53 protein-coding genes and 1 riboswitch (1 of these 54 only partly in view) are annotated in these 57,099 nt (G+C 70.3%); of the genes, 34 read left to right on the top strand and 19 right to left on the bottom strand.

Annotation, left to right across the window (positions count from 1 at the left end):
* From VGJ14_20730 to VGJ14_20745, 4 genes are all read left to right on the top strand, one after another.
* Positions 1–246 (top strand): hypothetical protein (locus VGJ14_20730; GenBank protein HEY2834854.1); only part of this gene is annotated, 246 nt, incomplete at its 5' end.
* Positions 243–1,991: a cytochrome c oxidase subunit I gene (ctaD, locus tag VGJ14_20735; protein ID HEY2834855.1), complete on the top strand. Its 1,749-nt coding sequence runs from the start codon at positions 243–245 to the stop codon at positions 1,989–1,991. The genes VGJ14_20730 and ctaD, both read left to right, overlap by 4 nt.
* Positions 1,988–2,383 (top strand): cytochrome c oxidase subunit 4, encoded by a 396-nt coding sequence (locus VGJ14_20740; GenBank protein HEY2834856.1) that lies wholly within the window; start codon positions 1,988–1,990, stop codon positions 2,381–2,383. Before ctaD ends, VGJ14_20740 begins: the two co-directional genes overlap by 4 nt.
* Before the next feature lie 99 nt (positions 2,384–2,482).
* Entirely contained in the window at positions 2,483–3,805 is a 1,323-nt protein-coding gene (locus VGJ14_20745) for an Ig-like domain-containing protein (GenBank protein HEY2834857.1), read from the top strand.
* Positions 3,806–3,865: 60 nt separating this feature from the next.
* Here VGJ14_20745 and VGJ14_20750 read toward each other — a convergent pair whose 3' ends face one another.
* From VGJ14_20750 to VGJ14_20765, 4 genes are all read right to left on the bottom strand, one after another.
* Positions 3,866–5,470: a ubiquinol-cytochrome c reductase cytochrome b subunit gene (locus VGJ14_20750; protein HEY2834858.1), complete on the bottom strand. Its 1,605-nt coding sequence runs from the start codon at positions 5,468–5,470 to the stop codon at positions 3,866–3,868.
* Positions 5,467–6,525, bottom strand: a complete 1,059-nt coding sequence (locus VGJ14_20755) for a Rieske 2Fe-2S domain-containing protein (GenBank protein ID HEY2834859.1) — start codon at positions 6,523–6,525, stop codon at positions 5,467–5,469. Before VGJ14_20755 ends, VGJ14_20750 begins: the two co-directional genes overlap by 4 nt.
* Positions 6,526–6,601: 76 nt before the next feature.
* A complete protein-coding gene (locus VGJ14_20760) occupies positions 6,602–7,387 on the bottom strand; it encodes a cytochrome c (GenBank protein ID HEY2834860.1) in 786 nt (261 codons plus the stop codon).
* Between the two features lie 39 nt (positions 7,388–7,426).
* Positions 7,427–8,041 (bottom strand): heme-copper oxidase subunit III, encoded by a 615-nt coding sequence (locus VGJ14_20765; GenBank protein ID HEY2834861.1) that lies wholly within the window; start codon positions 8,039–8,041, stop codon positions 7,427–7,429.
* 74 nt (positions 8,042–8,115) lie between these two features.
* On the opposite strand from VGJ14_20765, the gene VGJ14_20770 reads away from it, so the two are divergent.
* The 3 genes from VGJ14_20770 to trpD are packed head-to-tail and all read left to right on the top strand — an operon-like array spanning position 8,116 to position 10,583.
* Complete coding sequence (locus VGJ14_20770) at positions 8,116–9,102, top strand: cytochrome c oxidase assembly protein (GenBank protein ID HEY2834862.1); 987 nt, start codon at positions 8,116–8,118, stop codon at positions 9,100–9,102.
* A gap of 18 nt (positions 9,103–9,120) precedes the next feature.
* Positions 9,121–9,543 (top strand): hypothetical protein, encoded by a 423-nt coding sequence (locus tag VGJ14_20775; protein ID HEY2834863.1) that lies wholly within the window; start codon positions 9,121–9,123, stop codon positions 9,541–9,543.
* Positions 9,540–10,583, top strand: a complete 1,044-nt coding sequence (gene trpD / locus VGJ14_20780) for an anthranilate phosphoribosyltransferase (protein HEY2834864.1) — start codon at positions 9,540–9,542, stop codon at positions 10,581–10,583. The genes VGJ14_20775 and trpD overlap by 4 nt, the downstream gene beginning before the upstream one ends.
* Before the next feature lie 35 nt (positions 10,584–10,618).
* On the opposite strand, the gene VGJ14_20785 is transcribed toward trpD, so the two are convergent.
* From VGJ14_20785 to VGJ14_20795, 3 genes are read right to left on the bottom strand one after another with little or no spacing between them, the layout of a single operon-like run.
* Positions 10,619–10,900: an Lrp/AsnC ligand binding domain-containing protein gene (locus VGJ14_20785; GenBank protein ID HEY2834865.1), complete on the bottom strand. Its 282-nt coding sequence runs from the start codon at positions 10,898–10,900 to the stop codon at positions 10,619–10,621.
* Positions 10,897–11,682 (bottom strand): rhomboid family intramembrane serine protease, encoded by a 786-nt coding sequence (locus tag VGJ14_20790; protein HEY2834866.1) that lies wholly within the window; start codon positions 11,680–11,682, stop codon positions 10,897–10,899. The genes VGJ14_20785 and VGJ14_20790 overlap by 4 nt, the downstream gene beginning before the upstream one ends.
* Before the next feature lie 50 nt (positions 11,683–11,732).
* Positions 11,733–13,472 (bottom strand): DEDD exonuclease domain-containing protein, encoded by a 1,740-nt coding sequence (locus VGJ14_20795; protein ID HEY2834867.1) that lies wholly within the window; start codon positions 13,470–13,472, stop codon positions 11,733–11,735.
* A gap of 167 nt (positions 13,473–13,639) precedes the next feature.
* On the opposite strand from VGJ14_20795, the gene VGJ14_20800 reads away from it, so the two are divergent.
* The 5 genes from VGJ14_20800 to VGJ14_20820 all read left to right on the top strand — a co-directional run bounded on the left by VGJ14_20800 (position 13,640) and on the right by VGJ14_20820 (position 19,107).
* Positions 13,640–13,855 carry a hypothetical protein gene (locus VGJ14_20800; GenBank protein HEY2834868.1) on the top strand — a complete coding sequence of 72 codons (216 nt, stop codon included), beginning with the start codon at positions 13,640–13,642 and terminating at the stop codon, positions 13,853–13,855.
* Positions 13,856–14,058: 203 nt separating this feature from the next.
* Positions 14,059–14,234: riboswitch (cyclic di-AMP (ydaO/yuaA leader) on the top strand.
* A 12-nt stretch (positions 14,235–14,246) separates the two neighbouring features.
* Positions 14,247–15,260, top strand: a complete 1,014-nt coding sequence (locus tag VGJ14_20805; GenBank protein HEY2834869.1) for an NlpC/P60 family protein — start codon at positions 14,247–14,249, stop codon at positions 15,258–15,260.
* 141 nt (positions 15,261–15,401) lie between these two features.
* Positions 15,402–16,676, top strand: a complete 1,275-nt coding sequence (locus tag VGJ14_20810; protein ID HEY2834870.1) for a hypothetical protein — start codon at positions 15,402–15,404, stop codon at positions 16,674–16,676.
* Between the two features lie 41 nt (positions 16,677–16,717).
* The gene (locus VGJ14_20815; protein HEY2834871.1) at positions 16,718–17,980 is read left to right on the top strand and encodes a M48 family metallopeptidase; all 1,263 of its coding nucleotides are present in this window, start codon (positions 16,718–16,720) and stop codon (positions 17,978–17,980) included.
* Positions 17,980–19,107: a glycosyltransferase family 4 protein gene (locus tag VGJ14_20820; protein ID HEY2834872.1), complete on the top strand. Its 1,128-nt coding sequence runs from the start codon at positions 17,980–17,982 to the stop codon at positions 19,105–19,107. The genes VGJ14_20815 and VGJ14_20820 overlap by 1 nt, the downstream gene beginning before the upstream one ends.
* Before the next feature lie 13 nt (positions 19,108–19,120).
* Here VGJ14_20820 and VGJ14_20825 read toward each other — a convergent pair whose 3' ends face one another.
* The 3 genes from VGJ14_20825 to VGJ14_20835 form a co-directional block, all read right to left on the bottom strand.
* A complete protein-coding gene (locus tag VGJ14_20825) occupies positions 19,121–19,765 on the bottom strand; it encodes a response regulator transcription factor (protein HEY2834873.1) in 645 nt (214 codons plus the stop codon).
* A 73-nt stretch (positions 19,766–19,838) separates the two neighbouring features.
* The gene (locus tag VGJ14_20830; GenBank protein HEY2834874.1) at positions 19,839–21,545 is read right to left on the bottom strand and encodes a GAF domain-containing protein; all 1,707 of its coding nucleotides are present in this window, start codon (positions 21,543–21,545) and stop codon (positions 19,839–19,841) included.
* A 26-nt stretch (positions 21,546–21,571) separates the two neighbouring features.
* Entirely contained in the window at positions 21,572–24,625 is a 3,054-nt protein-coding gene (locus tag VGJ14_20835; GenBank protein ID HEY2834875.1) for a hypothetical protein, read from the bottom strand.
* Positions 24,626–24,719: 94 nt separating this feature from the next.
* On the opposite strand from VGJ14_20835, the gene VGJ14_20840 reads away from it, so the two are divergent.
* From VGJ14_20840 to VGJ14_20865, 6 genes are all read left to right on the top strand, one after another.
* Positions 24,720–25,511 (top strand): metallophosphoesterase, encoded by a 792-nt coding sequence (locus tag VGJ14_20840; protein ID HEY2834876.1) that lies wholly within the window; start codon positions 24,720–24,722, stop codon positions 25,509–25,511.
* Positions 25,512–25,597: 86 nt separating this feature from the next.
* A complete protein-coding gene (locus VGJ14_20845; protein ID HEY2834877.1) occupies positions 25,598–26,035 on the top strand; it encodes an SRPBCC family protein in 438 nt (145 codons plus the stop codon).
* A 14-nt stretch (positions 26,036–26,049) separates the two neighbouring features.
* Positions 26,050–27,228, top strand: coding sequence for an ArsA family ATPase (locus VGJ14_20850; protein ID HEY2834878.1), 1,179 nt, complete (start codon positions 26,050–26,052; stop codon positions 27,226–27,228).
* Entirely contained in the window at positions 27,225–27,548 is a 324-nt protein-coding gene (locus VGJ14_20855) for a hypothetical protein (protein ID HEY2834879.1), read from the top strand. The genes VGJ14_20850 and VGJ14_20855 overlap by 4 nt, the downstream gene beginning before the upstream one ends.
* Positions 27,549–27,599: 51 nt before the next feature.
* The gene (locus VGJ14_20860) at positions 27,600–28,526 is read left to right on the top strand and encodes an ROK family glucokinase (protein HEY2834880.1); all 927 of its coding nucleotides are present in this window, start codon (positions 27,600–27,602) and stop codon (positions 28,524–28,526) included.
* Positions 28,523–29,227, top strand: coding sequence for an endonuclease/exonuclease/phosphatase family protein (locus tag VGJ14_20865; protein HEY2834881.1), 705 nt, complete (start codon positions 28,523–28,525; stop codon positions 29,225–29,227). Before VGJ14_20860 ends, VGJ14_20865 begins: the two co-directional genes overlap by 4 nt.
* A gap of 10 nt (positions 29,228–29,237) precedes the next feature.
* Here VGJ14_20865 and VGJ14_20870 read toward each other — a convergent pair whose 3' ends face one another.
* Positions 29,238–29,990, bottom strand: coding sequence for a hypothetical protein (locus VGJ14_20870; protein HEY2834882.1), 753 nt, complete (start codon positions 29,988–29,990; stop codon positions 29,238–29,240).
* The gene (locus tag VGJ14_20875) at positions 29,987–30,751 is read right to left on the bottom strand and encodes an alpha/beta fold hydrolase (protein ID HEY2834883.1); all 765 of its coding nucleotides are present in this window, start codon (positions 30,749–30,751) and stop codon (positions 29,987–29,989) included. Before VGJ14_20875 ends, VGJ14_20870 begins: the two co-directional genes overlap by 4 nt.
* A gap of 61 nt (positions 30,752–30,812) precedes the next feature.
* On the opposite strand from VGJ14_20875, the gene VGJ14_20880 reads away from it, so the two are divergent.
* From VGJ14_20880 to VGJ14_20890, 3 genes are read left to right on the top strand one after another with little or no spacing between them, the layout of a single operon-like run.
* Positions 30,813–31,517 (top strand): lysophospholipid acyltransferase family protein, encoded by a 705-nt coding sequence (locus VGJ14_20880; protein HEY2834884.1) that lies wholly within the window; start codon positions 30,813–30,815, stop codon positions 31,515–31,517.
* 20 nt (positions 31,518–31,537) lie between these two features.
* Positions 31,538–32,443, top strand: coding sequence for an ABC transporter ATP-binding protein (locus tag VGJ14_20885; protein ID HEY2834885.1), 906 nt, complete (start codon positions 31,538–31,540; stop codon positions 32,441–32,443).
* Complete coding sequence (locus tag VGJ14_20890) at positions 32,440–33,240, top strand: ABC transporter permease (GenBank protein ID HEY2834886.1); 801 nt, start codon at positions 32,440–32,442, stop codon at positions 33,238–33,240. Before VGJ14_20885 ends, VGJ14_20890 begins: the two co-directional genes overlap by 4 nt.
* A gap of 93 nt (positions 33,241–33,333) precedes the next feature.
* Here VGJ14_20890 and VGJ14_20895 read toward each other — a convergent pair whose 3' ends face one another.
* From VGJ14_20895 to glpK, 3 genes are all read right to left on the bottom strand, one after another.
* Entirely contained in the window at positions 33,334–33,573 is a 240-nt protein-coding gene (locus VGJ14_20895; GenBank protein HEY2834887.1) for a hypothetical protein, read from the bottom strand.
* Positions 33,574–33,854: 281 nt separating this feature from the next.
* Positions 33,855–34,700, bottom strand: a complete 846-nt coding sequence (locus tag VGJ14_20900) for a DUF559 domain-containing protein (GenBank protein HEY2834888.1) — start codon at positions 34,698–34,700, stop codon at positions 33,855–33,857.
* 157 nt (positions 34,701–34,857) lie between these two features.
* Positions 34,858–36,339: a glycerol kinase GlpK gene (gene glpK, locus VGJ14_20905; GenBank protein HEY2834889.1), complete on the bottom strand. Its 1,482-nt coding sequence runs from the start codon at positions 36,337–36,339 to the stop codon at positions 34,858–34,860.
* 23 nt (positions 36,340–36,362) lie between these two features.
* Between glpK and VGJ14_20910 the strand changes: the two genes are divergently transcribed.
* The gene (locus VGJ14_20910; GenBank protein HEY2834890.1) at positions 36,363–37,121 is read left to right on the top strand and encodes a methyltransferase domain-containing protein; all 759 of its coding nucleotides are present in this window, start codon (positions 36,363–36,365) and stop codon (positions 37,119–37,121) included.
* Positions 37,122–37,250: 129 nt separating this feature from the next.
* Positions 37,251–37,643 carry a DUF3040 domain-containing protein gene (locus VGJ14_20915; protein ID HEY2834891.1) on the top strand — a complete coding sequence of 131 codons (393 nt, stop codon included), beginning with the start codon at positions 37,251–37,253 and terminating at the stop codon, positions 37,641–37,643.
* A 7-nt stretch (positions 37,644–37,650) separates the two neighbouring features.
* On the opposite strand, the gene VGJ14_20920 is transcribed toward VGJ14_20915, so the two are convergent.
* The 3 genes from VGJ14_20920 to VGJ14_20930 are packed head-to-tail and all read right to left on the bottom strand — an operon-like array spanning position 37,651 to position 42,405.
* Positions 37,651–40,068 (bottom strand): DUF3488 and transglutaminase-like domain-containing protein, encoded by a 2,418-nt coding sequence (locus VGJ14_20920; GenBank protein ID HEY2834892.1) that lies wholly within the window; start codon positions 40,066–40,068, stop codon positions 37,651–37,653.
* Complete coding sequence (locus tag VGJ14_20925) at positions 40,065–41,351, bottom strand: DUF58 domain-containing protein (protein HEY2834893.1); 1,287 nt, start codon at positions 41,349–41,351, stop codon at positions 40,065–40,067. The genes VGJ14_20920 and VGJ14_20925 overlap by 4 nt, the downstream gene beginning before the upstream one ends.
* Positions 41,352–41,376: 25 nt before the next feature.
* Positions 41,377–42,405: a MoxR family ATPase gene (locus VGJ14_20930; protein HEY2834894.1), complete on the bottom strand. Its 1,029-nt coding sequence runs from the start codon at positions 42,403–42,405 to the stop codon at positions 41,377–41,379.
* 225 nt (positions 42,406–42,630) lie between these two features.
* Between VGJ14_20930 and mraZ the strand changes: the two genes are divergently transcribed.
* The 4 genes from mraZ (at position 42,631) to VGJ14_20950 (ending at position 46,849) form a co-directional block, all read left to right on the top strand.
* Entirely contained in the window at positions 42,631–43,062 is a 432-nt protein-coding gene (gene mraZ / locus VGJ14_20935) for a division/cell wall cluster transcriptional repressor MraZ (GenBank protein HEY2834895.1), read from the top strand.
* Positions 43,063–43,239: 177 nt separating this feature from the next.
* Positions 43,240–44,223 (top strand): 16S rRNA (cytosine(1402)-N(4))-methyltransferase RsmH, encoded by a 984-nt coding sequence (gene rsmH, locus VGJ14_20940; GenBank protein HEY2834896.1) that lies wholly within the window; start codon positions 43,240–43,242, stop codon positions 44,221–44,223.
* 29 nt (positions 44,224–44,252) lie between these two features.
* Positions 44,253–45,032: a hypothetical protein gene (locus tag VGJ14_20945; protein HEY2834897.1), complete on the top strand. Its 780-nt coding sequence runs from the start codon at positions 44,253–44,255 to the stop codon at positions 45,030–45,032.
* Between the two features lie 74 nt (positions 45,033–45,106).
* Complete coding sequence (locus VGJ14_20950; GenBank protein HEY2834898.1) at positions 45,107–46,849, top strand: penicillin-binding protein 2; 1,743 nt, start codon at positions 45,107–45,109, stop codon at positions 46,847–46,849.
* A gap of 14 nt (positions 46,850–46,863) precedes the next feature.
* Here VGJ14_20950 and VGJ14_20955 read toward each other — a convergent pair whose 3' ends face one another.
* Positions 46,864–47,631: a glycerophosphodiester phosphodiesterase family protein gene (locus VGJ14_20955; protein ID HEY2834899.1), complete on the bottom strand. Its 768-nt coding sequence runs from the start codon at positions 47,629–47,631 to the stop codon at positions 46,864–46,866.
* A 249-nt stretch (positions 47,632–47,880) separates the two neighbouring features.
* Between VGJ14_20955 and VGJ14_20960 the strand changes: the two genes are divergently transcribed.
* From VGJ14_20960 to murC, 7 genes are all read left to right on the top strand, one after another.
* Entirely contained in the window at positions 47,881–49,392 is a 1,512-nt protein-coding gene (locus VGJ14_20960; protein HEY2834900.1) for a UDP-N-acetylmuramoyl-L-alanyl-D-glutamate--2,6-diaminopimelate ligase, read from the top strand.
* Complete coding sequence (gene murF, locus VGJ14_20965; GenBank protein ID HEY2834901.1) at positions 49,389–50,774, top strand: UDP-N-acetylmuramoyl-tripeptide--D-alanyl-D-alanine ligase; 1,386 nt, start codon at positions 49,389–49,391, stop codon at positions 50,772–50,774. Before VGJ14_20960 ends, murF begins: the two co-directional genes overlap by 4 nt.
* Positions 50,771–51,841: a phospho-N-acetylmuramoyl-pentapeptide-transferase gene (gene mraY / locus VGJ14_20970; protein ID HEY2834902.1), complete on the top strand. Its 1,071-nt coding sequence runs from the start codon at positions 50,771–50,773 to the stop codon at positions 51,839–51,841. The genes murF and mraY overlap by 4 nt, the downstream gene beginning before the upstream one ends.
* 2 nt (positions 51,842–51,843) lie before the next feature.
* Positions 51,844–53,265 carry a UDP-N-acetylmuramoyl-L-alanine--D-glutamate ligase gene (murD, locus tag VGJ14_20975; GenBank protein HEY2834903.1) on the top strand — a complete coding sequence of 474 codons (1,422 nt, stop codon included), beginning with the start codon at positions 51,844–51,846 and terminating at the stop codon, positions 53,263–53,265.
* Positions 53,266–53,342: 77 nt separating this feature from the next.
* On the top strand, positions 53,343–54,608 hold the full coding sequence (ftsW, locus tag VGJ14_20980; GenBank protein HEY2834904.1) for a putative lipid II flippase FtsW: 1,266 nt from the start codon (positions 53,343–53,345) through the stop codon (positions 54,606–54,608).
* Between the two features lie 18 nt (positions 54,609–54,626).
* Entirely contained in the window at positions 54,627–55,706 is a 1,080-nt protein-coding gene (gene murG, locus VGJ14_20985) for an undecaprenyldiphospho-muramoylpentapeptide beta-N-acetylglucosaminyltransferase (protein HEY2834905.1), read from the top strand.
* Positions 55,703–57,099: the 5' portion of a UDP-N-acetylmuramate--L-alanine ligase gene (gene murC, locus VGJ14_20990; GenBank protein ID HEY2834906.1), read on the top strand. Its footprint extends 28 nt past the window's final position; only the first 1,397 of its 1,425 coding nucleotides appear in the window; the start codon lies at positions 55,703–55,705; the stop codon falls past the right edge of the window. The genes murG and murC overlap by 4 nt, the downstream gene beginning before the upstream one ends.

Consider the following 57,099-nt stretch of genomic DNA (forward strand, 5'->3'; position numbering starts at 1 on the left):
GGCGTGTACGAGGGCAAGTGTGCCGAGCTGTGTGGCACCGACCATTCCCGGATGCTTTTCGTGGTGCACGTGGTCAACGACGCCGACTACCTGGCGCACGTGGCCCAGTTGCGCGCCAACGGTCAGTCCGGGGAGCTGGAACGCGGCGATCTGGGGACGGCCGCGGACCGTGCGCACGCGTACACCCTGCACGACCCCAACCCGGCGCCGGAAGCTGACGAGAACACCCCGGGGAGCAAGCAGTGACGATCACCGAAACCCGACGCGTCGCCGCTGCACCGGCCCCCCGCAAGAAGAGCATGGGGGCCGCGATTGTCGAGTGGATCACCACCACCGACCACAAGAAGATCGGCTACCTGTACCTGATCACCTCGTTCGTGTTCTTCCTGATCGCCGGCGTGATGGCGATGTTGATGCGCGCCGAGCTGGCCCGGCCGGGCACGCAGTTCCTGTCCAACGACCAGTACAACCAGCTGTTCACCATGCACGGCACGATCATGCTGTTGTTCTTCGCGACGCCGTTGTTCGTCGGCTTCACCAACGTGATCATGCCGCTGCAGATCGGCTCGCCGGACGTGGCCTTCCCGCGGCTGAACATGTTCAGCTACTGGCTGTTCCTGTTCGGTGGCTCGATCACCATGATCGGCTTCATCACCCCCGGGGGCGCCGCGGACTTCGGCTGGTTCGCCTACACCCCGCTTACCAACGCCGTGCACTCGCCGAACATCGGTTCCGATCTGTGGATCATGGGTCTCGCGCTGGCCGGCTTCGGCACCATCCTCGGTGGCGTCAACTTCGTCACCACCATCCTGTGCATGCGCGCGCCCGGCATGACGATGTTCCGGATGCCGATCTTCACCTGGAACGTGCTGATCACCTCGGTGCTGGTGCTGATCGCGTTCCCGGTGCTGGCCGGTGCACTGCTGTGCCTGGAGGCCGACCGCAAAGTCGGCACGCACGTGTTCGACGCGTCCAACGGCGGAGCCCTGCTCTGGCAACACTTGTTCTGGTTCTTCGGCCACCCCGAGGTGTACATCATCGCGTTGCCGTTCTTCGGGATCGTGACCGAGATCCTGCCGGTGTTCAGCCGCAAGCCGATCTTCGGCTACAAGGGCCTGGTCTTCGCGACGCTGTCCATCGGGGCGCTGTCGGTGACCGTGTGGGCGCACCACATGTACGTCACCGGTGGGGTGTTGCTGCCGTTCTTCGCGTTCATGACCTTCCTGATCGCGGTGCCCACTGGGGTGAAGTTCTTCAACTGGGTGGGCACGATCTGGCGCGGCGCGCTGACCTTCGACACCCCGATGCTGTGGTCGATCGGCTTCCTGGTCACCTTCCTGTTCGGTGGCCTGACCGGGGTCATCCTCGCGGTGCCGCCGATCGACTTCCAGGTCTCCGACTCCTACTTCGTGGTCGCGCACTTCCACTACGTGGTGTTCGGCACGGTCGTCTTCGCGATGTTCGCCGGGTTCTACTTCTGGTGGCCGAAGATGACCGGCAAGATGCTCGACGAGCGGCTGGGCAAGATCCACTTCTGGATGTTGTTCTTCGGCTTCCACACCACGTTCCTGGTGCAGCACTGGCTCGGCGCCGAGGGCATGGCCCGCCGGTACGCGGACTACCTGTCCTCGGACGGCTACACCACCCTGAACACGATCTCCACGATCGGTGCCTTCGTGCTCGGCGCCTCCACCTTGCCGTTCCTGCTCAACGTGATTCTCACCGCCAAGCGGGCGCCGACGGTCACCAGCGACGACCCGTGGGGCTGGGGCCGCTCCCTGGAGTGGGCCACCACCTGCCCGCCGCCCCGGCACAACTTCCTATCGATGCCGCGCATCCGCTCGGAGAGCCCGGCCTTCGACCTGCACCACCCGGAGTTGGCCAGCGCGCACGATGCGCCGCGCCGCTCCACCACCCTGCTCGACGAGATCTACGGCGAGCCGGATCTCGAGGGTCACGACCACAGCACCGAAGGGCACGAGCACCAGTGAAGGTCGAGGGCTACATCTTTACCGGCATCGGGATCTTCGTGATCCCGGTGATCCCCATCTACTGGCACTACTCGCAGGACCCGACCGGCACCGCGGCCCTGATCATGACCCTCGGCCTGTGTTCCCTGACCGCCTTCTACCTGCTGTTCACCGCGCACCGCATCGACCAGCGCCCGGAGGACGACCCAACGGCCCTGATCGAGGACGCGGCGGGGGAGTTGGGCTTTTACAGTCCCTACTCCTGGTGGCCGCTGGCGATGGGGTTGAGCGCCGCCATGGGATTCCTGGGGGTGTGCATCGGCTGGTGGATGTTCATTCTCGCTGTCCCGTTCTTCGCGGTGTCCACCTACGGACTGGTGTTCGAGTACTACCGTGGCGAGCACGCTCACTGACAGAGCAATCATTGCGACCCCGCAGCGGGGTAGCTTGACGTAACGTCGCCTAGAATTGCCCCGATTTGTCGGGGAGGGTCGGCGACGGAGGCTTTGTACATGCACGGGCGCAGCAAGCGGCAACGGGTGGTTCGAGCGGGCACCGGGGCCGCTGCCGCCGTGTTGTTGTTGGCTGCCTGCGGATCCGGCGGCGGCGCCGCGATCACTGCCGGAGCGGCCCCGCCGCCGGTGCCCGCCAACGTCAAGCTGACTGTCAGCCCGGCACCCGGCGCACAGAACGTGCTGACCGACACCCAGCCCGCGCTGTCCGTGGCCGGGGGCACCTTTGACCAGGTCAGCCTGAGCGACGCCAAGGGGCGGACCGTGTCCGGCGCGCTGGCCGCCAGTCGTAGCGCCTGGCGGGCCTCCGGGCCGCTCACCCCCGGCCGCAGCTATTCGCTGGAGTCCACCGGTACGGACGCCGGAGGGCATCCGTTCCACAACACCACGACGTTCTCCACGGTGGACCCGGACCAGATTCTCAAGGCCTATGTGAGCCCGCTGGCCGGTATGACCGTCGGGGTCGGGCAGCCGATCGCGGTCAGCTTCTCCCACCCGGTGGCCGACCGCGTCGCGGTGGAGCGGCAGCTGGTGGTGGACACCACCCCGCAGGTGTACGGCGCCTGGCACTGGATGAGCGACGACGTGGTGCACTGGCGGCCGCAGACCTACTGGCCCGCGAACACCAAAGTGGTGCTGCACACCAACCTCAAGGACGTCGCGCTGGGCGATGGCCAGGTCGGCGACGCCGACCGCACCATCCCGTTCACCGTGGGCCGCGAGCAGATCAGCTACGTGGACGTGAAAACGCACAAGATGACCGTCTTCCGGGACGGCAAGCTCGTTCGCACCATCGCGGTGAGCACCGGCAAGCCGGGCTTCATCACCCGCGGTGGCAAGAAGGTCGTGCTCGGCCTGACCCGGGTCAAGGAGATGAAGGGCGAGTCGATCGGCATCTCCAAGACCGACCCCGACTACTTCGACCTCAAGGTGCAGTACGCGGTGCGGGTCACCTGGAGCGGTGAGTTCCTGCACGCCGCGCCGTGGCAGGGTCGCAACCACGGCCGGGCCAACGTCTCGCACGGCTGCGTGGGCATGGGCACCGCCGATGGCCGCTGGTTCTTCGATCACACGATCGTGGGCGACGTGGTCGACGTGAGCCACTCGAAGCGCAAGATGGAACTGCGCAACGGCTACGGCGACTGGAACATGTCCTGGGACAAGTGGCTGGCGGGCAGTGCGCTGCCGCAGCCGTCCATGGACGCCGGCTCCGCGGAGGTCGGTCAGACCACTACCGACGCGGTCCCGCAGCCGGGCCAGGGCACGCCGCTGTCCGATCACACCACCGGCCAGAAGCAGCCCTCCGCGGTCACCCGCGACTGAAAACCGTTGCGTCCGGCCAACCCGACGCAGGTGCGGGATGGCCGGACGCAACGGTGTTTGCTAGTGGTGGCCGTGCCCGCTGGTGAGTTCCTCATATTCCTCGGCCGTGGGCTTGGGCAGGTCGTCGGCGTACCAGAAGCGGGACATGCGCGCGCGCACCTTGCTCGTTCCGCGACCCGGTGCCGGGATGCCGTCCGCGTCCGTATCGGACCCGGCCTCCAACGGCGCCGGCGTGTTACGGACCATCAGCTTGTAGCGCAGCTCAGCCGAGATCGGTTCGTGCACCTCGATGAACTCGCCATTGGGCAGCCGCTTGATGATGCCGGTTTCCCGACCGTGCAGCACTCGGTTGAGGTCCTTGCGCTGCAAGCCCAGGCACGCCCGTTTGGTGACCATGAAGACCAGCGGCGGCACGATGATCAACGCCACTTGGGTGAAGCGGGTGATCAGGTTGATCTGGGTACGGAAGGAGTAGGCGATGATGTCGTTCCCGCCGTTGATGAACAGCAGCACGTAGAACGCCAGCGACATGGCACCCAGCGCGGTGCGCACCGGCGCGTCCCGCGGACGGTCCAGCAGGTGGTGTTCCCGCTTGTCACCGGTGACGAACGCCTCAATGAACGGATAGAGGGCCATCACGGTCATCATGATCCCCGGCACGATCACAGCGGGGACGAGGATGTTCCACGAGATCGTGTGACCCCACAGGTTGGTCTCCCAGTTCGGCATCGCACGCATCCCCCCCTCGAGGAACCCGATGTACCAGTCCGGTTGGGAACCGGCGGATATCTGATCGGGTACATAGGGGCCGTACAACCAGATCGGGTTGATCTGCGCGATGGCGGAGAGCACCGCGCACAGGCCGAACACGATGAAGAAGAACCCGCCGGCCTTGGCCATGTACACGGGCATCAACGGGAAGCCGACCACGTTGTCGTTGGTCCGCCCCGGGCCGGGGAACTGGGTGTGCTTCTGCACGACCACAAGCATCAGATGCACGGTGATCAACGCCAGCATGATGCCGGGCACCAGCAGCACGTGGAGGATGAACAACCGGGGGATGACCGCCTGGCCGGGGAAATCCCCGCCGAGCAAAAAGAAATTCAGATATGTACCGACCAACGGAACGGACCCGATCACGGCCATGAAGATCCGGAGCCCGGTGCCGGACAGCAGGTCGTCGGGCAGCGAGTAGCCGCAGAAACCCTCGAGCAGCGCCAGGGTCAGCAGACCGTTACCGATCAGCCAGTTCAGCTCACGCGGCTTGCGGAACGCACCGGTGAAGAAGATGCGCATCAGGTGGATGACGATGGCCGCGACGAAGATCAGTGCGGACCAGTGATGGATCTGACGCATCAACAGGCCGCCGCGCACGTCGAAGCTCAGATTCATCGTCGACTCGTAGGCCTGCGACATCTGCACGCCCTGCAGCGGCACGTACGAGCCGTGGTAGGGCACCTCGGTCATGCTGGGCCGGAAGAACAGGGTCAGGTACGTGCCGGACAGCAGCAAAATGATGAAGCTGTACAGCGCGATCTCGCCGAGCATGAACGACCAGTGCTCGGGGAACACCTTGCGCAGGTTCTTCTTGGCCCCGGCGTTGCTGCCGACGCGTTCGTCGAGATAGGTGGCGATGCCACCGCCAACCTTTGCTGCAGTGCTCATCCGCGCTCCCAAAAACTCGGACCGACGGGTTCGTCGAAGTCGCGCTCGGCCACCAGATAGCCCTCGGCGTTCACTGCGATGGCCAACTGCGGCAGATTGCGGGCGGCCGGGCCGAAGATCACCTTGCCGCCGCGGGACAGGTCGAAGGTCGACTGGTGGCACGGGCACAGCATGTGGTGCGTGGACTGCTCGTACAGACCGAGCGGGCAGCCCGCGTGCGGGCAGATCTTGGAGAACGCCATGATGCCCTGGTAGCTCTTGGCCAGCTGGCCCGGGCTGGCCACGTCCTCGGGCTTGATGCGGATCAACATGATCGAGGCCTTCGCCAGTTCCTCCAGCTCCACGGTGCCGCTGGGCTTGGCCGAGACCAGCGACCCGACCTGCAAGTCCGCCGGCTTGATCCGGGCACCGCCGTTGGCGTGCACGAGCTCGCGCCGGTTCGGGTCCTGCCACAACGTCTCGCGCAGCCGCTTGTGCGGCAGCGGACCGAGGTCGCGCAGCGGCACCAGCAGGGTGATCGGGAATGCGGCCATGGCACCGGCCAACGACATCCAGATCATCTTGCGGCGCGGCAGCGCCGAATCCGCGGCACCGGCCTTGGCCATCTCCAGCACGTCGGCGGTGTCCCGGGCGCTGGACTTCATCGGGTGCCGGTAGTCGACGATCTCCTCGGAGTTCATCAACTTGCGGGCCCAGTGGATGGCTCCGACGCCGATACACAGCAGCGCGCCGCCCAGCGTCAGGCCCAGCCCGAAGTTCAGTGCATTGACCCGGCCCAGCGTCTGCACCCGGATGGCCTTGTCCTTGTCGATGCCCACGTAGCAGGCGACGAAGCCGATGGTGCACAACGTGCTGAGGGTGAACAGCGCGGACACCTGGCGCTCGGCCCGCTTCGCGGCCCGCTCGTCGACGTCGGTGCGCCGCGGGAGGTGGTGCGGCAGGCCGGGATCGGCGAACGGGTCAGCGATGGGTAGCGCCAGCTCGTGCGATGCCCCGTTGGGGTGCGCGGCGTCGGAGTGCGGGCCGCGGCCGTCGTCGTTGTGGTTGTCGCTCACCGGCGCGCCTCCCGGCCACCCGTGCGCCGAGCTCCCCGGCTTGCACTGTGCTCGATGATTCGGTCGCTGCGCTCGCTCATTTTGCCTTCGCCCCCAACCAGACGGCGGCGGAGATCAGCGCGCCGAGCACGATCGTCCAGAGCAGCAGACCCTCGGAAACCGGGCCGATCCGCCCCAACGCGTTGCCGCCCGGGTCGGGTTGGTCCTGCAGGTGTTGCAGATAGGTGACGACGTCCTTCTTCTGCTCCGGGGCGAGCACGCCGTCGTTGAACACCGGCATCGACTGCGGTCCGGTGAGCATGGCCTCGTACATGTGTTTGCCACTGCTCTTGCCCATCGCGACCGCGTACTTGCCGCGGGTCAGCGCAGCGCCGTGCCCGGCGAAGTTGTGGCAGGACGCGCAGTTGGTGCGGAAGATCTCGCCGCCCTCCTGCATGTCCCCGTCGGTCGAGTACTGGTCCTCGGTCGGGATGGCGGGCCCGTTGCCCAGCGAGGCCACGTAGGCGGCGATCGCCGAGGTTTCGTTCTGGTTGAACATGATCTTCTTGCGCGGGGCCTGGGCGCTGTGGCCCTGCAGCGGCATCCGGCCGGTGCCGACCTGGAAGTCCACCGCGGCGGCACCCACACCGATCAACGCCGGCCCGTCGCTGGAGCTCTCGGCGTGCAACCCGTGGCAGGTGGAGCAACTGGTCAGGAACAAGCTCTTGCCCTCCTCGAGCTGCGCCGAGGGCGATCCGGCCGCGGCCTGCGCGGACCCGGAGGGGGCGAACATCGAATAGATGCCGCCGACCGCGCCGAGGGCGAGCAGCAGCACGACGATGGCCGCAAGCGGGTGTCGTCGTCGGCTCGTGAGGCGTTTCACGTGGCTGAGATCCGTTCTTTTCGGTGCGGCTGGCGGGAACTACTGCAGGAGATAGATCGCGCCGAACAGGCCGATCCAGACCACATCGACAAAGTGCCAGTAGTACGACACGACGATCGCGCTGGTCGCCTGTTCGTGGGTGAACCGCCGTGCGGCGTAGGTCCTCCCCAGGACGAACAGGAACGCGATCAGACCGAGGCTGACGTGCAAGCCATGGAAACCGGTGGCCAGGAAGAAGATCGAGCCGTAGGCCGAGGAGGACATCGTGGTGCCCTCGTTGGTCAACTCGGTGTACTCGGTGGCCTGCCCGGCGACGAAGAACGCGCCCATCAGGAACGTGATGATGAACCACATCCGCAGCTTGTCCACGTCTCCGCGCTCGGCGGCGAACACGCCCGCCTGGCAGGTGAAGGAACTGGACACCAGCACGAAGGTGTTGACCGCGGCGAACGGCAGGTTCAGGTGAACGTCGGGCGGCGGCCAGTGGTGGATGCCACCGGACACCGAGCGGATCGTGAAGTAGATCGCGAACAGTGCCGCGAAGAACATCAGCTCCGAGGAAAGCCACACGATGGTGCCGACCGCAACCATGTTTGGCCGGTTGACCGCGCCGTGCGGTGTCGTGCTCTCAATGCTGCCTGCTGCGGTCGCCACGGGCGACATTATGGCGGTCCGCCCGGCGCACCTTGAGCCCGGGGCCATGCGTGTCTGCGGGTTAGTCTCGACCCGTGCTTTCCCTGCTGCTGCCGAGCCATTCCGGGCCCAACCTGCCCAGTGCTCCGCTGTCCGGCAGCCGCTGGGTGACCGCGTGGTCGTTCGCGCCGGTTCCGGTGCTGACGGTGGTGATCAGCGTCACCATTTATCTGTACGGCGTCCACCGGATGAGGGTCGCCGGCAACCGCTGGCCGCTGAATCGCACGTTCGCGTTCTGCTGGGGCATGGGGCTGATCCTGCTCGCGATCGCCTCGCCGTTGGACACCTACGACGAGGTGCTGCTGTCCGTCCACATGGTCCAGCACATGCTGCTGGCCATGGTGGCACCGATTTTCCTGGCGCTCGGTGCCCCGGTGACTTTGGCGCTGCGCACGCTGCCCGCGGGCGGGCGGCGGGTGCTGCTGTCGGTGGTGCACTCCCGGGTGGCGCAGGCGCTCACCTTCCCGGTGGTGGCCGGGGCGATCTTCATCGCCAACCCCTTCGCCCTGTACTTCAGTGGGTACTACGAGCAGACGCTGCGCCACCCCTGGCTGCACGACCTCAACCATCTGCACTTCGTGCTGGTGGGCCTGCTCTGGTACGTGCCGCTGCTGGGCATCGACCCGGTGCGGCGGCGGCCGGAGTACCCGTTCCGCGTTATCGCGGCCTTCATGACGTTGCCGTTCCACGCCTGGCTGGGCGTGGCGATCATGTCCATGAACACGTTGATTGCGGGGGACTGGTACACCGCACAACACCGCGCCTGGGGCGCCAGTCCGCTGTCCGATCAGCGCACCGCCGGTGGGATCCTGTGGACCAGCGGGGACCTGTTCGGGCTGATCGTGTTCGCCGTGTTGTTCGTGCAGTGGATGCACGCCAGCGAGCGCGAGGCCAAGCGGGTGGACCGGCAGCTGGATCGGCGCGACGCCGAGGAGGCCCGCCGCGCGGCGCTCAACGAGGCGCTGGCCCGGGCGGCAACCCGGGAGGCCGGGGCGTCGCCGGTAGCATTTCCCGACGCGTAATAGGACGAGGAGCACGCAGTGTCGGGTACCGAGACACCCGTCGAGACCACGATGAAGGTCCTGGTCTACAGCGACGACGTGAACACCCGCGCGGCTGTGCGCCTCGCGCTGGGACGCCGGCCCGCCCCCGAGCTGCCCCGGGTGGAGATCCTCGAGGTGGCCACCGAGCCCGCAGTGATTGCGGCGATGGACGCGGGCGGCATCGACGTCGCCGTGCTGGACGGCGAGGCGGTACCGGCCGGCGGTATGGGCGTGTGCCGCCAGTTGCACGACGAGATTTTTCGTTGCCCGCCGGTGTTGGTGCTGATCGGGCGCCCGCAGGACGGGTGGTTGGCCACCTGGTCGCGGGCGGAGGCCGTGGTGTCCCACCCGCTGGACCCGATCGCGGTGGCCGACGCGGTGGCCTCGCTCATGCGCCGCCGGTTGCTGCCGACGCAATGACGCGGACCTGGTCCGCGCTGATCGGGGCGTTGCTGCGGCGCGAGGACCTCGGTGCGGACGACACCGCGTGGGCGATGGACCAGATCATGGCCGGCGACGCCACCCCCGCGCAGATCGCCGGGTTCGCGGTGGCGTTGCGCGCCAAGGGAGAGACGGTCGAGGAATTCGAGGGTCTGGTGCGCACCATGCTGGCCCGCGCGGTGCCGATCTCGGTGCCCGGCCCGATCGTGGACATCGTCGGCACCGGCGGCGACCAGGCGCACACCGTCAACATCTCCACGATGGCCGCGATCGTGGTGGCCGCCACCGGCGTCCGGGTGGTCAAGCACGGCAACCGGGCGGCGTCCTCGCTGTGCGGAACCGCCGACGTGCTCGAGGAACTCGGCGTGGTGCTCGACCTGCCGCCGGATGCGGTGGCCGCGGTGGCCGTCGAGGCCGGCGTGACCTTCTGCTTCGCGCCGATGTTCCACCCGGCGCTGCGCCACGCCGCGGTGCCGCGCCGCGAGCTCGGGGTGCCCACGCTGTTCAACTTCCTCGGCCCGCTGGCGAATCCGGCCAAGCCCGGCTTCCAGGCCGTGGGCGTGGCCGACAAACGGATGGCCCCGATCATGGCCGGCGTACTGGCCGCCCGCGGCGTGCAGGCATTGGTGTTCCGCGGCGACGATGGGCTGGACGAACTGAGTACCGCCGCCACCTCCACGTACTGGGAGGTGCGTGGCAGCGACGTGGTCGAGGGCAGCCTGGATCCCGCGGCGCTGGGCGTGCCCGTCTCCGACCGGGACGCGTTGCGCGGCGGCGCCGCGGCGCACAACGCGGGCGTGGTGCGTGATCTGGTCAGTGGCAAACAAGGCCCGATCCGCGACACCGTGTTGCTCAACGCCGCCGCCGCGCTGGCGGTGCTGGACGACCGCGACGTCGACCTTCCGGGACGCATACGGGCCGGCCTGTCCACCGCTGCGGCCGCGGTGGACTCCGGTGCCGCCGCCGTGCTGCTGGACCGTTGGATCGCGGTCAGCCGGCGGCTGGCGGGCAAGGCCTGAGGGTGCTTTCAGCCGCCTCCTACCGTCGGCGGCCCTCAACCCTCCAGGCCGATGGCGAATGCCGCCTCCAGGTCGTGCCGGGAGTAGGTGCGGAAGGCGATGTGCGTCTCCGTGGACATCACGCCGGGGGTGCGATTGACCAGGCCGGGGATGACCTCGGCCAGGCGGTCGTGCTCACGCACCCGCACCATGGCCACCAGGTCGTGTTCGCCGGTGACCGAGTAGACCTCGCTGACTCCGTCCAGCTGGGCAATCGCCTCGCCGACCTCCGGTACCCGGCCGACGTCGCACTTGATCAGCACGATCGCAGTGATCACATCGGCCTCGCTTCGCGTCGTAGTGGTGGTCGTTCGCGTCTGTCGCCGATGTACAGCATGGTCAACAACAGGCCCACGGTGAATCCCACCACGTGCGCCATGTAGGCGACGTTGCCGTCACCCACCCCGGCGCCGTGCGCGTACACGGCCTGCAGCAGGAACCAGCTGCCCAGCACCATCCACGCGGGCAACGGCAGCGGCAGGAAGAACAGGAAGGGCACCAGCGCGACCACCTTGGCCCGCGGGTACAGCCACAGGTAAGAGCCGAGCACGCCCGCGATCGCCCCGGATGCGCCGATCAGCGGCGCGGTGGAACTCGGATCGGTGAACGCGAATCCGTAGGCGGCGACGTAGCCGCACAACAAGTAGAACAACAGGTAGCCGAGGCGGCCCATGCGGTCCTCGACGTTGTTGCCGAAGATGAACAGGAACAGCATGTTGCCCGCCAGGTGGGCGATGCCACCGTGCAGGAACATCGAGGTGAGTGCGGACAGCGCCGGGTTTTTGTGGAAACTGGGCGCCGGGCAGCGCACCGCCTTGTCACCCTCGTACACCCGAGTGCGGGTTAACGGCAGTGGCTGATTCTCCGTCAGTTCCTTGGGGATCGCGGCATAGTGCTGGATGAAGGCGTCCTGTTGGCACGCGGTGGCGGTGCCCTCCGGCAGCCCGTTGTTGCTGAGCGCGGCGCCGAAGAAGAACACGAAGAAATTCAGCAGAATCAGCGTCCAGGTGACCCACGGCAACCGACGACCCGGATTGAGGTCGTGAATAGGGATCACCACACCGGCATCATTGCCCGGGCGATCATCCGCTTACCCGGGGACTCTCCGGCTCACGGCTGATGCAAAGCCCGGGTGGTCCCATCCAGCCAGTCGCGCCAGCGACCCGCGCCGTGGATGGGGGAGCTCCAGGTGCCCTCCAGCGACACCAGCCGGGTGCCGGGCTGTTCGAGCCAGCGCAGGATGCACTCGGTCTCCTCGGCCAGGGCGGCCGGCAGCGGCCCGACGCCGGGCAGCACGGTGGCCGCGGTGACCAGGGCCGCGTCCACCTCGGCACGCACCGCGCGGGTGTTTTCGGCCACTGCCGCGGCCGCCAACCGGCCGTGGCGGACCACGCCGATCTCCCAGCCGCCGGCGGGCAGCGCCCGAGCGGCAACCAGTTCCGGGCAGCCGGTGAGCCCCTGCAGCCGTTGCAACCGCGCCGCGGCCCGGGTGAACGCGGCCAGCCGGTCGCGGTGGGTGGCGGCCTCCTCGTAGTGCCCCAGATCGGCCAGCCGCTGGATGCGGGCGTGCAGTCGGGCCACGATCTCGCGCGCGTCGCACTGCATGGCCGCGCGGGCCGCCGCCACGTGCGTGGCGTACTCGGCCACGGACTCACGGCCCTCGCACGGGGCGTTGCATCGCCCCATCTCGGCCAACGCGCAGGCCGGGGACTGTTTGCGCGGGGACAGCGGCGTCCGGCACTGGCGCAGCGGGAATGCCTCGTGCGCCGCGGTCATCGCCTGCTCGGCCTGCCGACTGGAGGAGAACGGGCCGAGGTAGGTGGCCGCGTCGCCGCGCACCTGACGCACCAGGGACAGCCGGGGAAAGGCTTCGTCGGTGAGCTTGAGCCAGACCGCACGCTCCGGGTAGCGAGAGCGGCGGTTGTACTTCGGCTTGTGCTCGGCGATCAGCCGCAGCTCCCGGACCTGCGCCTCCAGTCGGGTGGCGCACACGATCGGCACCACTCGTTCGGCAATCGCCACCATCTCGCCCATCCGAGCGCGCGATTCCGAGGCGGTGAAGTACGAGCGCACGCGGTCCCTGATGTTGGTCGAGGTGCCCACGTAGAGCACCTCGCCGCGCGCGTCCTCGAACCGGTACACGCCCGGCGCGGTGGGCAATCCCTCGGCCAGGTAACGCTTGCGGCGCTGCGCGGCGCGCACCCGGGAGGAGAACCTGGTGAGCTCCTCCAGCGACTGCACGCCGAGTGCACCGAGGCGTTCCAACAGTCCGTGCAGCACGTCAACGGTGGCCCGGGCGTCGTCCAGAGCGCGGTGGTTGGGCGTGGTCGCCGACCGAAACAGCCGGGCCAGCGTGGCCAGCTTGCAGTTCGGCGCCTCATCGCGGGTAACCACGTGCCGGGCCAACTTGACCGTGTCCACCACGGTGAACGCGGGCCACTCCCGCTCACCGCGCGCGCAGGCGGCCTTGAGGAATCCCACGTCGAACGGCGCGTTGTGCGCGACCAGCACGCTCCCCGCGGCGAACTCCAGGAAGGCGTCCAGCGCGGCATCGATCCGCGGGGCCCCGGCGACCATGGCGTCGGTGATACCGGTGAGCACGGAGATGAACGCCGGGATCGGCGTGCCCGGGTTGACCAACGTGCCGAACTCGCCGAGCCGCTCCCCGCCGCGCACCTTGACCGCGCCGATCTCGGTGATGCTGTCGGCGCCGCTGCTCCCGGTGGTCTCCAGGTCGACCACCACGAAGGTGACCTCGCGCAGCGGGACGCCGAGCTCGTCGAAGCTGATTTGGACGGCCGGGGGACCCGCCACGGGCGACGCCCACGTGACCCCGGCGCCGATCTTCATGCCCGGACGGTAGGGCGGGGTACCGACAACTTTCGGCTGCCGCGCGGCGCGGTGCCTCGACCCGGGGCCGGCGGGGCGATTGTGGCTCCAGTGGCACGGTTCGGGCGTTTTGTCGGTGGTCGGTCCTAGCGTTGCCGACGCAGCGAAACCGCGAGAGGGAGGCCCCGATGTTGATCGACTGCGACCGGTGCACGATGCGGGATATCGCCTGCGCCGACTGCGTGGTGACCGTGTTGCTCGGTCCGCCCGGTGCCGCGCGGCCGGGCTTCGATCCGGATGAGGAGGCCGCGTTGGGGGTGCTGGCCGATTCCGGTCTGGTTCCGCCGTTGCGGCTGACGCTGGTGGAATCGGAGACCGATTCTCGGGCGCGTCGTACTGCCTGACGCTGCGTAATCACTCAGAAACACTGTGTGGTAAGAAAAAGCGGCGAATAGGCTCCTCACGCAACAATCGGCGATTTCACCGAGCCAAGCCCCGGTCAAGGACACGGGAAATCGATTCGGTCTGAATTGAACGCCTCTCGGGTGCCGGCTAAGGTGGCGGAAGAGCGAGGGCGTTACAGCCGCTCCACCCCCGGTGCGGTCGCCGCTCACTCCCGCCGAGTTCGGACATCCGGGTGCCCCCACAGCACCCACTGTCGGAAGCCGGGGACCCACCTGTAGTTGGGGTGAGTCGGTACACCGTGACACCCGCGGTGAACCGTAGGGCGATCTTCCAGCCCGAACCCGTCAGCTAACCCGGTAGGCGGAGCAGGGAAGAGGAGTTGCCCCGCTCGTGGTCGTCCCCCGCCCGACCCGACGACACGCCCGCACCGCCGCCGTCCTCACCGGGACCCTGGCGCTGGGGTTGGTCGTTTCACCCGGCACCGGCAATGCCGCGCCGGGCCTCAATCTCGACCAAGCCGAACGGCAGGTCAACGCTCTCTACCACCAGGCCGAGCAGGCCACCGAGCGCTACGACGTCGCCCGCATCGCGATGCGTGACGCGGAGCGCGGGCTGGCCCAGGCGCAGCGCAAATCCGCCGCCCAGCAGACCACGGTCAGCGCGTTGCAGCGCACCGTGGGCGCCTTCGCCGCGGACGCCTACCGCAACGAGGGCATCGACCGCACCCTGCAACTGGTGTTCTCCGACGATCCTTCGGCCTTCATCGATCGGGCCGCCTCCTTGGACGCACTGTCCAGCCGGCAGGCCGACGCGCTGCGCAAGGTCGTCGAGGCCCGTCGCGAGCTCAAGGCCAGCCAGGTCGCCGCGGCCCAGCAGTTGACGGTGCTCGAGGCGCAGCGCAAGGCGCTGGCCACCGAGAAGAACAACATCCAGCAGGCATTGCGCGCCGCCCGCGCGGTGCTCAGCCGGCTGCAGGCCTCCGACCGGGCCAAGTTCGACCGCGCCTCGCGCGACGGCGACCCGCGGGACCTGCTCAAGGGCCTGCCGTTGCCGACCAGTGACCAGGCCGGCCGGGCCGTGAACTTCGCCGTGGCCCAACTCGGCGACCGCTACGTGTGGTCCGGCGACGGCCCGGACACCTGGGACTGCTCCGGGTTGACGATGGCCGCCTGGCGGGCGGCGGGCGTGTCGCTGCCGCACTCCTCGGCCGAGCAGTACGCGGAGGGCCACAAGATCTCCCGGGCCGACCTGCAGCCGGGCGACCTGGTGTTCTTCTACAGCCCGATCAGCCACGTCGGTCTCTACCTGGGCAACGGTCGCATGGTGCACGCACCGAACCCCAGCCGCCGGGTAGAAGTCACCTCGATCGACTCCATGCCCTACGCGGGGGCCGTGCGGCCGTAACGCCCGTCATGGGCGCGCTCTCCGGGCGCGATCTGCGGCTTTGTACCGGGAGGCGGACATACGATGCCCGGGATGTCTCCCGATGCGCGTCGGTCCAGGGCGCGCCGGCGTGCGCGACTTCTCGCGGCGACTCTGACCGCGATGGGTGCGATCGCGGTCGGCGCGGTGGTGGTGACCGCGCAGCAGCAGACCGGTCCCGGTACGCCGGGGCCCGGCGGCGGCATCGTGGACCAGGCCACCATCACCCGCGGGGACAACCGCCAGGACACCGTCGCGGCGATGCTGGCGCGTCGGTCCGACGCGCTGCGCAATGGGAACCGGTCGGCGTTCCTGGACACCGTGGACGACTCCGACCCGAGTTTCCGCTCGGCCCAGGCCACCTGGTTCGACAACCTGTCGGCGGTGCCGTTCTCGGCCTGGTCGCTGACCCTGGGTTCCCGCGCCACCACCGTGGTGCCGCAGGCCGCGCGTGACCTGGCGGATCGACTGGCGGCGGGCAGCTTTGCCGCGGAGATCGACAGCGCTTACCGCGTCGCCGGGTTTGACAATGCCGACCAGCGGTATGACCGCGTCTACGCGCTGACCCCGCGCGACGGTCGGTGGTATGTCAGCGGGACCTTCGACCCGGCGGATGCCTCGGCCCACCGGGAGCTCTGGGACGTTGGCAAGGTCCACGTGCTGTCCGCCGAGCACGGATTGATCCTCGGGCTGGATTCGTCCTCGTCCCTGCGCGCCTACGCCGACGCGGTGGACCGGGCAGTGCCCCGGGTGAACGCGGTGTGGGGGACCGGCTGGTCCCGTCAGGTGCTGGTGGAGGTGACCCGCACCGAGGACGAGATGTCCGCGATCCTGGGCGGCGCGCCCAGCGCCTACCGGCAGCTGGCCGCGGTCACCCGCGGTGAACTCGGCACCGACGAGGTCAGCTCCGCGGCCGAGCGGATCATCATTAATCCCAAGGCCTATCGGGAACTGTCCGACGTGGGCCGTCAGGTGATCATGGGCCACGAGATCACCCATGTCGCGGCGCGGCAGCGCACCCAGCCCTGGACGCCACGCTGGTTGGCCGAGGGCTTCGCGGATTACATCGGTTACCGGGACAGCGGCCTGTCCGTGCGGGTGATCGCGCAGGAGTTGGTCGGGGATGTGAACAGCGGGTACCTGCCGGACGCATTGCCCGTCGACGACGACTTCTCCGCCACCAACTCCGCTTTGGCGCAGAGCTATGAGATGTCCTGGCTGGCCTGCCGATTGATCGCCGAACGCTACGGTCCGGACACCCTGGTGGCCTTCTACCGTGCGGTGGGCAGCCCCGGCGGTGCCAGTGAGGTGAACAAGGCGTTCACCGACGTACTGGACACCACTCCGGCCGATTTCACCCGGCACTGGCGCGATTACGTCCGCAGCGAGCTGGACTGACGGTGCGTCAAGGCGCAAGCCGTGGGCCGGCGATTGCATTCGTGGTGCTGAGCGCGGCTCTCGCAGTGGTCGTCGTGCTCACCACCCCGTGGCAGGCGGTCGGGCGGCCACCCGGTGGACGGGCTCCGGTGGACGTGGCCGCCGACTTCGACGCGGCGTACCTGCACAAGGAGAACGTCTACCACCATCAGTTGTGGCCGGCGGTGCTCGGCGGGTTGGCGGCGACGCTGCTCGCCACGCTGCTGCTCGGGTTGACCCCGCTCGGTGCCCGACTGGTGCGCGCCGCGGCCCGGCCGCTACGCGGCGGTTGGTGGGCCAGGCTGATCACCGGCACCGTGGTGATCACCGCGCTGATCCGTGTCGCGAGCCTGCCCTTCGACGTCTGGCGCCAGCACCTGCAACGCAACGCGGGCATCGTGGTGCAGAGCTGGTCCGGTTTCCTCAGCGACGTCGCGGTCGGCTACGGCATCACCCTGGTCGCGGCGCTGATCGCCACATTGGTTTTCTTCGGCCTGGTGCACTGGGTGCGCCGCTGGTGGATACCCGGCCTGGCCATCGCGGCCCTGCTGGTGGTGGCCACCTCGTTCGTCTACCCGCTGGTGGTCGAGCCCGCGTTCAACAACTTCTCTCCGATGCCGGCCGGCGGGCTGCGTACGTCGCTGTTGCAGTTGGCCGCCGATGACCACGTTTCCGTGTCCGACGTGCTGATCGCGGATGAGTCCAAGCGATCCACGCGGCTCAACGCCTATGTCTCCGGCATCGGCTCCAGCCGCCGCATCGTGGTCTTCGACACCACGCTGAACAAGTTGCCGCCGGAGGAGATCCGGGCGATCATCGCTCACGAGTTGGGGCACGTGAAGCGCAATGACGTGCTGCACGGCACCGCCGAGGGCGCGTTGGCCGCGAGCGCCGCCGTGTGCCTGGTGTTCGTGCTGGTTTCCTCGCCGCGGCTGCGTCGACAGGCCGGGATTTCCGACGTGCGCGATCCCAGTTCGTTGGCGCTGTTGCTGGCCCTGGTGGCGTTGCTCGGCGCGCTGAGCACACCGGTGGAGTTGCTGGTGTCGCGCCGCATCGAGGCACGCGCTGACGCGCATTCGCTGACGCTGACTCACGATCCGGGCACACTGATTGCGATGCAGCGTCAGATCGCGGAGAACAACCTGGCCGACCTGGACCCTCCGTGGCCGGAGGTTTGGTTCTACGCCACGCACCCCACCGGGCCGCAGCGCATCGCGCAGGCGCGGACCTGGGCGAGACTGCACAACCTGCCGGTGCCCCCGCCCACCGTCGGCCACGGTGGCTGATGGGCCGCACGCTGGTGGTCACCAACGACTTCCCGCCGCGCACCGGAGGCATCCAGTCGTTCGTGGCGGGCCTGGTGGAACGGCTGCCCCCGGACCAGCTGGTGGTCTATGCCCCCGCCTGGACCGGTGCCGCGGCCTACGACGCGGCGGCGGACTACCCGGTGGTGCGTCATCCCGGCTCGTTGATGCTGCCGGTGTCCACGGTGGCCCGCCGGGCCCGGGAGCTGATCCGACAGCACCGCTGCGACTCGGTGCTGTTCGGCGCGGCCGCGCCGCTCGCCCTGCTGGCGCCGAGTCTGCGGGAGGTCGGGGTGCGTCGCGCGGTGGCCATCACGCACGGCCACGAGGCCGGCTGGGCGCTGTTGCCCGGCGGACGGGCCGGGCTGCGCCGGATCGGGGCCGGCCTGGACTCGCTGACCTACCTGGGCGACTACACCCGCCGGCTGATCGGCGACGCGCTGCGCCCGAGTGACCGAGCCAAGCTGGTCCGCCTGCATCCCGGGGTTGACGCCGAGCGGTTCCGCCCGGACGCCGGCGGGGCGGCCCGCCGCGCCGAGGCGGGGTTGGCCGGTCGTCCGGTGATCGTGTGCGTGTCCCGGCTGGTGCGCCGCAAGGGCCAGGACACGTTGGTGCGGGCATTGCCCGCGATCCAGAAACGGGTGGCGGGCACGGCGCTGCTCCTGGTCGGCGATGGTCCCGACCGCAGCTACCTGCACGAGTTGGCCCGCCGGGTCCGGGTGGTCGAGGACGTGGTGTTCGCGGGCGCCGTGGCGGAGACCGACCTACCCGGCTGGTACGGCGCCGGCGACGTGTTCGCGATGCCCTGTCGCACCCGGCGCCGTGGCCTGGACGTGGAGGGCCTGGGCATGGTCTACCTGGAGGCGTCCGCCTGTGGGCTGCCCGTGCTGGCCGGGGATTCCGGCGGCGCCCCGGATGCCGTGCTGGACGGCACCACCGGCCGGGTCATCGACGGGGAGTCCACCGGCGCCGCCTCGCACGTGTTGGCCATGATGCTGACCAACCGTCAGATGGCACGCCGGCTGGGCGATGCAGGTCGCGCCTGGACGCTGTCGGAGTGGGGCTGGGATCTGCAGGCGCAACGCCTCGCGGAGTTGTTGAACGGCTGAACGACGAAGGTGGTCAGCGGTGCGGGTCCTTGTCGGAGGTGATCAAACCCATGCGCAGCGCGGTCATTAAGGCCTGCGCGCGGTTGCCCGCGCCGAGCTTCTCGTAGACCTTGGAGATGTGGGTCTTGGTGGTGGACTCGCTGATGAACAGTGTCTTGGCGATGCCGGACACGGCCAGCCCGTCCGCCAGCAGCTTGAGCACCTCCTTTTCCCGCGGGGACAGCGCGGGACCCGAGGGCGCCATCTTGCGCCGCATCGCGTCCGCGAGGTCCGCGGCGGAGAACGAGGCGGGCGAGGCCGCGGCGTGCCGCGCGGCGGCCAGCACCTCCTCGGCGGGTGAGTCCTTGTTGACGAAACTGGACGCACCGGCCTCCAGTGCGGCGAACAGTTGGTCGTCCCCGGCGTACATGGTCAGCACGACGATGCCCATGCTCTCCCCGGCCGCGCGCAGCTTCTTCACCGCGTCCAGGCCGTTGCCGTCCGGCAGTCGCACGTCCATGATCACGACCTCGGGCGACATAGCCCTGATCACGGCCAGCGCCTCGGCCACCGAGCCCGCCTCACCGACCACCTCGAAATCGGGGTCGCGCTCGAAGGCCCGACGCAAACCATGGCGGATCAGCTCGTGGTCGTCGACCAGCAGCACTGTCGTACTCATGACGGCGGCTCGTTCCTCGCCGGCGTCATGAGGCGCGGTCGGGCTGTGCTCATTGATTCGCTCGCAAGCTCGCTCATCGCGCCTTCTCCTCGGTCCTTCGGCCACGCTTCGGCCCGGACATTAGCTTGTCGTACTCCTCGGCCTCCGCGTCGTGTGCGGTCGCGGCGAGTCCTACCCGAACTGCAACGTATGTCCCCCGGGGCTGCCGGGCCCGAATTTCCAGCGTCGCCCGGGAGCGCGCCGCCCGTTCCCGCATGACCTCCAGCCCGTAACTGTCCTCGCGGCCCTTGCCCAGGCCCTGACCGTCGTCCTCGACCACCAGTTCGGCGTCCGGCGGATGCACCCGGCAGGTGACCCAGAGGTTGTCCGCGGCGGCGTGCTTGCGGGCGTTGTTGATCGCCTCCTGGGCAATACGCAGCAGCTCCGCCTCGGTTTCCGCGGGCAGCCGGCGGTTGGACTCGTCCAACGTCATGTGCACGGTGAACCCGGCGGTGGTGCCGATCATCCGCAGGTACTCGGACAGCGCGGCACCCAACCCGCCGTGACGGTCCACGTCGGAGCGCAGCTCGAAGATGGACAGCCGCAGCTCGCGCACGATGCGGGTCATCTCCTGGCGCAGTCCGGTGAGGTCCTCGACGATGTCCAGCTGTCCGGCGTCCGCGGCCACCGAGGAGATCTCGTCGACCATGTAGCCCAGTGAGGCCAATTCCTGCGCGATTCCGTCGTGGATCTCCCGGGCCAGGCGCCGGCGTTCCTCGGCGGTGGCCAGCTCGCGGATCTGGTCGAACAGCACGCCGGTGTCCAGACGCAGCGCGATGTCCTCGGCGAGGTCGACGATCTGCTCGACCACGGCGGACGGATAGGCGTAGGGCTGCTCGGTCTCGCAGGCCAGCAGGCCGCTGATGCGTTCGCCGATGCGGATCGGCACCACCAGCGAGCTGCCGCCCGGCGGTGGCTCCAGTGAGCCGGCGTCGCGCAGGAACCGGTGATCCCGCAGCTGGGGCGCTTCGGTGGCCCAGACCTCGGCGAACGGGTTGGCCCCGCCCAGCTCCATCTCCCACTCCAGCCGGTCCTCGCCGCGGCGGGCCAGCGTGGTCAGCCGGTCCCCGTCGCTGCGCATGATTACCGCCGCGGCACTGAACCGGGCGACCCGGGCCAACTCCTCGATCAGCGTGTCCGCGGTGGTCACCGGGTCCAGCGACCCCGGCAGTTGACGGGTCACTGCGTAAAGCTGGGAGAGCAGGTCGTGGGCCTCGGCGTAGACGTTCGTCGCGGTCTCGGTGGCGTCGTCCTGCAGCCGGCGGGCCCAGGCCGCGACCAGCCCGCCCATCAACGCGATCACCGTCCACTGGGCGGCGGCCACGCTGTAGTCCTTGACGTGCAGGTCCTGCCGGTTGGGCACGGCCAGACCGATCAGCAGCGCGGTGGCCGCGGCGCCCGCCGCCATGGTCGCCCCGCCCGCCTGGGCCAACAGGCCGCCCGCGAACACCGGAGCCAGCAGGTAGGGCAGCAGCGGGGACAGCTCGTGCCCGGTGGAGTTCACCGCGATGGCCCACACCGCGACCTCGCCGGTGCGGCCCAGCAATCCGGCGAGGGTAGTGCGCTCCAGCACCGACACCGCGGCGCCGACCACGCCCATCGCGCCGATCCAGCTGAAGTCCTGACCCGGCTTGTCGCCGAGCACCGCGAGCACGGCGCAGCCGGCCAGCAGCAGGGCACGCAACGCCACCGCCGGCAGGCCGGGGTAGCGCGCGAGCAAAGCAGCGATGCGCCCGGGCACGCCGTCAGAATTTCACAACGGGCGGCTCAGCGGCGCCGGTGCGTCCGTTGGTCGTGAATCTGGCGCGCCACGTCGCGGGTTTCCAGCGTCTCGGCCAGCTCGGCGACGTAGTCCTCGATGTACTCCCCGAAGACCTCGGCGACGTCCCGCTCGAACGGCTTCTCCGCGCGCGCAGCGACCAGGATCGAGTTCGCCGCCAGCAGCGGGATGCCGACCAGGTGCGGCCATTGGGCCAACGGCACCCCGGTCAGCTCTTCGCGCAGGCCGTCCGGGTCGTCGGTGATCTTCGGCTTCTCACGGCCGAGCACCTCGCGGATGAACCAGTGCTCTTCGGAGAGCCGGTAGCGCAGGTCACGCGCGCCGATCCCGATGCCGGACGCGGTGCTCCAGGCGTCCCCGTCCGGGATGATCATCGCGACGGCCTCGCACTCCAGATGCTCCATCGCGACGAAGGCCAGCTCCTCGCACACCTGCGCGGGCGCGGCCAGCGTGTCGGTCATGGCCATCAGCTGGTGCACGAAACCCAGGCCCGGCGGCTCCAACTCCGGCCCGTAGTACACCGGCCGGTTGGCCAGCATGCGGGCCTCGGCCTCTTCCTCGGCGTTGCGGACGGCCTCGTCGACGATCCGGTCCGCCTCGGCCCTGATCTTGGTCTGCCGGATCAGGCCCTCGACCCGTTCGATGGTCTCCACCCGGGAGACCTCGGCCTGCAGCTTGGCCGCGATGCGCTGCCGCTCGGCGTCCTCGCGGGCCCTGATGGCGGCCTGGTGCGCCTCCATCTCCGCCTGCAGCCGGGCGGCCTTGGCCGCCTCGGCGGCCAGTCGGGAGTCGACCTTGGCCTGGGCGTGCGAGGCGCGCTCGGCGACCACCCGGGCGCGTTCCTCGGCGCGCGCCGCCTCGGCAGCAACCCGCTCGGCCTGCTTCTGAGCCTCCTCGGCGGCCTTGGCTTCGGCCACGGCCCGGGCGCGGGCGGCTTTCTCGTCCGCGCGGGCCTGGGCGTCGGCGAGTCGGGCCGCCTCGGCGCGGGCCCGCTCGATGGCTCGGGAGGCCTCGGCGGCAGCCTTTTGGTCGGCCTCGGCCATCTGCTGGGCAGCCCTCGCGGCCACCGCCGCCGCGCGTTCCGCGGCCCGGTGGGCCTCGGCGTCGGCGCGAGCGCGGTGTTTCGCCTCGATCTCGGCGGCCCTTGCCGCCTCCATCGCGGCGCGCGCCTCGGCGTCCGCTCGGGTCTTCTCCGCCTTGGCGGCCTCGGCTGCGGCCCGTTCGGCGGCCTTGATCTCGGCATCCGCGCGGGCCTGCTCGGCGCGCACCGACCCGGTGGCGGCGCGGGCCGCGGCCTTGGCCTCCGCGGTCTGCTGGGCCTGCTCCAGCCGGGCGGCCTCCTCGGCCATGCGGGTGCGGGCGTCCGGGATCGGGTGGAAATCCGTGGGCTGGGCGGGCACCGGCGGGTGCTCGGGGCCGAACTCGGCGCGTGCCCGGGCGAGTCGAGCCGCTTCCTTCTCGGCCGCCTTGGCGGCCTTTGCGGCCGCGCGGGCCCGGCTCCGGTCGTGACGCGGGTCGGCGCCGACGCCCGGCTCCAGCGGCATCGGGGTCAGCGGACCGGCGTAGGCCTGCGGGGCGGCGTACGGCTGCGGGGCGGGGTACTGCTCCGGCGCGGCGTAGCTCTCCGGTGCGCGGAACGTGTCGGGCGCCGGCTCGGAAGGCAACGGCGGCGCCGGCGGCAGCGGCGGACCGACCTCGCCCTGGCGCGGCCGTGGCCGCGCCCATGGCGCCAGTCGGTGCTTGAGACTCTCGGTGTCCGGCGCCGGCGGCAGGTCGAACTCGTCGTGCGGCGCGGTGGGGATCGTCGAGGCCGGCGGCGGTAGGAAGCGCATCCAGTCCGATTCGCCGGTGGTTTCGCCGGGGGAGGTGGCCGGTGCCGAGGACTCCCACGACGGGGTGGGCGGCGGTGCCGGGGACAGCGGCGGGCTGGACGGCAGGTACTTCATCCACTCCGGCTCGTCGGCCGGCGCCGGCTCGGTGGGCGCGGGTTGCGCCGGGGCCGGCGTCGACGGCAGGTACTTCATCCACTCCGGTTCGTCGGCCGGGGCCGGGGCCGGATCGGTGGGCGCGGGGGCCGGGGCCGGGGTCGACCAGGTGGGGCTGGGCGGGAGGAAGTCGTCGATCGAGGGCCAGGCGTACTCCGCGGACGGGCTGGTGCTCGGCGCCGGCGCGCTCGGCTCGGCTCTGGGTGCCGGCGTGCTCCAGTCGACGCTCGGGGTGATCGGGAAGCGCTCGGTGTCCGCCGCGGGCGGGGCCTCGGTGACCGGTTCGGGTGCGGTCAGGTCGATGGCGTCCAGCGCTTCCGGGGTGAACGCGGTGCGCCAGTCCAGGCTCGCGGACTGGGTGAAGGACTCCTTGTCGAACGACGGCCACTCCACGGCCGAGCCACTCGGCGCTTCCGCCGGGGGCAGGTCCAGCCCGTCGAGGACCGAGGCGACCTCGGGAGCCGCGGGAACCTCGACGGTCGCGGGGACGTCCAGGGCCGCGGGGATATCCAGGGCGGCGGGGATATCCAGGGCCGCGGGGACGTCCAGGCCCGCCGGGACATCGTCCCCATCCCCGTCAACGTCTCCGTCGTCCCGGGCGCCGTACGCGTTCTGGTGTTCCTCCTCCTCGCGGGCGGCGGCCAGGTCCACCGCGGCCATGGTGCGGCCGACGGCGCGCAGCAGACGGTCCCGGGTCAACGGCATCGACAACGTCTTCACGTTGCGGTCGGCCAGCCGCAGGGCGACCAGCCGCGGGCTGTCCGAAACGGACTCCGCGACGATCAGCACCGGCACCTGCACCGACCGGTTGCGCAGCTCGCTCACTACGTCTACCGCGCGGTCCGCGTCACCCAGGTCGAGCATCAACAGGTGCGCGGCAGAGGCCCAGTCCACCCAGCCGGGAGTCTCGGCAGGGTCGACCGGGATCACGTTGAGGTCATCCGCGGCAAGTGCGGCGGTAATCGCAGCATTGCCCGAGATGACGAGCACGTCGCGCAGCGGGGCCTCCAAACCGCCGAGAGGGTCTGGGTAGACGATACGGCGGGAACGGATCATGCCGGCGGGGCTTCGACCGAACTGTTGCGTTCTTCAGACCTGCCAATTCGCCGGCCGACAGGCCCATCCGGTGGTCGTCTAGGGTCGGAACGCGATGCGCATTCACGTGGTCAGTGACGTGCACGGGTCGACGCAGGCTCTGGCGGCGGCAGGGATGGGTGCCGATGTCCTGATATGTCTGGGCGATCTGGTGCTGTTCGTCGACTACGAGGACTCTGCCGGCGGAATCTTCGGGGAGATCTTCGGGGTCGAGAAGACCGCCGAATGGATCTCGTTGCGCACCGCCGGACGGTTCGACGAGGCCCGGTCCTTTTCGCGCGGTTTGTGGGCAAGCATCGACGGCGACCCGATGGATGTGATCACCCAGCAGGTGCGCACGCAGTACGCCGGCCTGTTCGCGGCCATGCCCGACCCGACCTACCTGACCTACGGCAACGTCGATCTGCCCGCGCTCTGGCCGGAATTCCTGGGCCCGGCGCACACCGTGTTGGACGGTCAGATCACCACGATCGGGGGACGGGTGTTCGGCTTCGTGGGGGGCGGGCTACCCACTCCTTACCGCACCCCGTTCGAGATTCCCGAGGACGTCTACGCGGCGAAGGTAACCGCGGTGTTCGACGCCGCCGCGGCGGCCGGTCGCCGAGTGGACGTGCTGTGCACGCACATCCCGCCGGCTGTGCCCGATCTCACTTACGACGTGGTGGCCCGTCGCTTTGAACGGGGCAGCGAGGCCATCCTGTCGGCCATCCGGGAACACCAGCCGCCCCTCGCCCTGTTCGGGCACGTGCACCAGCCGTTGGCGGAGCGCACCCGAATCGGGCGTACCGAGTGCGTCAACGTGGGCCACTTCCGGGGCACCGCCACCCCGTACGTGCTGACGTGGTGAGAGACGCGAAACATTGGGCCCCTCGGCTCCCGCGATAGCCTGCGGCGGGACGCAGGGGGCTCCTACCGGCAAGCGGAGGATGGGCAATGGCGGATCAGACCACGGCGAGCATCACCATCGCCGCGGCGCCGCAGGCCGTGCTTGACGTGATCGCCGACTTCGAGGCCTACCCGGAATGGGCCGGCGCGGTGAAGAAGGCGGAGATCCTCGGCCGGCTGCCCGACGGGCGGGCCGAGCTGGTGCACTACCAACTCGACGCAGGCCCGATCAAGGACGAGTACACCCTGGGCTACGACTGGTCGCAGGTGCCCGACCTGCTGACCTGGAAGCTCGTCGAGGGCCAGATGCTCAAGATGCTGGTCGGCTCCTACGCGCTGGTGGAAACCGGCGACGGGCACACCGAGGTGACCTATCACCTGGCGCTGGACGTCAAGATCCCGCTGCTGGGCATGATCAAGCGCAAGGCCGAGAAGGTCATCATCGATCAGGCCCTCAAGGAGCTCAAGAAGCGCGTGGAGGGCTAGCCCTGACTGCTCGAGTGCTGTTGTTCACCGGCAAGGGCGGCGTTGGCAAGACGACCGCCGCGGCCGGCACCGCGACCGCGGCTGCCGCCGCTGGTTACAAGACGCTGGTGCTCTCCACCGACGCCGCGCATTCGTTGGCCGACGCCTTCGACCACCCCGCGGGGGGCGAGCCCACCGAGGTCGGTCCCCACCTCTACGTGCAACAGGTCGACACGCAGCGCACGTTCGAGCGGACCTGGGTGGAGATCCGCAGCTACCTGCTCAGCGTGCTGGACTCGGTCGGGGTCGATCCGATCGAGGCCGAGGAGCTCACCGTGCTGCCCGGCGCCGAGGAGGTGCTGGCCCTGCTCGAGGTGCGCGATCAGGTGCGCTCCGGGCGCTGGGACGTCGTGGTCGTGGACTGTGCGCCGACCGCCGAGACGCTGCGGCTATTGGCCCTGCCCGAGGCGCTGAACTGGTACATGGACCGGGTCTTCCCGGTCGAGCGGCGTCTGGTGCGCGCGCTGCGGCCGGTGCTGGGCAAGGTGGCCGGCGTGCCGATGCCCCGGGACAAGGTGTTCGACGCGGTGGAACGGTTGCACGCGGAGCTGGCCGCGGTGCGCAGCGTGCTCACCGACCCCGGCACCTCGGTGCGCCTGGTGCTCACCCCGGAGGCGGTGGTGGTGGCCGAGGCGCGGCGCACGCTGACCTCGCTGGCGCTCTACGGGTACCGGACCGATGCGGTGATCGCCAATCGGGTGTTCCCGCAGGCCGGGGCGGATGAGTGGCGGCGCGGCTGGGTGGCCGCGCAGGCAGCCGTGCTGGCCGAGGTCGAGGCCTCCTTCGCCCCGTTGCCGGTGCTGCGTTCGCCGTACCGTACGTGTGAGCCGGTGGGACCGGGCGAACTCGCAGCGTTCGCCGAGGAGCTCTACTCTGCGCTGCCCGCGGACCGCTCGGACCCGTGTGCGGTGCTGGCCGGGGCGGAACCCATGACGGTCCGTCACACCGAGGACCGGTATGTGCTCTCCCTCGCCCTGCCGCTGGCCGACAAGCGCGAGATGGACCTGCGACGTAAGGGCGATGAGCTGGTGCTGACGGTGGCCGGGCACCGTCGGCAGTTGGCCTTGCCCGGCTTGCTGGCCCGCCGTGCGATCACCGGTGCGGATCTGGTCGGCGACCGGTTGGACATCGGCTTTGCCCGGGATCTGCCATGACGGCGTCTGCCGATCCGTTGGGCACGGCCGGCCACGAGGCGGCGCGCCTGTTGGACGCGTTGGGCCAGTGGTTGGGCGCACGCACCGCGGAATCCTCCGGGTGGTCCGAGCACGTCGCCACCGGGTCCGCGGAGTGCCGGTTGTGTCCGCTGTGCCGGTTGATCGCGTTGGCCCGGGACACCAGCCCGGAACTGGCGGAGCATCTGGACGATGCGCTGCGTTCGGTGGGCTCGGCGCTACGGCTGGTGAGCGATCAGCTCGGTGCGAACTCGGGCAACCAGCGCCGCAGCGGTGACTTCGAAACCATCGTCATCAACTGACGTACGATCAGATTGCAGCCACATATGAATGATCTCGCAGTAGGTGTGGACGTGGGTGGCACCAAGATCGCGGCCGGCTTGGTGGACGGCCAGGGGAAAGTGCTCAACTGCGTCCGGCGGGAATCGCCGGAGGACAGCGAAGAGTTGTTCGAGGCGATCGTCGCGGCGGTCCGGGATCTCGGCCGGGAGGCCGTTCGGGTGCCCATCGGGGTGGGTGCCGCGGGGTTCGTGGATCTCGACCGATCCACCGTGCTGTTCGCGCCGAATCTGCCGTGGCGGACCGAACCCCTGGGCAGCCAATTGGGCGATGAATTGAACGCCACCGTGGTGGTGGAGAACGACGCGAACGCCGCGGCCTGGGCCGAGGCCCGGTTCGGCGCCGGTGTCGGGCACGACCACGTGGTGTGCGTGACTGTCGGCACCGGCGTGGGCGGCGGGATGGTGCAGGACGGGCAACTGATCCGTGGGGGTCACGGGGTTGCCGGGGAGTTCGGGCACCTGCCGGTGGTGCCGGACGGCATGCCGTGCGGTTGCGGCCAGTACGGCTGTTGGGAGCAATACGCCGGCGGGGAGGCATTGTTACGCCGGGCCCGCGACCTGGTCCGCGCCAAGCGGCCCGAGGCCGCCCTACTGTCCGCGTCCTGCCACGGAAAGCCCGAACAGCTGCGGGGTCCGGTGATCACCAAGCTGGCGCGAACCGGCGATTCGGCTGCGATCGAGTTGCTCGCCGAGACAGGCCACTGGCTCGGGGTCGGCCTGGCCGGATTGGCCGCGGTGCTGGACCCGACCTGCTTCGTGATCGGCGGCGGCGTCGCCGACGCCGGTGACCTGTTGGTGCAACCGGCCCGGCGGACCTTCGACCGTCGGCTGCCCGCGGGTGGTACGCGAAAGTCGCCGGTGCTGGTTCCCGCGCTGCTGGGCAACGATGCGGGCATGATTGGGGCCGCCGATCTGGCCAGAGAGGGGGGCGGTCCGTGAGTGGCGGGGTCACGCCCCTACGGGTGCTCTCCTACGACGTGCGGGGGTTGCGCGGCGACCCGGCCGCGGTCGTAGGGGTGATCCGCGCCACCCGGGCGGATGTGGTGCTGTTGCAGCAGGCGCCCACCTCCACCCGATGGCGGTCCCGGTGTGCGGCGTTGGCCCGCGAGGCCGAGCTGCTGGTGGTCGGCGGGGACCGCAAGGCCGCGGGCAACCTGGTGCTGTCCAAGGTGCGCAACAAGGTGCTCGGGGTGATCTCCACGCCGCTGCCCGGCAGTTGGCGGCGGCGCGCAGGCATGGTGCTCGCCGTGCTGGAGGTCAGCGGCAGCCGCGTGGTGGTGATCTCCACCCGGTTCGGGCTGGACACCACGCAGCGCAGCCGGCAGGCCGACGCGTTGATCTCGCAGATCGGCGGGTTGGGGGATCAGGTGGTCTGTGGCATCGCGGTCAATGACGACCCCGGTACCTCGGCCTGGAACACCGTGGCGGCCCGATTGCGCGACGCGTACTCGGTGGTGCCCGAGGGCGGCGGAGCGACGTTCCCGGCGTTCGCGCCCAACCGCCGCATCGACGCGATCTTCGTCTCCGAGGCGGTCACCGTGCTGGCTGCCGGGGTGCCCCACGGGCTGCCCGCAGCCGCCGCGGCCAGCGACCATCTGCCCGTGCTCGCGCAGCTCATGCTCGGCCCGTCGCCGGGCTGAGCGCCCGCCGTCAGACCACGGCGCCGTTGTCGGGATCGATCTCGTCGCGACCGTCGTCCTTCATCCGGTAGATCAACGAGACCGCGCCGCCGATGAAGGCGGCCAGGATCAGCACACTCGCGCCGTAGAACAAGTCGATGCCGAACCAGGCGCGGGCCACGAGGTAGATCGGACCGAGGAACACGCCGAGCCAGGCGAGCTTGGTGCGGGGCTCCAGCCGCGGCAACGGGGGCGGTGGGGGCGGCACGAAGTGGTCCTCCGGGTCGTCCGCCTCCACCGGCGGCCGGGGGATCTCCTGCACCACCAACGGCTCGTCGTCCGCATGCGACCCGGGGCGAACCGCAGCGGGTTCGGCCTGCGCCTCACCCGCGACCACGTCCTCGGCCACCGGCCACGGCGGCACCGGGTCGGTGGTGTTCTGCTCCCAACCCGCCACGATCGCCTGCCAGGCCGCGTCCTCCGCCTCGGTCATCGAAGCCGGCACCGTTGCCCGGGCGGGCGGCTCGGAGAACTCGCCGCGGCGGGACTCCAACAATGCCCGGGCGTCCGCCTCGGCGGCGGCGTCCACCCACACCCGGTCGGTGGGCCGGTCCGGCAGGATCACGTCCATGTAAGGGCCGCGCCGGCCGGGCGCGGGCGCTGCGTAGGCGGCCACCCCCTCGGCGCGCAGGGCTTCCAACAGGGCATCGGCGAAGTGCGGCTGCAGATCCACCAGCGGCGTGTAGCGCACCGCGGGCAGCCCGTTGCTGCGCCCCGGGCTCATGGGCCTTGGACCGCTTGCGCGCGCAGTCGGTTCACGAAATCGAGGCTCTCCGCGAAGATGCGCGGGGCGTCATGATCCAGGGTGGCCACGTGGTAGCTGTCGTGCAGCACGATCTCGGTGAGGTCGCGGGAGGACACCCGGCTCAGCACCTGACGGGAGCTCTCCGGTTCCACCACGTGGTCGGTGTAGCTGCGCAGCAGCAGCAGCGGCTGGGTCACCCGGGGCAGGTCGCGCACGACGGTCGGCCAGGCCCGACGCAGCGATTCCAGCGCGCGCAACGGGGTGCGGTCGTAGGCCATCTCGCTGACGCCGGGCTTGCGGATGTCGTCGCCGATGGCGCCCAAGGAGGGCACAAAGCGGTGCAGTAGCGGCAACGCCCGCAGCCGCGGGTCGTGGGACAGCACCGACGGGTTCACCACGACCACCCCGGCCACCGCGCCGCCGTGGCGTTGCGCCACCCGCAGGGCCAGCGCCCCACCCATGGACAGCCCCATCACGAACACTTGGTCGCAGCGCTCGCGCAGCTCCCCGAATTCCCGGTCGACCGCGGTGTACCAGTCGTCCCAGGTGGTCAGGTTCATGTCCCGCCAGTCCGTGCCGTGGCCGGGCAGGCGGGGTAGCGCGACCGTCAAGGAGGCCGCGGCCAGGTATTCCGCCCACGGGCGCATGCTGTATGGCGAGCCGGTGAAGCCGTGGCAGAGCAGCGCGCCGACCGAACCTCCGCTGTGGTGGTACGGCTCCGCTCCCGACAGGACTGGCACGAAACCATGGTGGCACGTCACTAGAGTTACTGCCGCGTCGGAGAACCGGTGGGGAGGTGCGGTGCTCTACTGGATAGTGAAGTACTTCCTGCTGGGTCCGCCCCTGCGGGCGGCGTTCCGGCCCTGGTCGGAAGGTCTGGAGAACATCCCGGAGACCGGCCCGGCGATCCTGGCCAGCAACCACCTCTCGTTCAGCGATTCATTCTTTCTGCCCTTGGTGGTGTCCCGGCGGATCACGTTCCTGGCCAAGGAGGAGTACTTCACCGGCACCGGGCTGAAGGGGCGGTTCAGCGCCGGCTTCTTCCGCGGCGTCGGTCAGATCCCGGTGAACCGGTCCGGGGGCAGCGCCTCGGACAACGCCCTGGATGCGGGCCTTGGCGTGTTGCGCAGCGGCGCGCTGTTCGGCATCTATCCGGAGGGCACCCGATCCCCGGACGGGCGGCTGTACCGCGGGCGCACCGGAGTGGCGCGACTGGCCATCAAAGCCGGTGTACCGGTGCTGCCGGTGGCCATGGTGGACACCCACCGGGTGCAGCCGCCAGGCCGGGTGCTGCCGAAGATCGCCCGGATCGGGGTGAAGATCGGCGCGCCACTGGACTTCTCCCGGTACGCCGGGCTGGAGGAGGACCGGTTCGTGCTGCGCTCGGCCACCGACGAGCTGATGTACGAGCTCATGCAGTTGTCCGGTCAGGAATACGTGGATATCTACGCCAGCCAGGCCAAGAAGAACCGCGAACCCCGCGGCCCGCACGACCGGGCGGCCTGACTGCGGTTAACCTAGGTCCGATGGATGGAGCAGCAGCGATCCAGCTGCGGGGGTTGCACAAGAACTTCGGGGCGGTGCACGCGGTTCGCGGCATCGACCTGGGCGTTCCCGCCGGTCAGATGGTGGCCTTTCTCGGGCCGAACGGGGCCGGGAAGACCACCACCATCGACATGATCCTGGGCCTGTCCAGACCGAGCGCGGGGATCGTGGAGATCTACGGCACCACGCCCGGCCGGGCGGTGCGCAAGGGCCTGGTGGCCGCGGTCATGCAGACCGGCGGGCTGCTCAAGGACCTCAGCGTGGCCGAGACCGTGGAATTCACCGCGGCGCTGTGCACCAACCCGCGCCCGGTGGGCGAGGTGCTGGAGCGGGCCGGCATCGCCGGGATCGCCGATCGCATGGTCGGCAAGTGCTCCGGCGGCGAGCAGCAGCGGCTGCGCTTCGCGATGGCGTTGTTGCCGGACCCGGCGCTGCTGATCCTCGACGAGCCGACCCAGGGCATGGACGTGGAGGGCCGCCGGGAGTTCTGGCGGGCCATCCGGGCCGATGCCCGCCGCGGGCGCACCGTGCTGTTCGCCACCCACTACCTGGACGAGGCCGACGACCACGCCGACCGCATCGTGCTGATCCGCCGCGGCGAGATCGTCGCCGATGGCACCCCGGCGCAGGTGAAGGCCCGGGCTGCGGGTCGGGCGGTGCGGGCCACGTTGCCCGATCCGGACGTCGCGACACTGCGGGCGCTGCCCGGCGTGAGTTCGGTGGAGGTGCGCGGGAACAGCGTGCTGGTGACCACCGCGGACAGCGACCTGGTTGCCCGTCACCTGCTCACCCACACCGCGGCCCGCGACCTGGAGATCGCGGCGCTGGACCTGGAGGACGCGTTTGTCGCGCTTACCTCCGATCAGCCTGCGGAGGTGAGTTCATGAGCGAGCAGGCCGTCGACGTGGCGGCGGCGCTGCGCCGTCCGGACGCCCGGTTCGGTGGTTTCTCCCCGACCCTGGTGCGGCTGGAGGTGCGTCGCCTGCTGCGCAACCGGCGCACGCTGATCTTCACGGTGATCGCGCCGCCGCTGTTCTTCCTGATGTTCGGGCTCAACGACGTTTACGCCGACCTGCCGCACGGCAACGGCAACGAGTCCGCCTCGGTGCTGATCTCCATGGCGCTCTACGGCGCGGTGCTGGCCTGCACCAGCGGTGGGGCGATGGTGTCGATCGAACGGGCGGCCGGGTGGAGCCGGCAGCTGCGTGTCACGCCGTTGGTCCCGGCGGCCTACATCGTGGTGAAGATGGCCACCTCGCTGGTGCTCGGCGGCGCCTCGGTGCTGGTCGTCTACGCCACCGGGGTGGCCGCCAAGAAACCGGACATGCCGTTGTGGGTCTGGGTGATCAGTGCGTTCAGCGTGTGGATCGGCGCCCTCGTGTTCAGCGCTCTGGGCCTGTTCATCGGCTACCTGCTGCCCTCGGAGAACGTCATGCAGATCCTCGGCTTCGTGCTGATGCTCTGCTCATTCGGCGGCGGACTGTTCATCCCGCTCAGCCAGTTCTCCGACACCTGGCGCACCGTCGCCGCGTTCACCCCGCTGTGGGGGCTCAACGGGCTCGTCCACGCGCCGTTGCACGACGGCACCTTCGACTGGGTGTGGCCGGTGAACCTGCTGGCCTGGCTGTGCGTGTTCGTGGCCGGCGCCGTCTGGCGGATGAGCCGGGACACCGCCCGGGTGTGACACGCGCCAGTAGAAGCCCGCCCGCATCGGAAGGTCGGGCGATTTCGATCAACGTTCGGGCATCAGCAGCTATCCGAACGGGTCCTCATACCCCTACGCGCTGTCGCCACCGAAGCAAGCGCCGAAGCGGTTCACGACGTCCTCGAAGCCGGCCAGGTCCAACCATTCGTTCCAGCCGGGCGACTCGTCGATGAAGCTGTCGCCCTCTCCCGACCAGTAGGTGAAGTCGCACCACCCGCCGGCATAGAGCACGAGGTGACCTTCCTGGCGCCCGCGGCGCAGGGCGATCGCACACGAGTAGTCGCCGCGCACCGCCGAGCGATCAGTCGTCACGGCATTCACCGTGGTTTGACCATCTGCCCAAGTAATTGGTCCTACGGACAGGCCTAACAAGCGCCAAGTCTCCGCGTGACGTGCGAGCAGGCCGGCTGCGGCGTCAAGGTCGATCACCGCGTCCACATCCGCAGCCTGCCACGGCAAGAAGCTGGCACAGGTATCGCTGCGCTTTTCCCTGGACACCGCCCGTATCTAGGCCCGCGCAACAGGTGGGCAAGGTTGAAACGCGAGTGACCGCCTCGCGCCGTAAGTCGCCACATCCTTTTCAACTCGTCCCGTCAGTGGTGTCGTGGCCCGAGGCTGAGCACCCGCGCCACCTGCTCCAGGACCCAACCCGGCCGGAAGCGGACGTCCTCCCAGGTGAAGCGCAGCAGCACGTAGCCGTGTGCCGCCAGGGCATTGAGGCGTCCGCGGTCCTGACGGTAGGCCTGTCGGTCGGAGTGGAACTCGAAGCCGTCCGCCTCGACGACCAGCCATCCGTCGAGCACGAAGTCCACGGGTGCGACGACGCCCGGGATGCGCACTTGGCTGCGCAACTCGCAATCGAGGATGGTGAGGATGAGTCGAAGAACGGACTCCAGCGGCGATGCGGCGAGTTCGTCGGCGAATCGCACCGCGCGCCGCAGCGCTGCGGCGCCATGACCACGCGCCGCGTCGGCTGCTGTCTGCAGCGGTCCGCGTCGCACCATGCCGCCGTGCAGCGCTGCATCCATCACGACAAGGGCTTCGGGCAGTGGCATGATGCGGGCGCAATCGAGCACGGTACGCAGCGTGGCCGTCAGGGGTCGGAACGGATCTATTTCGGCAGGGCACAGGCGCGCTCGGTGGATCCGGACACCGGGTTGGGGTGAGTGGCTGCCCGCCGCGACGGTGACGTCCAACGTCGGGTCCGGTCGCCACGACCCGAATCCATGTAGCAGGGCGGCGCTTCCGTGCGAAGCCACCCCACCCACGCGGGCAGCCGTCACCAGCGCTGCCGGGGCGTCCGGCAACGCGAAAGTGCCGCGGGCGATGACGAGTTCCGGCCCGGCGGATCGCAACACGTGCGCCGACACCCCGAGGCCGCGCAGGGTTTTCCATCGGGCCGCCCCGCCGCACTTCTGCAGTGCCACATCGAGATCCACGATGGCAATCTGGCGGGTAGTGGGGCGGGTCGGAGGAGATTCGGCGGCGCTGTGGATAAGCGGCGAAACAACTGCTGGGCAAGGTTGAAACGCGAGTGGCGGCGCCCTCGGCGTGTCCCGTCACTCTGTTTTCAACCTTGCCCTCCAGTGGTTGGACTCAGCCGAGCCCGGCCCATCCGCGCGACCGCTGGACCGCGACCTGCCAGCGGCGGTATGCCGCGTCGTCGCGGGGGCCCGGTTCGAAGCGGCGGTCCAGGCGCCAGGTGTCGGCCAGGGTGGCCGGGTCCGGCCAGACGCCGGCACCCAACCCGGCCAGGAACGCGGCGCCCAACCCGGTGGTCTCCAGTACCTCGGGGCGTTCCACCGGGATCTGCAACTGGTCGGCCTGTACCTGACAGAGGAACCCGTTGGCGCTGGCTCCGCCGTCCACGGTGAGCATCGGGATGGTCAGTCCGGCGTCGGCGGTCATCACGTCCACCACGTCACGCACCTGGAAGGCAATGGCCTCCAGGGTGGCCCGGGCCAGGTGTGCGGGGGTGGTGCCCCGGGTCAGGCCGAACATGGCGCCGCGAGCCTCGGGGTCCCAGTGCGGGGCACCCAGGCCGGTGAGCGCGGGCACGAACACCACGCCGCCGGTGTCCGGTACGGAGGTGGCCAACTTCTCGGTTTGCGCCGCGAGTTCGATCAGGCCCAGCCCGTCGCGCAGCCACTGCACCGCGGCGCCGGTGACGAAGATGGCGCCCTCCAGCGCGTAGGTCAGGGCACCGTGCGGCGCCTGCCAGGCCACCGTGGTGAGCAACCCGGCGCTGGACCGGATGAGCTGCGTACCGGTGTTGATGAGGATGAACGAGCCGGTGCCATAGGTGCATTTGGAGTCGCCGGGGGAGTAGCAGGCCTGGCCGAACAATGCCGCCTGTTGGTCCCCGGCCACCCCGGTGACCGGGAGGCTCAGGCCCAGGAAGGCGTCGGGGTCGGTGCGGCCGAACTCGCCCCAGGACGGGCGCACGGCGGGCAGGGCGTCCATGGGCACCTGCAACAGCTCGCACAACTCCTGCGACCAGGCGCCCGCGGTGATGTCGTAGAGCAGTGTGCGGGAGGCGTTGGAGGCGTCAGTAGCGTGCACCTGACCTCCCGTCAGCCGGGCGATCAGGTAGGCGTCCACGGTGCCGACCGCGACCTCGCCCGCGCGCACCCCCGCCCACGCCGGGTCGTGCTCGGCCAGCCAGGAGAGCTTGGTGCCGGTGAAGTACGGGTCCAGCCGCAGCCCGGTGAGCTCGGCGACCCGCGGTTCGTGCCCGGCCTCGATCAGCCGTTCGCAGATCGCCGTGGTGCGCCGGTCCTGCCACACCAGCGCTTTGCGCGGGGAGCGCAGCGTGCGGCGGTCCCAGAGCACCGCGGTCTCCCGTTGGTTGGTGATGCCGATGCACGTCACCGGCGCGGCGTCGGCGGCGGAGTCCAGCGCGGTCCGGCAGGCGGCCAGCGTGGCCTGCCAGATCTCCTCGGCGTCGTGCTCCACCCAGCCCGACGCGGGGAAGTACTGGGGGAATTCCTGATACCCCCGCCCGACCACCCTGGCGGTCTCGTCGACCACCAGCGCAGTGATTCCGGTGGTCCCGGCGTCGATGGCGAGAATGCTCATGCCCCGGACTCTAGGGTTGGACCATGACCGACGTGGCGAACGCCCGTCGCCGGCTCCGCACGGCGGTGGTGTGGGACGGGCTGCGGGCCGCGCTGGACGCGCGGCTGCCCGGCCGGGAGGCCCTCGAGGTACTGGACGTCGGCGGGGGCACCGGCGGCTTTGCGGTACCCCTGGCGCAGGCCGGGCACGCGGTCACCGTGCTGGACCCGAACCCGGACGCGCTGGCCGCGCTGGAGCGACGCGCAGCCGAGGCCGGGGTCGGCGACCGGGTGCGGTGGCTGCAGGCCGACGCTGCGGACCTCTCCGGTCTGATCGCGGCCGGTTCCTGCGACCTGGTGCTCTGCCATGGGGTGCTCGAGCACGTGGACGACCCGACCGCGGTGCTCAAGGCGGTGGCCGGGGTGCTGCGCCCGGACGGCGTGGTGAGCGTCCTGGTGGCCAACCCGAACGGAGCCGCGCTGGCCCGGGCCGCGGCCGGTCACCTGGACCAGGCCCGCGCCGTGCTGGCGGACCCGGCGGGCCGGTGGGGGGAGCGGGACCCGCTGCCGCGGCGGTTCACCGCCGGGCAGGCCGCAGCGCTGTTTGCGGCGGCGGGGCTGACGGTGTTCGCCACCCACGGCGTGCGGGTGTGCGTGGACCTGGTGCCGGGCGGTGTGGTGGAGGGCGAACCGGAGGCCATAGAGGCGTTGTTGGCGCTGGAAGCGGTGCTTGCCGAGCACCCCGATTTCCACGCCGTGGCCGGTCAACTGCACCTGTTGGCGACCGGCTTGCCCGGCTCGTGACGAATGCCCGGGCTCGGCTGGGGCATCTGTTAGTCAGGTCGGGTTACATGCACGCGGTTGCTTGCTTATCCTGAGTGGGGAAGGGTCCGGTCTGGCGCAGGGGCGCGCGGCCGGAAGAAGGAGGTCTCCGTGCCGCTCTCCGACCACGAGCAACGTCTGCTGGAGCAGATGGAGCGGGCCCTCTATGCCGAGGACCCGAAGTTCGTGTCGTCGTTGCGCGGGACCGATCTGCGTAGCCACTACCGCCGGCGCGCCGTGCAGTCGGCGGCGGGATTTGTGCTCGGCGTGGGCATGCTGATGGCCGGCGTCATCGTCCGCGGCCCGATGATCGCGGTCAGCGTGCTCGGTTTCGTGCTGATGCTGGCCTCCGCCCTGTTCGCGGTGTCCAGCTGGCGCAAGGTTTCCACCGGCGCCGAGACCCCGCGCCCGGTCCCCGGCCGGACCGCCAAGCGGCCCGTCAAGCGCAGCGTCTCCGACCGCTTCGAGGACCGGTGGCGCAAGCGCCGCGAGGGCGGCCAGTAGCTGCCTGCTAGCCCTTGGCGCGCTGCGGACGCAGCGCCGCCCGCCGAGTGGCGACGGCTTTGGCCAGCCGCTCCACGCCGGCGCGCACGGTGAACCAGATCGAGGCCGGGGCCACCACGGCCAGGAACCGCCGCCACTCACCGGCCGCCACCCCGAGCTGGGTGGACACCACCAGCACCGCGGTGCGCATCCGGGCCGGGTCCACCCCGGCCGGCACGTCGCGGGCGTAGCGGCTGCGCTCCACCGCACTACTGAGCAGGCCGAGTGCGGCGACTCCCTCCACGGTCAGCCGACCCTCGGCGCTCACCTCGGCCAGCGTGCGGCGTGGGGTGCGCGCCGCCGGCCACAGGATGCCCAGGTCGACGGCGTCGTCGGCCAGCTCGCGCCAGGCGATCTCGGCCACCTCGGATCCCGACCGCGATCTGCCCGCCACCGCCCAACGGCGCCGCCGGATGAGCACCCGCAGCACGGCGGGTGCGGCCAGCAACACGAGCAGGCCGAGGCCGGCGAGTTCCCACTTCCACCACCGCTTCCACCAGACGGCGGGGATGTCCTCACAGATCTGGGTGTTCTTGTTCAAGCGAGTGCCGGGGTCGCAGGCATCCGAGCCCGGCGCCTGGTCGGGCTGGCCACCACCGTCGCCCAGCCCGGCCCCGCCGCCCACGGGGGTCGCGTCCTGCGGCTGGGAGGTCGGCTCGTCGCTCTGGTTGTCGTCCTGCGGGTCCTGCACGCCCCGGCCGGTCACCGGCAGCCAACTCGGTGCGCTGGGATTGGAATTGGCCGAGCCGGGCGTCGGCTCGAACCGCGTCCAGCCCAGGTTCGGAATCCACAACTCCGGCCAAGCGTGTGCGTCGTAGGCACTGATGGTCCGGCTCAGCCCGTCGGCGGCCAGCCGCCCGGCGGTGAATCCGACGTTCACCCGGGCCGGCACGCCGAGCTGACGCGCCATCACCGCCATGGTCGCGGCGAACTGTTCGCAGTAACCGCGCCGGTCGCGCAGGAAGTCGACCAGCGCGCCGTTGCCGCTGCCCGGCGCGGTGCGTAGGTCGTAGGTGAAGTTGCCCGGTTGCCGGAACCACGCCTGCAGCGCGGCACCGATCTCCAGGGCGTTGTTCGCGCCCTTGGTCTCTCGTAACGCGGTGTCCTTGACCAGCGCGGGCAGGTTGGCCGGCAGTTGCAGGTAGCTCTGCAGGTACGCGCTGCTGGGCGGGGTGTTCGCGATGTCCCTCTTGGTCGGTGCGAGGTCGAGGCTCTGCACGCTCCAGTGCAGACCGGAGATCTGCTTGCGGCCCTTGTGGCTGACCACGTTGTCGGTCAGGTCGTCCAGCCGCCACTCGCCGGTCAGGGTCAGCTTGGTGGGCGGGAACGGCATCGGCAGGTAGTCCGACTGCAGCGAGGCGTCGGCGGTGAGCTCGGTGACCACGGGGCTGGTGGCCACCGCGGGGGACAGGCCCGCCACCTCCGGCAAGTTGTTGAACGCGTGCACTTCGCGGCGTGCCGCCTTCCACTCCACGCCGTCGAACTCATCGAGGGTCACCGTGCGCAGGTACACCTCGCTGGGGTGCGCGGAGGTGGTGCGCAGGGTGAGCAGGTCCACGTCGGCGGACCGCACCAGGTCCCGGCGCATCGTCACCAACGGGTTCAGGGTGGAGATCGTCTTGCCCTTGGCATCGCCGACGCCCTTGGCGCCGAACACGCCGTGCGTCAGCCGTGGTGCCGCGGCGGGTATGACCACGGACAACGAGAGCACGGTGACCCCGATGCGGCGGCTCATCCGGGACATCTGGTTGGGACCGCGACCGACCGGGCCGGCCTCGGTGCGCCCACCGATGGGCACGCCCCAGCCGAGCAACCGGTCCCGGCTGTCCGCGGCCAGCAGCAACAGGAAGGCCACCGCCGGCGCCAGGAACAACCAGGCGGACACCTCGTCCGGGCGCACCGAGACCGGCACCACATACAGGGCCAGCAACGGCAGCCCGGCCAACGCGGTCTGCCGATAGCTCGCGGCCAGCATGTCCACCAGCAGCGCGGCGGCGGCCACCCCGCTCACCGCAATGAACGTGATCTCCGGGGTGGGGGTGACCGGCGGGACGATCCGGTCGAATTGGTCGAAGCCGCCGGTCCACATCTGGCGGATCCGGTCGAGAGTCTCGTGGGTGGGCAGGAACCCGTCACGCGCCTGGTCGGAAACGAAGGCGACGACCAGATAGATAGACCCCGCCGCCGCCTGGATCAGCGGGAGCAGCGCCCGGGGCACTCGGGCCGCGCGCCCGGCCGCGCCGAGCACCGCGATCACGGTGGCCACCCCGGCCGCGCGCACGAACCAGTCCCGACCGTGCAGCACGGCGAACAGCGACGCGGAGGCCGCCAGGGTGGCCAGCCAGCCGGCGAGGCAACGGCGCAGCTCTGCGCCCTGGCTGTTCACGCCACCACCGAGTGGTCGATGCCGGGCGTGCCGCGCCGCGCGGCCAACGGCCACAGGTCGGGTAACCGGTCGCCGACCCGGACCGGGATCACCCGCCACCCGGCGTTGCGCAGCAGCGCCACGTTGTGTTCGAAGGCCGTCTCCGCGGCGGCGTCGGGGGCGAGCCCGATCCAGGTCTCGGTGCGCAGCAGCACCGCGATCGCGGTGGTGGTGCCCTGCCGGCGATGCGCCAGGTCGGCCGCGTCCTGGTCGCTGAGCGAGCCGAGCACGGCGATCACCAAGCTGTCGGTGCCCGCCCGGGCCAACGCCAGGCCGGCCTCGCGCAACGACGGGGTGTTGGTCGGCAGGAGCACGGCCAACGCGTCCAGCAGCAGACCTTCGACGTCGGGCAGCGGGGCGATCACGTCGGAGTTCAACCCGGCCAGGCCATCGCCGGTCTCGTTCATCACCCGCAACGTGAATTCGCGGCGGGTCAGATGCACGGCCAGCGACGCGGCCGCGGACACCCCCCATTCCAGCGAGGAGTTCCGCCCCTCGCCGTAATGCGCGCCGCCCCGGGCGTCCAACAGAATCGTCGCGCGGCTCTGTCGGGGGTGCTCCTCGCGGCGCACCATGAGCTCACCGCGGCGGGCAGTGGAGCGCCAGTGCACGCGGTGCAGCGCGTCGCCGTGCCGGTACTCGCGGGTGCCGATGTCGTCCTCGCCGGCCGACGGGATGGAGCTGGGATGGCTGTCGTTGCTGCCTGTCCACTCCCCGCCGAGCAGCACCACCGGCAGCGCTTCGACCACCGGGATCACGATCAGGTCATCGACGCCGGGGAAGGCGCGGGCGACCTCGCACATCCCGAACGGGTCGGCCACCCGAAGGGTCAGCGGGCCGATGGGGTAGCGACCGCGGACCTGGCTGCGCACCTTGTAGAACACGTCGCGCTGCCCGCGCGGATCCAGCTGGTCGATGACGAACCGGGGCCGGGCGCTCATCCCGCGGGGCAGGGTGTCCTCGGCCAACAACAGTCCGGTGGGCACCAGCGAACTGTTCTCCAGCCGCAGGGTGACCTTGGTTTCCTCGCCCGCCTGTACCCGACCCGGATCCACCGACCGGCTGCAGGTGACGGTGTGTTGGGTACGCCGCACCACGATCATGCAGATGAACGGAAGAGTGAGCAGCAGCACCGAAACGCGCAACAGGTCCTGCTGACCGAGCACCAGCGCGCAGATCAACGCGGCGATGCCCGCGACGAGGAACGACCGACCGCGCACGGTCAGGCCGCGCAATGGCCTCACCCTCGAGGATCCATCTGATGGGCCGTCATCTTCCGGTGGGGAGGGGGATGCGCCGGACGATGTCGGCGACCACCGCGCCGGCGGTGCGCCGCGCGATCTGCGCCTCGGCGGTGGTGAGTAGTCGGTGCGCGAGCACCGACTGGGCCAGGGCCTGGATGTCGTCGGGCAGTACGAAGTCGCGGCCGTCCAGGGCTGCCGTGGCGCGACCGGCGCGGATCAGTTGCAGGGTGGCCCGCGGGGAGGCGCCCAGACGCAGTTCCGGACTGGTTCGGGTGGCCGCGACGATGTCGATGGCGTACTGCTTGACGCTGGTCGAAACGTGGACCTCGCGCACGGCCCGGATAAGGCGGACCACCGTGTAGGCGTCAGCGACCGGAGTGAGCTGCTCCAGCGGTGAGCTCTGGCCGTGCCCCTCGATCATCTCCATCTCGGCGGCGGCGTCCGGGTAGCCCATGGAGACCCGGGCCATGAACCGGTCGCGCTGTGCCTCGGGCAGCGGATAGGTGCCCTCCATCTCGACCGGGTTCTGGGTGGCGACAACCATGAACGGGGCGGCCAACTCATAGGTCACGCCGTCCACGGTGACCTGGTTCTCCTCCATGCACTCCAGCAGCGCGGATTGGGTCTTGGGGGAAGCGCGGTTGATCTCATCGCCGATGACGATGTTGGCGAAGATGGCGCCGGGCTTGAACTCGAAGTCGCGCCTTTCCATGTTCCAGATGGACACCCCGGTGATGTCCGATGGCAGCAGATCCGGGGTGAACTGGATGCGCCGCACCGTGCAGTCGATCGACCGGGCCAGGGCCTTGGACAGCATGGTCTTGCCGACGCCCGGCACGTCCTCGACCAGCAGGTGTCCCTCGGCCAACAGCACGATCAACGCCAGCCGCACCGAGTCCCGCTTGCCGATGATGACCCGCTCCACCGCGGCCTGAATGCGGCCCGCCGTCTCGGTGATGGTGGGCCCGACCGTCACGCCGTAGTCACCCGCCGTCGCCTGCGCCGTGACGCTCGGCAGCGTGGCGCCGGGCCCGTCATAGGGGAAGGCGGTCACGCGTCCTCCAGGGTCGGGCGGCTACTGCACGGTGAGGCGATGGGGGAGGGTACTCGACCATTCTCTACCGCGACTGCGCACACCGGCAGCGTCCTGGTGCGGTCGGTGGACGGGACTGCCCCGGATGGGTGGAGACATGCCGTTGCGCATTGACCGCGGTGGGGCAAAGTGGAGTACGGTGGGGCCTGGTGGAGCGATTAGGGCTCTACTGGCGGAGGAGGGGCCATGTTTCTGGGCACCCACACCCCGCGGCTGGACGAAAAAGGCCGACTGATCCTTCCGGCGAAATTCCGGGACGAGCTCGCGGAGGGACTCGTGATCACCAAGGGTCAGGAACGGTGCCTGTACATCTGGCCGATCGCCGAGTTCGCCCGGATCGCCGATTCCCTGCGGACCGCCCCGGTCACCCAGAAGGGGCCGCGTGACTTCATGCGCGTGCTCTACGCCGGCGCCTCGGACGAGGTCCCGGACAAGCAGGGGCGGGTCACGGTACCGCCGGCGTTGCGCGCCTATGCCGGGCTGGACCGGGACTGCGTGGTGATCGGGGCCAACTCGCGGGTCGAGGTGTGGGACGCCGCGGCATGGGAGTCCTACCTGACCGCGCAGGAGCAGGCCTTCGCCGACCTCTCCGAGGAGGTGCTGCCTGGACTGATGTAGCGCGGCGGCGGATCGCGACCGTGCGATCAGGTCTCCCCCCGCTCGAGCTTCGCCGACTCACTTCCCCGGAGCCGGCCTAGCGAGCGGGCGGGGACCTGAATGCACGGCCGATTGAAGCCCGCTGAGGGAGCGCAACGACCGAACACGGGACAGTCCGCGGGGCGGGAGGTGACAACGATGACGGGTCCGGCCCACGGCCATGTCCCGGTGATGCGCGAGCGCGTGCTGGCCGTGCTCGAACCGGCGCTGGACCGCGCGGATGCGGTCGTCGTCGATGCCACCGTCGGGGCCGGTGGACACAGCGAGGCCATGCTCACCCGCTATCCCCGGGTGCGATTGGTGGGCCTGGACCGCGACCCGTTCGCGTTGGAGCGGGCCGCGGCCCGGTTGGCCCCGTTCGGGGACCGGGTGCACCTCACCCACGCCGTCTACGACCGACTGCCCGACGTGCTCGGTGCACTCGGCGTGGACCGGGTCCACGGGGTGCTGTTCGACCTGGGCGTGTCCTCCATGCAGCTCGACGAGGCCGACCGCGGCTTCGCCTACGCCCGGGACACCCCGCTGGACATGCGGATGGATCCGACCACCGGGCTCACCGCCGCCGATGTGCTCAACACCTACTCCACGCCGGAGCTGACCCGGCTGATGCGCGAGTACGGCGAGGAGCGGTTTGCCCGGCGCATTGCCGAGGCGATCGTGTCCGGCCGGGCGCAGGAGCCGTTCCGTGGCTCCGCCCGGTTGGTGGAGCTGATCCGGGCGGCGGTACCCGCCCCCGCTCGGCGCACCGGTGGCAACCCCGCGAAGCGGACGTTCCAGGCCCTGCGCATCGAGGTGAACGGTGAGTTGGCCGCGTTGGCCCGGGCGTTGCCCGCCGCCATCGAGGCGGCGGCACCGCGCCCGGCGGAGGCGGTCTCGGGCGGACGGATCGTCGTGTTGTCCTACCACTCCCTGGAGGACCGGGTGGTCAAGCGGGTGTTCGCGGCCGGTGCCACCTCCACCGCGCCGGTGGGGTTTCCCGTCGAGTTGCCCGAACACGCGCCTTTGCTCCGCCTCATCGGCCGCGGTGAGACGCCCGATGCCGCGGAGGTGGCGGCGAACCCGCGGGCCGCCTCGGCCCGGCTGCGGGCCGCGGAGAAACTGCGGGAAGCCCGGTGCGCGTGATGCGGCGTGGTAACGGCAGCGTGCTGAGCATGCCGCCCCGTTCGCGGCCGACGATTCCGCTGCCCGCTCCGCTCGCGGCCAGAGCCCGCAGCCGCGCGGACGCTGCGGCGGCGGAACCCGCATCGGCCGAGGGCAAACCCGGCCGGGCCTCCTTCGTGCTGCTGATCGTGCTGCTGCTCAGCGTCGGGTTGGCCGCGTTGCTCGGGGTGAATACCGCGCTGGCGCAGAGTTCGTTCACCGTCAGCCGGCTGCAGAAGCGCGTCGCCGACCTCGATGACCAATCCGCGTCACTGCAGGAGAAATTGGCCCGCTCCAGCTCGCCGGATGCCCTCGCGTCCGATGCCCGCAAGCTCGGCATGGTGCCCGCGGTCAGCCTCGGATACGTCCAGCTGGCCGACGGCTCGATCAGTGGGCACGCCTCGGTGGCGGGCGGCGCTGCGGTGCCGCTGACCCCGGAACAGGCTGCGGCGGCGGCCGCCGCCCAGGAGCGGGCCGCGGAGAAGGCGGCGCAGGACCAGATCGAGGCGGAGGCCAAGGCACAGGCCGCGGCCGAGGCGGCGGCCGAGGCAGCGCGGCAGAAGGCTGCCGAGCAGGAGCGGCAACGGGCCGCCGCGGAGGCCAAGCGCTGGCAGCAGAAACTCGCCAACCAGGACAAGGGCGGGGCGCGCAGTGGAGGGGAGACCGTGGTGGCCCCGCCGCCGGATGCGACCGCGGTCAATGCGCCCCCCGCCCCGCCGGCACCGGCTCCGGCCAAGGCCCAGCCCACCGAGACCAAACCCACCGCGACGAAGCAGAGGCCGCCACGATGACCGCTCGCCGTCCGGCACCGTCGCGTCGACCGGCACCGTCGCGGCGACCGGCCCGCCGTCCGCAGCGACCCCGGGTGCGGGCCCGCTTGGGCGATCCGGCGCGCCGCCTGGGCGTGGCCGCCGGTCTGCTCGGCATGGTCGTCGCGTTGTTGGTGGGCCGGTTGATCCAGGTGCAGGGCCTGCAGGGGGAGAGCTACGCCGCGGTTGCGCAGAGCGAACGGCTGCGCACCATCGACATCCCGGCCACTCGGGGGGAGATCACCGATCGCGACGGTGAGGTGCTGGCGCGCAGTGTGGAGGCCCGCACGGTCACCGCCGATCCCCATCTGATCGCCGATCCGGCCGCGTATGCGCACCTGCTGTCCCCGCAGCTCGGGGTGGACGAGACCACGTTGGCCACCCGCATGGCCGACCGGACCAAGCGCTACGTGGTGCTGGCCCGCGGCGTCGATCCGATGGCATGGCGGCAGATAGCGGCCACCATCGACCCCGGTACCGGCAAGCCGATCAGCGGGGTGTTCGCGGAGACCACCAGCAAACGGATCTACCCGGCCGACACGTTGGCCGCCAACGTGCTCGGCTTCGTGAACTCCACCGGCGTCGGTGCCGGCGGGATCGAGCACGAGTTCGACGACGTTCTGGCCGGCGTCGCCGGCAAGCAGACCTACGAACGGGACAGCCGCGGCGGTCGCATCGCCACCGCGGGCGGGCGGATCACCGAGCCGATCCCCGGCAACGATCTGCAGTTGACCATCGACCGCGACATCCAATGGGTGGCGCAGCGGGCCATCGCCTCGCAGGTGCGTCGCACCAAGGCGGACAGCGGCACGGTGATCGTGCAGGACGTGCACACCGGCGAGATTCTGGCCATGGCTACCGCCCCGACCTTCGACCCGAACAACCCCGGCGCCTCCCCGCCCGAGGACCGCGGCAACCGGGCGGTGTCCCAGGTCTACGAGCCCGGCTCCATCGGCAAGGCCATCACCATGTCTGCGCTGCTCGACTCCGGCTCGGCCACCCCGGACACCAAGATTCGCATTCCCGGCACGTTGGCGCGGGCCGGGCACACCCTGCACGACGACGTCGACCACGGCCTGTGGCGGCTGACGTTGTCCGGGGTGATGGCCAAGTCCTCGAACATCGGCACCGTGCTGGCCACGGACACGATGGGCATCTCAACGCTCTACAAGTACATGAAGGCCTTCGGCGTCGGCGAGCAGAGCGGATTGGGATTTCCCGGCGAGAGCCGCGGCATCCTGGCCGACGTCGGCGATTGGTCGGGCACGCAGAAGTACACGGTGCCGTTCGGTCAGGGCTACGCGGTGAATACCGTGCAGGTCGCGAGCATCTACCAGACCATCGCCAATGGTGGGGTACGAATCGCGCCGCGGCTGATCAAGTCGTGGACCGATTCCACCGGGCTCAAGCACGTACCGGAGGCCTCGGCCACCAGCCGGGTGGTCAGCGCGGCGACCGCGCAGGAGGTCACCCGGATGTTGGAGGCGGTGGTGCACTCCGGCGGTACCGCCCCGGACGTGAAGGTGCCCGGCTACCGGGTGGCGGGCAAGACCGGTACCGCGCAGTTCGCCGACCCCAAGTGCGGTTGTTACCGCGGTTACACCGCCTCGTTCGCCGGCTTCGCACCCGCCGACAATCCGGAGGTTGTGGTCTCGGTGACGCTGCAGCGACCCGCCAAGGGTCACTTCGGTGGCGAGCTGGGTGGTCCGGTGTTCATGCGCACCGTAACCTTCGCGCTGCAGGCGCTGGGCATCCGTCCGACGGGTGTCCGGTGGGCCCCGGTGACGATCGACTGGTGAGTGCTGACGCTACGTCAGCGCAGCACGGCCAGCGCGTTGGGCAGGTTGTTGGTGAGGAAGCCGTCCACGCCCAGGGATTTGACCTGCTCCACGTTGAGCGGGCGCGAGTCCACCGGGTACACCGCCTGACCACGGGCTTGCGCGGCGCGCACCAGTGCCGCGGTCACCGGGGTGTTGAACGGCACCAGAGTCGCGTAGTTCGACGCCCAGCCCTGGGCAGCGTATTTGTTGTTGAAGATCAGCCCGATATTCGCCGCACCGGCCGCTTGCAATTCGGCGAGGGAGTCCTGCTGGTCGCTGAAGAAGGTGACGTGGTCGCCGCGGTTCAGGCCGTACTTGTTGACGGCCTTCATGTATTGGGCGGCCAGGTGGTGTCCGCCGACGGTCTTGACGTGGATGAAGACCCGCTTGCCGGCATCCCGCACCGGTTTCAGCGCGTCGAAAAGGTTCGGCGCGACCGCGCCGTTCGCCGTGTGGCACTTGCGGTACTGGGCGTAGGTGATCTTGTTCACGTTGCCCTTGCAGTCCACCGTGTTCAGCGCCAGGTCCGTGTCGTGCAGCACCACCAGTTGGTGGTCTTTCGTTTCCTGCACGTCGAATTCGACGGCGTCGGCCCCGTCTTTGAAGGCTGCGGCCAACGCGGCCGGCGTGTTCGGGGTGGCCACCGTGACGTCGCCGCGGTGGGCCACGATCTCGGTGGAGAAGCCAACCCACCCGGTGGGCAGGGGCAGTGCCAGAGTGACCGCACTGGCCGCCGTCGCCGGAGGTGCCGCGGCGGGCATTGGGGCGCCCGCACGGGCCCCGGGCACACTAATGCTGAATACACTCACAGAAATTGCGGCCAACAATCCGACCCGGCGCCACACCATGCTGAATTGCCCCCGCGAATTCCGAACGCCAATGGCGTTCGCAAGATCAATGAATTGACTGCTTTGATTGATCGCGTGGTGTGCGGGTTTCACGTCAATCGGATGGTTTCTCGCTCAGCCGGACGGCTGAGTTCCGATGCCGACCGGATAGCCTGATCGGTCGTGACCCCACCCCCGTTGCGCCCCGGTACGACCACGCCCGTGGCGCTGTCGGAGTTGGCGGAGTTGTTGGCGCTGCCCGCGCCCCCCGGCGCGGACGTGGCGATCACCGGGATCACCCACGACTCCCGCCAGGTCCGCCCCGGTGACCTGTACGCGGCGATGCTCGGGGCGAACGTGCACGGCGCGAGCTTCGCCACCCAGGCCGCGTCGGCCGGCGCGGTCGCGATCCTCACCGACCCACTGGGCCGGGATCGCTCGAGCGCGGCCGGCCTACCCGTGCTGGCGGTGCCCGACGCGCGCGCGGTACTCGGTCGGTTGTCCGCGGAGATCTACGGCAACCCCGCGGCCGCGTTGTTGAGCCTGGGCGTCACCGGTACCAACGGCAAGACCACCACCGCGTTCCTGATGGAGTCCGGGCTGCGCGCGGCCGGGCACATCACCGGCTTGTTGGGCACGGTGGCCATCCGGATCGGAGAGGAGTCCATTCCGTCCGCGCGCACGACCCCGGAGGCCCCCGATCTGCACGCGTTGCTCGCGGTGATGCGGGAACGCGGCGCGGACTCCGTCTGCCTGGAGGTGTCCAGTCATGCATTGGACATGCACCGCGTGGACGGCGTGGTGTTCTCCGCCGCGTTGTTCACCAACCTCAGCCAGGACCACCTGGACTACCACTTCACCCTCGAGGCGTACTTCCAGGCAAAGGCTCTGCTGTTCCGCCCGGAGCACACGCACTGCGGTGTGATCAATCTCGACGACGAGCACGGCGTCCGGCTGGTCGGACTCAGCGCAGTCCCGGTGCTGACCTACTCCGCCGCCGGCCGGGCGGAGGCCGACTGGCGGGCCACCGAGGTCGTCGCCGAACCGGGCGGTTCCCGCTTCGTGCTGCAGGGGCCGGACGGAGCCGGCGGCGAGGGCTGGGTGGGGCTGCCCGGCGCGTTCAACGTGGCCAACGCGGTCGGCGCCACGGTTGCGCTGGTCGCCGCCGGGGTGCCGTTGGACGAGGCGCTGACCGGAGTGGCGGCTTGCCCCGGCGTGCCCGGTCGGATGGAACGGGTGGATGTCGGTCAGCCCTTCCTCGCGGTTGTCGACTATGCGCACACCCCCGACGCGGTGGACACGCTGCTGACCGCCTTGCGTCCGGTCACCGCGGGGCAATTGATCATCGTGCTGGGGGCCGGCGGGGACCGGGACCGCAGCAAGCGACCGCTGATGGGCGCGGCCGCGGCGCGTGGCGCGGATGTGGTGGTGCTCACCGACGACAACCCACGCTCGGAGGATCCGCGGGAGATCCTGGCCGCGCTGCGGGCCGGCGCGGACGCGGTGCCCGCCCGGGCGCTGCACGTCGAGCACGATCGGGCGGCCGCGATCGCCCTGGCCGTCGACATGGCCGGCTTGGGTGACACCGTGGTGGTGGCCGGCAAGGGACACGAGCAGGGACAGGAGACCGCGGGGGTGGTGCGTCCGTTCGATGACCGCACCGTGCTCGCCGAGGTCATGCAGGCGGGCGAATGATTCCGCTGCGGCTGGGCGAGATCGCCGCCGCGTGCGGCGGAGTGATCTGCGACGGCACAGAGGACCTCCTCGTCGACGGTCCGGCCGAGGTCGACTCCCGGTTGGTCAGCCCCGGCGGGTTGTTCGTCGCGGTGCCCGGCGAACGGGTGGACGGTCACGACTTCGCCGCCGCCGCGACGGCTGCCGGGGCCGCCGCGGTGCTGGCCACCCGCCCCGTCGGGGTGCCCGCGGTGCTGGTCGCGGACACCGTGACGGCGTTGGGCCGACTGGCCGGGCTGGTGGTGCCCCGGTTGGCCGCCGAACACGACTTGGTGGTGGTCGCCATCACCGGCTCCCAGGGCAAGACCTCAACCAAGGACCTGGTTGCCGCGGTGCTCGAGGCGCGCGGGCAGACCGTTGCCGCGCCCGGCTCGTTCAACAACGAGATCGGCCTGCCACTGACCGCATTGCGCGCGACGCCGGCCACCCGGCACCTGGTGCTGGAGATGGGCGCCCGCGGCATCGGGCACGTCCGCTATCTGTGCGAGATCGCCCCGCCGCGTATCGGCGTGGTGCTCAACGTGGGCGTGGCGCACGTCGGGGAGTTCGGCAGCCGGCAGAACATCGCGCTGGCCAAGGGCGAATTGGTGGAGGCGCTGCCCGCGCACGGCGCGGCGGTGCTCAACGCCGATGATCCGCTGGTGGCGGGCATGGCGCCGCGGACCAGGGCGCGCGTGGTCACCTTCGGGCTGCGCGGCGCGCAGGTGACCGCCGCGGACGTCACGCTGGACGCGGGACGAGCCCGATTCGAGCTGGTCACCCCGGCCGGGCGCGCCCCGGTGGCGCTGCAGCTGCACGGTGCGCACCAGGTCGGCAATGCGCTGGCGGCGGCCGCGGTGGGCCACGAGGCGGGCATGACCGCCGAGGAGATCTCCACCGCGCTGGGTGCGGCCGGCCCGCGCAGCCGGTGGCGGATGGAGGTCAGCACCCGCGCCGACGGGCTCACCGTGGTCAACGACGCGTACAACGCGAACCCGGACTCGATGCGGGCGGCGCTGGCCGCGACGGTGGCCATTGCGGGGGATCGGCGGCGCTGGGCGGTGCTCGGTGAGATGCGTGAACTCGGCGAGTCCTCCGCCGCAGAACACGAAGCACTGGGCAGGCTGGTTGCGGACATGGACATCTCGCGGCTGCTCGTGGTCGGCGAGGGGGCACGGGCGACCCTCGCCGGGGCGCAGCGTGCCCGAACGTGGGCGCACGAACCGGCATTCGCGCCCGATGCGGAGGCCGCGCTCGCGATACTGCGTGCGGAGTTGCGCACGACCGACGTGGTGTTGGTGAAGGCATCCCGGGCGGTCGGCCTGGAACGCATCGCCGCCGGGCTGCTGGAGGAGGGGACTTGAGGGGCGTTCTCGCGGCGTCCGCGGTCTCCCTGGTGATCGCCCTGCTCGGTACCCCGATCGCCATCCGCATCCTGGTCCGCCGGGGCTACGGGCAACTGATCCGCGACGACGGGCCCACCACTCACCAGACCAAGCGCGGCACGCCCACCATGGGCGGCTCCGTGATCATCATCGCGGTGCTGCTGGGCTACATCGCGGCGCACATCGTGCTGCACGACAAGAGCCCCACCGCCTCGGGCCTCTTGGTGCTGTATTTGATGACCGGCCTGGGCGCGGTCGGCTTTCTGGACGACTACATCAAGGTCAGTAAACAGCGCAGTCTGGGGCTGCGGGCCAAGGCCAAGCTGTCCGGGCAGTCGCTGGTCGCGTTGTCCTTCGCGGTGCTGGCCCTGCACCACGCCGACAACCGCGGACTGAACCCGGCCAGCAAGGACATCTCCTTCATCCGGGACACCACCGTCGGTCTGGGTGCGGTCGGGTTCGTCATCTGGGCCTACCTGATGATCGCGGCCACCTCCAACGGGGTGAACCTCACCGACGGTCTGGACGGTCTGGCCACCGGGGCTTCCGCGATGGTGTTCGGCGCGTACGTGCTGATCGGGGTGTGGCAGTCCGGCAACCAGTGCGGCTCGTCGGTGGTGCGCCGGTTGGGGCGCTGTTACGACGTGCCCAACGCCCTGGATCTGGGCATCGTGGCGGCAGCGGTGATGGGCGCCTGTTTCGGTTTCCTGTGGTGGAACGCGTCCCCGGCCAAAATCTTCATGGGCGACACCGGGTCGTTGGCGTTGGGTGGTGCGCTGGCCGGGTTGGCCATCACCACCCGCACCGAGTTGCTGCTGGTGCTGCTCGGCGGACTGTTCGTGCTGATCACTGTCTCGGTGATCGTGCAGGTCGGATTCTTCAAGATGACCAAACGCCGAGTGTTTCGAATGGCACCGCTGCAGCATCACTTCGAACTCGCGGGCTGGAACGAGGTCACCATCGTGATCCGGTTCTGGATCATCGCCGGGTTGTTCGTTGCCGGCGGTCTGGGCGTGTTCTATGCCGAATGGTTGTCCGGGACCTGACGATGCTTCAGTTGAGTCGGGACTCCGACTGGTCCGGTGTGCACGTCGTGGTCGCGGGCATCGGCGTGTCCGGGTTTGCCGCGGCCGACGCCCTGCTCTCCCTCGGCGCCCGGGTCAGTGTGGTGGACGCCAAAGCGGAGAACGAACGCGCCGCGGTGCTGGAGAACCTGGGTGCGACGGTGCGGCTGGGCGATGCGGAGACGCTGCCCGCCGACGCCGACGTGGTGGTCACCTCGCCGGGCTGGCGGCCGGACGCCCCGCTGCTGACCGCGGCCACCGCGGCCGGCATCGAGGTGTGGGGCGAGGTGGAGTTGGCCTGGCGGCTGCGGCCCTCGGTCGGCGCCGCGCCTTGGCTGGCGATCACCGGGACCAACGGCAAGACCACCACGGTGCGCATGCTCACCTCGATGCTGAACGCCGCCGGGCTGCGTGCGGTGGCCGCCGGGAACGTGGGCACGCCGCTGCTCGAGGTGGTGATGGCCACCGGCTACGACGTGATCGCGGTGGAGCTGTCCAGCTTTCAGCTGCACTGGTCGTCCTCGATCCGCGCGCACTCCGCGGCCATCCTGAACATCGCCCCGGACCACGTCGACTGGCACGGCAATCTCGATTCCTACGCCCGCGCCAAGGGCCGTATCTACACCGGCGCGCAAGTGGCCTGCGTGTACAACGCGGCGGACGAGCGCACCGCGCAGTTGGTGCGCGACGCCGAGGTCACCGACGGCGCCCGGGCGATCGGGTTCACCTTGGGCGCGCCCGGCCCGGCGCAATTGGGCGTCATCGAGGACCTGCTGGTGGACCGGGCGTTCACTGACACCGGGGAGCGAGCTGACCCGGCCGCCGCGGTGGAGTTGGCGTCCGTGGCCGACGTCGTGCCACTCGCGCCGCACAACGTCGCCAACGCGCTGGCGGCGGCCGCCTTGGCTCGCGCCTACGGAGTGCCCGCCGCCGCAATCCGCGAGGGGCTGCGCACCTTCCGTCCGGACGCGCACCGCATCGCCGAGGTCGCCGTGCTCGACGAGGTGCGCTGGGTGGACGATTCCAAGGCCACCAACCCGCATGCCGCCTCGGCCTCGCTGCGGGCCTACGACTGCGTGGTGTGGATCGCCGGTGGCCTGGCCAAGGGCGCGGTGTTCGACGACCTGGTCGCCGAGGCCGCGCCGCGGTTGCGCGGTGCGGTGCTGATCGGCGCCGACCGCGCCGAGATCGCGGCGGCGCTGGCCGCGCACGCGCCCGACGTGCCGGTCGTGGAGATCAGCCGGACCGATGCGGGCGCCATGGAGACTGTGGTGGCGGCGGCAGCGAAGCTTGCGCGGCCGGGCGACACCGTGCTGCTCGCCCCGGCGTGCGCGTCGATGGACATGTTCGCCAACTACGGCGAGCGCGGCGACCGCTTCGCTGCGGCGGTGCTGGCGAGGACCTGATCCTCGACCTGAGGTTGAGACTCGCGACACGCCCGGATGTGCGCGTGATTGGCCCGGCGGCCCAACAAACTTGCCCGGTGAGCACGACCGTCCGTCCCGCTGAGCTGAGCCTTCTCGGTCTCGGCATTCGTGCCCGGCTGCGCTCCCTGGATCGCCCGCTCACCTCCTACTACCTGGTGTTGATCTCCGGGTTGTTGTTGATCGGGCTGGGCCTGGTCATGGTGCTGTCCGCGTCCAGCGTGGAGTCCTACCGGCACAACGGGTCGGTGTTCGCGATCGCGCAGAAGCAGGCGGTCTGGGTGGCCGTCGGGCTGCCGCTGATGTGGCTCACCTCGCGGATGCCGCCGGTGGTGTTCCGTCGCATGGCGTTCCCGGCGCTGATCGGCTCGCTGGGTCTGCTGGCGCTGGTGCTGGTGCCGGGCGTGGGTCGCGAGGTCAACGGCAACCGCAACTGGATCTACCTGGGCGGGCCGCTGGAACTGCAGCCGTCGGAGGCGGCCAAGCTCGCCCTGGTGCTGTTCGGCGCGCACGTCCTGGCACGTAAGCAGAAGCTGTTGAACCGGCCCGGGCACCTGTGCGTCCCGTTCCTGCCCGCCTCCGGCCTGGTGGTCGCCATGGTGCTGTTCGGGCACGACCTGGGCACCACGATCGTGCTGCTGTCCATCATCGTCGCGTTGCTGTTCTACGTCGGCACCCCGATGCGCTACTTCGGCATGCTGCTCGCCCCGGTGAGTCTGATGGTGCTGGCGCTGGTCACCGCGGACCCCGACCGGATGCGCCGGGTGTCCTCGTTCCTGCATCCGTTCGCCACCTACCAGGGCACCGGGTGGCAGGGCGCGCAGAGCATCTTCGCGCTGGCCTCCGGCGGGTTCACCGGGGTGGGTCTGGGCGCCAGCCGGGAGAAGTGGGGCTACCTGCCCGAGGCGCACACGGACTTCATCTACGCGATCATCGGCGAGGAACTCGGCCTGATCGGTGCGTTGGGCGTGCTGGTGGTGTTCGCGACCTTGGTCTTCGCCGGCTTCCGGATCGCCGCGCGCAGCCGGGACATGTTCACCACGTTGGCCGCCGCCGCGATCACCACGTGGATCGCGGTGCAGGCCGCGGTGAACATCGGCACCGTGTTGGGTCTGCTGCCGATCACCGGTATTCCGCTGCCGCTGGTGTCGTACGGTGGCTCAGCACTGCTGCCGGTCATGGTTGCGTTGGGCATGTTGCTGTCCTTCGCACGCCGCGAGCCGGGAGCGGCGGCGGCGTTGCGTGCCCGGGGACCGAACCCGCTGCGCGAGGCTGTCGGCCGGGTCTTCCGGCGCCCACGTGTCCGACGACGCCTGCGCAAGTAGGGGAGCGATCTGTTGCACGTGGTCCTGGCCGCCGGGGGGACCGCGGGTCACATCGAACCCGCCCTCGCGTTGGCCGACGCGTTGCGTCGTCGCGATCCGAGCGTGGGTATCACCGTGCTGGGCACCGCCACCGGCATGGAGAACACCTTGGTGCCCGCCCGCGGTTATCCGGTGGTGCACGTGCCGCGGGTGCCGCTGCCGCGGCGGCCGACGGTGGACCTGCTGCGTCTGCCGGGGCGGTTGCGCGGCGCGGTGCGCACGGCCGGGGAGTTGTTCGACGAGCTGAGGCCGGACGTACTGGTCGGCTTCGGTGGCTATGTGTGCGTGCCCGCGTATCTGGCCGCCCGTAAGCGAAAACTGCCGATCGTGGTGCACGAGGCCAACACGCCGGCCGGCGTGGCCAACCGGATCGGCGCGCGGTTCACCCCATTCGTGGCCACCACTGCGCGCGCCGACGACCTGCCGCACGGACGACTGATCGGGTTGCCGTTGCGGCGCAGCATCGCCACGTTGGACCGGCCGGCGCTGCGCGCCGAGGCCCGCGCGCAGTACGGCCTGCAACCCGACCTGCCCACGCTGCTGGTGTTCGGTGGCTCGCAGGGCGCGCGCAGCATCAATCGGGCCGCGTCGGAATCCGCATCGGCGTTGCGTACCGCCGGTATCCAGGTGTTGCACGCCGTGGGGCGGGACAATGTGGGGTCGGTGAGGGTGGACGAGTCAGGGAAGGGTGCGCCGTACGTGATCGTGCCCTACCTGGAGCGGATGGACCTGGCCTACGCGGCCGCGGACCTGGCACTGTGCCGCAGCGGCGCGATGACCTGTGCCGAGTTGGCCGCGGTCGGCCTGCCCGCTTGGTACGTGCCGCTGCCCATCGGCAACGGCGAACAGCGTCGCAACGCCAAGCCGGTGGTGGACGCGGGCGGTGGCGGCATCGTCGAGGACAGCGACCTCACCGCGGCCTGGGTCGAGGCGAACGTGGTGCCGCTGCTGCGTGACGCGGACGGAATCGCGGCGATGAGCCGCGCCGCCGCGCAGCACGGTCGCCCGGATGCCGACGAAGTGTTGGCCGACCTGGTGTACGAGGCGGTCGGTCGATGACGCTGACCGCTGCCGACGTGCCCGCCGCAGATCGGCTCGGGCGCGTGCATTTCATCGGCATCGGCGGCGCCGGCATGTCCGGCATCGCGCGCATCCTGCTCGCCCGCGGACTGTCGGTGTCCGGCAGCGACGCCAAGGACTCCACCGCGCTGGCCGCACTGCGCGCGCTGGGCGCGAGTGTCTACGTCGGGCACGCCGCCGACCAGGTCGGCGCCGCGGACACCGTGGTGGTCTCCAGCGCGATCCGGCAGAGCAACCCGGAGTACGTGCAGGCGCGCGAACGCGGGTTGCGCATCCTGCCGCGCGCTGCGGCGCTGGCCGCGGTGATGGCCGGGCGGCGGGCGGTCGCGGTGGCCGGCACGCACGGCAAGACCACCACCACCTCGATGCTCACCGTCGCGTTGCAGCACTGCGGCGCGGACCCCTCGTTCGCCATCGGCGGCAGCCTGAATGAGTCCGGGGCCAACGCCCACGACGGCAGCGGCGACGTGTTCGTGGCCGAGGCCGATGAATCCGACGGCTCGTTCCTGCTCTACACCCCGCACGCGGCCATCGTGACCAACGTCGAGGCCGATCACCTGGACCATTACGGCACACCGGCGGCCGTGGACGAGGCGTTCGTCCGCTTCTCCGGGCGGATCGAGCCGGGTGGGTTCCTGGTGGTGTGCGCGGATGACCCCGGCGCCGCCAAACTCGGGCAGGTGGCCGCCGCGGCCGGGGTGGATGTGCGCACCTACGGCGTCACCGAGACCGCCGACGTGCGCGTCGAGTCGCTGACCGTGCTGGCCGGTGGTTACGGCTTCGAGCCGGTGGCCAACGGGCGGCGACTGGGCCCCGTGCAGTTGCAGGTGCCCGGCATGCACAACGTGCTCAATGCCGCTGCCGCGCTGTCCGTCGGGCTCGGCTTGGGGTTCCCCGCCGGTGAGCTGCGCGAGGGACTGTCCGGGTTCACCGGCACCCGGCGCCGGTTCGAGCTGAAGGGCAGCGGTGGGGGGGTACGGGTCTACGACGACTACGCGCACCACCCGACCGAGTTGATCGCGGTGCTCCGCGCGGCCCGTGAAGTGGTGGCCGGGGGACGCATCATCGCGGTGTTCCAACCGCATCGGTATTCGCGCACTGCGGCGTTCACCAAGGAGATGGGTTCCGCGCTGGGGCTGGCCGACCGCGTGGTGGTGATGGACGTCTACGCCGCCGGGGAGGACCCGATTCCCGGCGTGACCGGGGCCTCGGTGGCCGCCGGCGTGCCGTTGCCGGCCGGGGACGTGTTGTTCGAGCCGTCCTGGTCCTCGGTGGCCGGTCGGCTGGCGGACTTCGCCGAGGCCGGCGACATCGTGCTCACGTTGGGCGCCGGCGACGTGACGATGATCGGGCCGGAGGTCCTGGAACTGCT

It is taken from the genome of Sporichthyaceae bacterium, assembly GCA_036493475.1.
Lineage (GTDB): Bacteria > Actinomycetota > Actinomycetes > Sporichthyales > Sporichthyaceae > DASQPJ01.

What these genes read in the sequence shown, in the direction of transcription:
- VGJ14_20745 (HEY2834857.1), top strand. Translation starts at nt 2,483, where the DNA reads ATGCACGGGCGCAGCAAGCGGCAACGGGTGGTTCGAGCGGGCACCGGG.
- VGJ14_20750 (HEY2834858.1), bottom strand. Translation starts at nt 5,470, where the DNA reads ATGAGCACTGCAGCAAAGGTTGGCGGTGGCATCGCCACCTATCTCGAC.
- trpD (HEY2834864.1), top strand. Translation starts at nt 9,540, where the DNA reads ATGACGCGGACCTGGTCCGCGCTGATCGGGGCGTTGCTGCGGCGCGAG.
- VGJ14_20795 (HEY2834867.1), bottom strand. Translation starts at nt 13,472, where the DNA reads ATGAAGATCGGCGCCGGGGTCACGTGGGCGTCGCCCGTGGCGGGTCCC.
- VGJ14_20800 (HEY2834868.1), top strand. Translation starts at nt 13,640, where the DNA reads ATGTTGATCGACTGCGACCGGTGCACGATGCGGGATATCGCCTGCGCC.
- VGJ14_20810 (HEY2834870.1), top strand. Translation starts at nt 15,402, where the DNA reads ATGGGTGCGATCGCGGTCGGCGCGGTGGTGGTGACCGCGCAGCAGCAG.
- VGJ14_20820 (HEY2834872.1), top strand. Translation starts at nt 17,980, where the DNA reads ATGGGCCGCACGCTGGTGGTCACCAACGACTTCCCGCCGCGCACCGGA.
- VGJ14_20825 (HEY2834873.1), bottom strand. Translation starts at nt 19,765, where the DNA reads ATGAGTACGACAGTGCTGCTGGTCGACGACCACGAGCTGATCCGCCAT.
- VGJ14_20835 (HEY2834875.1), bottom strand. Translation starts at nt 24,625, where the DNA reads ATGATCCGTTCCCGCCGTATCGTCTACCCAGACCCTCTCGGCGGTTTG.
- VGJ14_20840 (HEY2834876.1), top strand. Translation starts at nt 24,720, where the DNA reads ATGCGCATTCACGTGGTCAGTGACGTGCACGGGTCGACGCAGGCTCTG.
- VGJ14_20845 (HEY2834877.1), top strand. Translation starts at nt 25,598, where the DNA reads ATGGCGGATCAGACCACGGCGAGCATCACCATCGCCGCGGCGCCGCAG.
- VGJ14_20855 (HEY2834879.1), top strand. Translation starts at nt 27,225, where the DNA reads ATGACGGCGTCTGCCGATCCGTTGGGCACGGCCGGCCACGAGGCGGCG.
- VGJ14_20870 (HEY2834882.1), bottom strand. Translation starts at nt 29,990, where the DNA reads ATGAGCCCGGGGCGCAGCAACGGGCTGCCCGCGGTGCGCTACACGCCG.
- VGJ14_20885 (HEY2834885.1), top strand. Translation starts at nt 31,538, where the DNA reads ATGGATGGAGCAGCAGCGATCCAGCTGCGGGGGTTGCACAAGAACTTC.
- VGJ14_20890 (HEY2834886.1), top strand. Translation starts at nt 32,440, where the DNA reads ATGAGCGAGCAGGCCGTCGACGTGGCGGCGGCGCTGCGCCGTCCGGAC.
- glpK (HEY2834889.1), bottom strand. Translation starts at nt 36,339, where the DNA reads ATGAGCATTCTCGCCATCGACGCCGGGACCACCGGAATCACTGCGCTG.
- VGJ14_20910 (HEY2834890.1), top strand. Translation starts at nt 36,363, where the DNA reads ATGACCGACGTGGCGAACGCCCGTCGCCGGCTCCGCACGGCGGTGGTG.
- mraZ (HEY2834895.1), top strand. Translation starts at nt 42,631, where the DNA reads ATGTTTCTGGGCACCCACACCCCGCGGCTGGACGAAAAAGGCCGACTG.
- rsmH (HEY2834896.1), top strand. Translation starts at nt 43,240, where the DNA reads ATGACGGGTCCGGCCCACGGCCATGTCCCGGTGATGCGCGAGCGCGTG.
- VGJ14_20945 (HEY2834897.1), top strand. Translation starts at nt 44,253, where the DNA reads ATGCCGCCCCGTTCGCGGCCGACGATTCCGCTGCCCGCTCCGCTCGCG.
- VGJ14_20955 (HEY2834899.1), bottom strand. Translation starts at nt 47,631, where the DNA reads ATGCCCGCCGCGGCACCTCCGGCGACGGCGGCCAGTGCGGTCACTCTG.
- murF (HEY2834901.1), top strand. Translation starts at nt 49,389, where the DNA reads ATGATTCCGCTGCGGCTGGGCGAGATCGCCGCCGCGTGCGGCGGAGTG.
- murD (HEY2834903.1), top strand. Translation starts at nt 51,844, where the DNA reads ATGCTTCAGTTGAGTCGGGACTCCGACTGGTCCGGTGTGCACGTCGTG.